42 protein-coding genes and 3 rRNA genes (2 of these 45 running past the window's edge) are annotated in these 57671 nt (G+C 69.2%); 15 read left to right on the top strand and 30 right to left on the bottom strand.

What is annotated here, in order from left to right; genetic code table 11:
* On the bottom strand, window positions 1-3297 hold the 5' portion of the coding sequence (locus OG707_RS24875) for an NAD-glutamate dehydrogenase (protein WP_329121915.1). It extends 1611 nt beyond the left edge of the window; only the first 3297 of its 4908 coding nucleotides appear in the window; it begins with the start codon at window positions 3295-3297; the stop codon falls past the left edge of the window.
* Window positions 3298-3704: 407 nt separating this feature from the next.
* Between OG707_RS24875 and OG707_RS24870 the strand changes: the two genes are divergently transcribed.
* Window positions 3705-4271 (top strand): DJ-1/PfpI family protein, encoded by a 567-nt coding sequence (locus tag OG707_RS24870; protein ID WP_329121913.1) that lies wholly within the window; start codon window positions 3705-3707, stop codon window positions 4269-4271.
* 170 nt (window positions 4272-4441) lie between these two features.
* Here OG707_RS24870 and OG707_RS24865 read toward each other — a convergent pair whose 3' ends face one another.
* The 3 genes from OG707_RS24865 to OG707_RS24855 all read right to left on the bottom strand — a co-directional run bounded on the left by OG707_RS24865 (window position 4442) and on the right by OG707_RS24855 (window position 8015).
* Complete coding sequence (locus tag OG707_RS24865) at window positions 4442-6739, bottom strand: ATP-binding protein (protein WP_329121911.1); 2298 nt, start codon at window positions 6737-6739, stop codon at window positions 4442-4444.
* 85 nt (window positions 6740-6824) lie between these two features.
* Window positions 6825-7478: an HAD family hydrolase gene (locus OG707_RS24860; RefSeq protein ID WP_329121909.1), complete on the bottom strand. Its 654-nt coding sequence runs from the start codon at window positions 7476-7478 to the stop codon at window positions 6825-6827.
* Window positions 7479-7508: 30 nt separating this feature from the next.
* Window positions 7509-8015 (bottom strand): DUF6912 family protein, encoded by a 507-nt coding sequence (locus tag OG707_RS24855; RefSeq protein WP_329121906.1) that lies wholly within the window; start codon window positions 8013-8015, stop codon window positions 7509-7511.
* Between the two features lie 205 nt (window positions 8016-8220).
* On the opposite strand from OG707_RS24855, the gene OG707_RS24850 reads away from it, so the two are divergent.
* Complete coding sequence (locus OG707_RS24850) at window positions 8221-8607, top strand: Rv3235 family protein (RefSeq protein ID WP_329121904.1); 387 nt, start codon at window positions 8221-8223, stop codon at window positions 8605-8607.
* A 61-nt stretch (window positions 8608-8668) separates the two neighbouring features.
* Here OG707_RS24850 and secA read toward each other — a convergent pair whose 3' ends face one another.
* Window positions 8669-11485, bottom strand: a complete 2817-nt coding sequence (secA, locus tag OG707_RS24845) for a preprotein translocase subunit SecA (RefSeq protein WP_329121902.1) — start codon at window positions 11483-11485, stop codon at window positions 8669-8671.
* A gap of 199 nt (window positions 11486-11684) precedes the next feature.
* Between secA and OG707_RS24840 the strand changes: the two genes are divergently transcribed.
* Window positions 11685-12275 carry a GNAT family N-acetyltransferase gene (locus OG707_RS24840; protein WP_329121900.1) on the top strand — a complete coding sequence of 197 codons (591 nt, stop codon included), beginning with the start codon at window positions 11685-11687 and terminating at the stop codon, window positions 12273-12275.
* On the top strand, window positions 12256-13476 hold the full coding sequence (locus OG707_RS24835) for a winged helix-turn-helix domain-containing protein (RefSeq protein WP_443071385.1): 1221 nt from the start codon (window positions 12256-12258) through the stop codon (window positions 13474-13476). Before OG707_RS24840 ends, OG707_RS24835 begins: the two co-directional genes overlap by 20 nt.
* Window positions 13477-13491: 15 nt before the next feature.
* Here OG707_RS24835 and OG707_RS24830 read toward each other — a convergent pair whose 3' ends face one another.
* The 7 genes from OG707_RS24830 to mtnA form a co-directional block, all read right to left on the bottom strand.
* Window positions 13492-14232 (bottom strand): response regulator transcription factor, encoded by a 741-nt coding sequence (locus tag OG707_RS24830; RefSeq protein WP_329121896.1) that lies wholly within the window; start codon window positions 14230-14232, stop codon window positions 13492-13494.
* A 179-nt stretch (window positions 14233-14411) separates the two neighbouring features.
* The gene (gene hpf / locus OG707_RS24825) at window positions 14412-15104 is read right to left on the bottom strand and encodes a ribosome hibernation-promoting factor, HPF/YfiA family (RefSeq protein WP_329121893.1); all 693 of its coding nucleotides are present in this window, start codon (window positions 15102-15104) and stop codon (window positions 14412-14414) included.
* Window positions 15105-15445: 341 nt separating this feature from the next.
* Complete coding sequence (locus tag OG707_RS24820; protein WP_329121891.1) at window positions 15446-16162, bottom strand: ComF family protein; 717 nt, start codon at window positions 16160-16162, stop codon at window positions 15446-15448.
* A gap of 83 nt (window positions 16163-16245) precedes the next feature.
* Window positions 16246-18075, bottom strand: coding sequence for an LpqB family beta-propeller domain-containing protein (locus OG707_RS24815; protein WP_329127958.1), 1830 nt, complete (start codon window positions 18073-18075; stop codon window positions 16246-16248).
* Window positions 18076-18154: 79 nt separating this feature from the next.
* Window positions 18155-20128: an MtrAB system histidine kinase MtrB gene (gene mtrB / locus OG707_RS24810; protein WP_329121890.1), complete on the bottom strand. Its 1974-nt coding sequence runs from the start codon at window positions 20126-20128 to the stop codon at window positions 18155-18157.
* A 1-nt stretch (window position 20129) separates the two neighbouring features.
* Complete coding sequence (gene mtrA / locus OG707_RS24805; RefSeq protein WP_329121888.1) at window positions 20130-20807, bottom strand: two-component system response regulator MtrA; 678 nt, start codon at window positions 20805-20807, stop codon at window positions 20130-20132.
* 147 nt (window positions 20808-20954) lie between these two features.
* Window positions 20955-22064 (bottom strand): S-methyl-5-thioribose-1-phosphate isomerase, encoded by a 1110-nt coding sequence (gene mtnA, locus OG707_RS24800; protein WP_329121885.1) that lies wholly within the window; start codon window positions 22062-22064, stop codon window positions 20955-20957.
* Between the two features lie 143 nt (window positions 22065-22207).
* On the opposite strand from mtnA, the gene OG707_RS24795 reads away from it, so the two are divergent.
* From OG707_RS24795 to OG707_RS24775, 5 genes are read left to right on the top strand one after another with little or no spacing between them, the layout of a single operon-like run.
* A complete protein-coding gene (locus OG707_RS24795) occupies window positions 22208-23485 on the top strand; it encodes a DUF7544 domain-containing protein (protein WP_329121883.1) in 1278 nt (425 codons plus the stop codon).
* Window positions 23486-23489: 4 nt separating this feature from the next.
* Window positions 23490-24188, top strand: a complete 699-nt coding sequence (locus OG707_RS24790; protein ID WP_443071384.1) for a DUF4129 domain-containing protein — start codon at window positions 23490-23492, stop codon at window positions 24186-24188.
* Complete coding sequence (locus OG707_RS24785) at window positions 24185-25366, top strand: DUF4350 domain-containing protein (RefSeq protein ID WP_329121882.1); 1182 nt, start codon at window positions 24185-24187, stop codon at window positions 25364-25366. Before OG707_RS24790 ends, OG707_RS24785 begins: the two co-directional genes overlap by 4 nt.
* On the top strand, window positions 25363-26346 hold the full coding sequence (locus OG707_RS24780) for an AAA family ATPase (protein ID WP_329121880.1): 984 nt from the start codon (window positions 25363-25365) through the stop codon (window positions 26344-26346). The genes OG707_RS24785 and OG707_RS24780 overlap by 4 nt, the downstream gene beginning before the upstream one ends.
* Before the next feature lie 10 nt (window positions 26347-26356).
* Window positions 26357-27667: a DUF58 domain-containing protein gene (locus tag OG707_RS24775; RefSeq protein WP_329121878.1), complete on the top strand. Its 1311-nt coding sequence runs from the start codon at window positions 26357-26359 to the stop codon at window positions 27665-27667.
* A gap of 89 nt (window positions 27668-27756) precedes the next feature.
* Here the strand turns inward: OG707_RS24775 and rrf are convergent.
* The 4 genes from rrf to OG707_RS24755 form a co-directional block, all read right to left on the bottom strand.
* Window positions 27757-27873 (bottom strand): 5S ribosomal RNA (gene rrf, locus OG707_RS24770).
* 77 nt (window positions 27874-27950) lie between these two features.
* Window positions 27951-31076, bottom strand: a 23S ribosomal RNA gene (locus tag OG707_RS24765).
* A 303-nt stretch (window positions 31077-31379) separates the two neighbouring features.
* A 16S ribosomal RNA gene (locus OG707_RS24760) occupies window positions 31380-32905 on the bottom strand.
* Together the 16S, 23S and 5S rRNA genes form the textbook arrangement of a ribosomal RNA operon.
* Before the next feature lie 586 nt (window positions 32906-33491).
* Window positions 33492-34499, bottom strand: coding sequence for a stage II sporulation protein M (locus OG707_RS24755; RefSeq protein WP_329121876.1), 1008 nt, complete (start codon window positions 34497-34499; stop codon window positions 33492-33494).
* 88 nt (window positions 34500-34587) lie between these two features.
* Here OG707_RS24755 and OG707_RS24750 point away from each other — a divergent pair, with 88 nt between their 5' ends.
* Window positions 34588-35457 (top strand): RDD family protein, encoded by an 870-nt coding sequence (locus OG707_RS24750; RefSeq protein WP_329121873.1) that lies wholly within the window; start codon window positions 34588-34590, stop codon window positions 35455-35457.
* Here the strand turns inward: OG707_RS24750 and OG707_RS24745 are convergent.
* The 8 genes from OG707_RS24745 to OG707_RS24710 form a co-directional block, all read right to left on the bottom strand.
* Window positions 35454-36074, bottom strand: coding sequence for a hypothetical protein (locus OG707_RS24745; RefSeq protein WP_329121871.1), 621 nt, complete (start codon window positions 36072-36074; stop codon window positions 35454-35456). The two genes, OG707_RS24750 and OG707_RS24745, sit on opposite strands and share 4 nt — an antisense overlap.
* A gap of 99 nt (window positions 36075-36173) precedes the next feature.
* The gene (ahcY, locus tag OG707_RS24740; protein WP_329121869.1) at window positions 36174-37631 is read right to left on the bottom strand and encodes an adenosylhomocysteinase; all 1458 of its coding nucleotides are present in this window, start codon (window positions 37629-37631) and stop codon (window positions 36174-36176) included.
* Between the two features lie 276 nt (window positions 37632-37907).
* Window positions 37908-38885 carry a cation diffusion facilitator family transporter gene (locus OG707_RS24735; RefSeq protein ID WP_329121867.1) on the bottom strand — a complete coding sequence of 326 codons (978 nt, stop codon included), beginning with the start codon at window positions 38883-38885 and terminating at the stop codon, window positions 37908-37910.
* A gap of 73 nt (window positions 38886-38958) precedes the next feature.
* The gene (gene manA / locus OG707_RS24730; protein WP_329121865.1) at window positions 38959-40122 is read right to left on the bottom strand and encodes a mannose-6-phosphate isomerase, class I; all 1164 of its coding nucleotides are present in this window, start codon (window positions 40120-40122) and stop codon (window positions 38959-38961) included.
* Between the two features lie 33 nt (window positions 40123-40155).
* Entirely contained in the window at window positions 40156-41310 is a 1155-nt protein-coding gene (locus OG707_RS24725) for an SIS domain-containing protein (RefSeq protein ID WP_329121863.1), read from the bottom strand.
* A 52-nt stretch (window positions 41311-41362) separates the two neighbouring features.
* Window positions 41363-41548: a Trm112 family protein gene (locus OG707_RS24720; protein WP_329121860.1), complete on the bottom strand. Its 186-nt coding sequence runs from the start codon at window positions 41546-41548 to the stop codon at window positions 41363-41365.
* Between the two features lie 236 nt (window positions 41549-41784).
* Window positions 41785-43194 (bottom strand): phosphomannomutase/phosphoglucomutase, encoded by a 1410-nt coding sequence (locus tag OG707_RS24715; RefSeq protein ID WP_329121858.1) that lies wholly within the window; start codon window positions 43192-43194, stop codon window positions 41785-41787.
* Window positions 43195-43257: 63 nt separating this feature from the next.
* Window positions 43258-43659, bottom strand: coding sequence for a DUF3499 domain-containing protein (locus OG707_RS24710; RefSeq protein ID WP_329121856.1), 402 nt, complete (start codon window positions 43657-43659; stop codon window positions 43258-43260).
* Window positions 43660-43931: 272 nt separating this feature from the next.
* Between OG707_RS24710 and OG707_RS24705 the strand changes: the two genes are divergently transcribed.
* On the top strand, window positions 43932-44414 hold the full coding sequence (locus tag OG707_RS24705; protein WP_329127955.1) for a metallopeptidase family protein: 483 nt from the start codon (window positions 43932-43934) through the stop codon (window positions 44412-44414).
* Window positions 44415-44433: 19 nt separating this feature from the next.
* On the opposite strand, the gene OG707_RS24700 is transcribed toward OG707_RS24705, so the two are convergent.
* The 3 genes from OG707_RS24700 to OG707_RS24690 form a co-directional block, all read right to left on the bottom strand.
* A complete protein-coding gene (locus tag OG707_RS24700; RefSeq protein ID WP_329121854.1) occupies window positions 44434-45906 on the bottom strand; it encodes a DUF5719 family protein in 1473 nt (490 codons plus the stop codon).
* The gene (locus tag OG707_RS24695; protein ID WP_329121852.1) at window positions 45903-49550 is read right to left on the bottom strand and encodes a glycosyltransferase family 2 protein; all 3648 of its coding nucleotides are present in this window, start codon (window positions 49548-49550) and stop codon (window positions 45903-45905) included. The genes OG707_RS24700 and OG707_RS24695 overlap by 4 nt, the downstream gene beginning before the upstream one ends.
* Before the next feature lie 207 nt (window positions 49551-49757).
* Window positions 49758-50021, bottom strand: a complete 264-nt coding sequence (locus OG707_RS24690) for a WhiB family transcriptional regulator (protein WP_329121850.1) — start codon at window positions 50019-50021, stop codon at window positions 49758-49760.
* Window positions 50022-50643: 622 nt separating this feature from the next.
* Here OG707_RS24690 and OG707_RS24685 point away from each other — a divergent pair.
* From OG707_RS24685 to OG707_RS24675, 3 genes are read left to right on the top strand one after another with little or no spacing between them, the layout of a single operon-like run.
* Window positions 50644-51159 carry a cysteine dioxygenase gene (locus OG707_RS24685; protein WP_329121848.1) on the top strand — a complete coding sequence of 172 codons (516 nt, stop codon included), beginning with the start codon at window positions 50644-50646 and terminating at the stop codon, window positions 51157-51159.
* 12 nt (window positions 51160-51171) lie between these two features.
* Window positions 51172-52128, top strand: coding sequence for a 2-phospho-L-lactate transferase (gene cofD / locus OG707_RS24680; RefSeq protein ID WP_329121845.1), 957 nt, complete (start codon window positions 51172-51174; stop codon window positions 52126-52128).
* Window positions 52125-53423 (top strand): coenzyme F420-0:L-glutamate ligase, encoded by a 1299-nt coding sequence (locus OG707_RS24675; protein ID WP_329121844.1) that lies wholly within the window; start codon window positions 52125-52127, stop codon window positions 53421-53423. The genes cofD and OG707_RS24675 overlap by 4 nt, the downstream gene beginning before the upstream one ends.
* Window positions 53424-53585: 162 nt before the next feature.
* Here the strand turns inward: OG707_RS24675 and OG707_RS24670 are convergent, their stop codons facing one another.
* The 3 genes from OG707_RS24670 to OG707_RS24660 all read right to left on the bottom strand — a co-directional run bounded on the left by OG707_RS24670 (window position 53586) and on the right by OG707_RS24660 (window position 56951).
* Window positions 53586-54476, bottom strand: coding sequence for a DNA-3-methyladenine glycosylase family protein (locus OG707_RS24670; RefSeq protein WP_329121842.1), 891 nt, complete (start codon window positions 54474-54476; stop codon window positions 53586-53588).
* A 24-nt stretch (window positions 54477-54500) separates the two neighbouring features.
* Complete coding sequence (locus OG707_RS24665) at window positions 54501-55583, bottom strand: NDP-sugar synthase (RefSeq protein ID WP_329121840.1); 1083 nt, start codon at window positions 55581-55583, stop codon at window positions 54501-54503.
* An 81-nt stretch (window positions 55584-55664) separates the two neighbouring features.
* The gene (locus OG707_RS24660) at window positions 55665-56951 is read right to left on the bottom strand and encodes a peptidoglycan recognition protein family protein (RefSeq protein WP_329121839.1); all 1287 of its coding nucleotides are present in this window, start codon (window positions 56949-56951) and stop codon (window positions 55665-55667) included.
* Window positions 56952-57069: 118 nt separating this feature from the next.
* Here OG707_RS24660 and OG707_RS24655 point away from each other — a divergent pair, with 118 nt between their 5' ends.
* A protein-coding gene (locus tag OG707_RS24655; protein WP_329121838.1) for a TIGR03089 family protein crosses the window boundary here: on the top strand, window positions 57070-57671 show its 5' portion. It continues 151 nt past the right edge of the window; only the first 602 of its 753 coding nucleotides appear in the window; it begins with the start codon at window positions 57070-57072; its stop codon lies off the right edge, out of view.

Here is a 57671-nt window from a genome sequence, read left to right as displayed (position 1 = left end):
GGCGACGCCCGACTCGATGCCCAGCGCCTCGCGGATGTGCGCGTTGAGCGGGATCGACTTGGCGGTACGGGGGTGGATGCCGCCGCCGGACGACAGCAGTTCCTTGCTGTAGTCGGCCCACGAGGAGCGCGGCAGGTCGAAGAGGCGGCGGCGCTCGGCGTACGAGGTGGCCGCGTCCGGGTTCGGGTCGATGAAGATGTGGCGGTGGTCGAAGGCGGCGACCAGTCGGATGTGCTCGCTCAGCAGCATCCCGTTGCCGAAGACGTCGCCGGACATGTCGCCGACGCCGACCGCGGTGAAGTCCTCGGTCTGCGAGTCGTGGCCGAGCTCGCGGAAGTGCCGCTTGACGGACTCCCAGGCGCCGCGGGCGGTGATGCCCATGCCCTTGTGGTCGTACCCGGCGGAGCCGCCGGAGGCGAAGGCGTCCCCGAGCCAGAAGTTGTACGACTCGGCGACCTGGTTGGCGATGTCGGAGAAGGTCGCGGTGCCCTTGTCGGCGGCGACGACGAGGTAGGTGTCGTCCTCGTCGTGGCGTACGACGTCGGCGGGCGGGACGACCTCTCCGGCCACCAGGTTGTCGGTGATGTCGAGCAGCGCCGAGATGAACGTCTTGTAGCTGGCGATGCCTTCGGCCAGCCAGGCGTCACGGTCGACGGACGGATCGGGCAGCTGCTTGGCGACGAAGCCGCCCTTGGCGCCGACCGGCACGATGACGGTGTTCTTCACCATCTGCGCCTTGACCAGCCCGAGGATCTCCGTACGGAAGTCCTCGCGTCGGTCGGACCAGCGCAGCCCGCCGCGCGCGACCTTGCCGAAGCGCAGGTGCACACCCTCGACGCGGGGCGAGTAGACCCAGATCTCGAACGCCGGGCGGGGCGCAGGAAGATCGGGGATGGCCTGCGGGTCGAACTTCATCGAGACGTAGGTGTGGCTCTTGCCGCCCTCCGCCTCCTGGAAGAAGTTCGTCCGCAGCGTGGCCTTGATGACGGTGAGGAAGGACCGCAGGATCCGGTCCTCGTCGAGCGAGGCGACCTGGTCGAGGGCACCGTCGAGCTCCTCCAGGAGCCCGTCGGTCAGCTCGGTCCCGGCCCGCTGGCGGTCGGGCGACATCCGCGCCTCGAAGAGCGAGACGAGGAGGCGGGTGGTGTGGACGTTCGTACGGAGGGTGTCCTCCATGTAGTCCTGGCTGAAAGTCGACCCGGCCTGGCGCAGGTACTTGGCGTACGCGCGCAGCACCATCGCCTGACGCCAGTTGAGCCCGGCGCCCAGGACGAGGGAGTTGAAGCCGTCGTTCTCGGCCTCGCCCGTCCAGGTCGCGGCGAAGGCCTCCTGGAAGCGCTCGCGGGCGTCGTCGGCGAGGTAATCACCGTTGCCGTTCGCCGACTTGGGCATCCGCAGGCCGAAGTCGTAGATCCAGGCGTGGGTGCGGTCGGCGCAGCGCAGCTCGTACGGGCGCTCGTCGGTGACCTCGACGCCGAGGCGCTGCAGTACCGGCAGGACGGCCGAGAGGGAGACCTGCTCGCCGATCCGGTAGATCTTGAAGCGGCGCTCGCCGGGGGCCGCGCCGACGGGCTCGTACAGGGAGAGCGCGAAGTCGTTGCGGCCCTGGGTGAGCTGCTCCAGGTGGACGAGGTCGGCGACGGCGGAGCGCGGTGAGTGGTCGGCCTTGTAGCCCTCGGGGAAGGCGTGTCCGTACCGGCGGAGCAGGGCGGCGGCGCGCTCCTCACCGCACTCGGCGTTGAGCGCGTCGGAGAAGCCGTCGGCCCAGGAGCGGGCGGCCTCGACGAGGCGGGCCTCGATGCGGTCGGTGTCTGCCTCGGTGAGCTTCGTGAGCTCGGTGCCGGGCTCCACGCGTACGACGAAGTGGAGGCGGGAGAGGATCGACTCGGTGTTCCAGGCGGTGAAGTCGACGGAGGTGCCGCCGAGTTCTTCCTTGAGGATGTCGATGAGGCGCAGGCGCACACCGGTGGTGTAGCGGTCGCGGGGCAGGTAGATCAGGGCCGAGTAGTAGCGCCCGTACTCGTCCTGGCGCAGGTAGAGCCGCAGCCGGCGCCGCTCCTGCAGATACATCACCGAGGTGACGACGGACCGGAGCTGGTCGACGGGGGTCTGGAAGATCTCGTCGCGCGGGTAGGTCTCCAGGATCTGGAGCAGGTCGCGCCCGTCGTGGCTGTGCGGCGAGACGCCGGCGCCTTCGAGCACCTCGGCGACCTTGCGCCGTACGACAGGAACACGCCGCACGGACTCGGTGTACGCGGCCGAGGAGAAGAGCCCCAGGAAGCGCCGCTCGCCGACGACATTGCCCTCGGCGTCGAACTTCTTCACGCCGACGTAGTCGAGGTAGCTGGGCCGGTGCACGGTCGCCCGGCTGTTGGCCTTGGTCAGCACGAGCAGCTTGTGCTCGCGCGCCTTGGCGCGGGCGTCGGCGGGCAGCCGGCTGAAGGACGGCGAAACGGGATGCGCGTCGTCCTCGTGGTGCTGCGGGTCGGAGCGCAGGATACCGAGACCGGTGCCGGGGACGGCGGAAAGGGCGTCGTCCTGGGTGAGCTGGTACTCGCGGTAGCCGAGGAAGGTGAAGTGATCGGCGGCCAGCCAGCGCAGCAGCTCACGGGCCTCCTCGACCTCCTGCGTGCGCAGGTCGTCGGCGGTCGGCTCGGACGGGAGCTCCTCGGCGATGCGCAGGGCGGCATCGCGCATCTTGTCCCAGTCCTCGACGGTCTCCCGTACGTCGGAGAGGACCCGGAGCAGATCGGCGGTGATCTGCTTCAGGTCGGCGCGGTCGGTCTCGCGGTCGATCTCGACGTGGATCCAGGACTCGACGACGGCGTCGTGGCCGTCCGGAGCGGCGTCCTTCCCCAGGACCTCGATGAGCTTGCCGGTGACGTCGCGCCGGACGACGACCTGCGGGTGGATGACGACGTGGATGCCGCGGCCCTGCCGGGAGAGCTCATTGGTGACGGAGTCGACCAGGAACGGCATGTCGTCGGTCACGACCTCGACGACGGAGTGGCTGCAGGTCCAGCCGTTCTCCTCGACCGTCGGGGTGTGGACGCGGACGTTGGCGGTGCCCTGCGGCCGGTTCTCGGCCAGCCGGTAGTGCGAGAGCGCTGCACCGAAGACGTCGACCGGGTCGCGGTCGCTGAGGTCCTCGGGAGCGGTGTGCAGGTAGTAGCGCTGGAGATACGCGAGCACGGTGTCCTGATCAGTACCGCCGGGGAGGCCCGAGGGGCTGTTCTCGGCTACCAGGGCCGCCCGTGCGAGCAGTTCGGCCTTGGCTTCGTCCAGCTTGGTCTGCATGTCCTCTGGCTCCTGTCGCGCGCCGTTGCGTGACGTAGGGGAAGGGTGCGACACGACGCCACGACGCGGGGTTTCCGGTCGATGTCGACGTTATGCCGCGATGAGAGATGCCCGTACCGTTATTGGCCATTTTCGGCGTCCGGTCGGAGGCATCGGTGAAATGGGATGCAGCGATCGCCCGGGCACGGTGGTGCTCCGGGCGCAGGGCAGGGGCGTCAATGCCCCCGCGGGATATCGCGCTGATCACGGGTCAAGGCTATCGCCCTCGGACTGCGAGTCGTCATGAGCCATATCTGTACAAAACTGGGGCCCGAACTCTGCCCCTCTGGACAAAGACTCCGGCCGGATGCACGTTGGCGGGAACCACAGAGCGTGCGTGCACGGCCGAAGGGGAGCGAGCAGCAGCCATGGCAGCGAAGATCCTGATAGTCACCGGCGACGCGGCGGAGTCGCTGGAGGTCCTCTACCCGTACCAGCGTCTGCGCGAGGAGGGGTACGAGGTCCACATCGCGGCCCCCGCCCGCAAGACGCTCCGGTTCGTGGTGCACGACTTCGAGCCGGGCTTCGACACGTACACGGAGAAGCCCGGCTACACCTGGCCGGCGGACCTGGCGTTCTCGGAGGTCGACCCGGGTGAGTACGCCGCTCTGGTGATCCCGGGCGGCCGGGCGCCGGAGTACCTGCGCAACGACCCGGAGCTCCGCAAGATCCTGAAGGCCTTCTTCGACACGGACAAACCGGTGGCGCAGATCTGCCACGGGCCACTGCTGACGGCGGCGATCGGCGGCCTGAGCGGGCGGAGGGTGACGTCGTACCCGGCGCTGGAACTGGACATGGAGGCGGCGGGGGCGGTGTTCCAGGACGCGGAGACGGTGGTGGACGGGACGCTGGTGTCGGCGAGGGCGTGGCCGGACCACCCGGGGTGGATGAGGGAGTTCCTGACGGTGCTGAGGTCAAAAGCGCCGGTGACCTAACCACCTACCCACCCACCCACCCACCCACCCACCTGCACAAATCCAGCCCACACCGGGCAAAATCAAGCCCGTCCGGCGATTGAGGACATCTTTTACGGGGTCCGGGGCGGAGCCCCGGTTTCGGGAAGGGGCGGGCTCGGGGACCCGCTCCGCGCAGCGGCGGCCCAGGCTCACCCCGCCCCAGGCCCACCGATCTCAGCCCGGGACGAAATCCCCAGCTTCGCGAAGATGTGCTCCACATGCGCATCCACAGTCCGCTTCGACACCACCAACCGCTCGGCGATCTCCCGATTGGAAAGCCCCGCCACCACCATCGAAGCCACCTCCCGCTCGCGCCGGGTCAACACATCGTGCGCACCGGCGCCCACGGCCCGAGGCGCCTCGCCCACCCCGTCCGCCCCGCGCAGCGCCAGCTCCGCAGCCCGCTCAGGCTCCATCGCGTACCCCGCCGCGAAGGCCGCCCGGTACTCCCCCGCCCCCAACTCCCCCCGTACCGCCGCCTCCACCCTCCCGTGCTCCTCAATGAGCACGCCCACCCCGAACAGCACGCTCCCGGTCCGCTCCCAGAGCGCCGCGGCCGCCCCGAGCATCCACGCCGCGCGCCCGGCCCGCCCCTCCCCGTGCGCGACCCACGCCAGCACCGCCAGGCAGTGCGCGACCCCGAACACCTCCCGCACCTCGCGCTTGAGCGCGAGCGCCGCCCCGATCTGCTCCCTGGCCCCGCCCATATCCCCCGTGAACCAGCTGACGAAGGCCTTCACGGTCAGCGTGTGCCCCCGCACGATGCATTCGCGGTTGTCGTCCCCGAGGAGCCGCAGCGCCTCGTCGCAGAGCCGCAGCGCCTCCTCGGCATCACCTTGGACGGCCCGCAGGAAGGCCATCTGGTACGCGTACCCGATGAGCCCGTACGAGTCCCCCGCGTCCTCCATCAGCCGCCGCCCTCGGCCCGTGTACTCGGCGCAGAGCCTGTTGTCCCCGAGCAGCCCGTACGTACCGCCCAGATCGGCCAGCAGCCGCCCCTGAAGCGCCAGGTCACCGAGCGCCTCCGCCAGCGCGAGAGCCTCCCTGAAGTACGTCAGGGCTCTGTCCATGTCGCCCTGCCAGAGCCCGAAGGACCCGAACTCAAGCAGTCCGCGGCAGCGCTCAGAGCAGGGCTCGCGCACCAGCCCAAGCCCCTTGCCGAGCCAGTACACGCCCTCGGCCGGCTGCCCGGACGTCGTCCAGTACCAGCCGAGCAGTCCGGCCAGCGCCAGCCCTGACACCGCCTCGCCCTCTTCGGAGAAGGAGAACTCCAGGGCGCCGCGTATGTTCTCGCCGTCCCGGCAGAGCGCGAGGTACATCGGCGCCTGCTCACCGGTGTGGAAGCACCGGTCGAAGCGCTCGGCGGCCCGCAAATAATGATCACGGTGCAACCGCCGCACCGCCGCGACAGCATCCGCCCCGCCCTGCCCCTGAAGGCGCTCGGCCCCGTACTCGCGCAGGGTGTCGAGCAGCCGGTAGCGCGACCCGGCCCGGTCGATCCGCAGCACCACGGACTTGTCGACGAGCCCGATGAGCGTCTCGACGGCCTCCCCGTCCCCGATCCCGTCCCCGATCCCGTCCCCTGCGCAGACCGCTTCGACGGCCGCCAGGTCGAAGGAGCCCGCGAAGACCGAGAGCCGCGCCCAGAGCAGCCGCTCCGCCTCGCCGCACAGCTCGTAGGACCAGTCGATGGCGGTACGGAGCGTCTGATGGCGGGGCAGGGCGGTGCGCCGGCCGCCGGTGAGCAGCCGGAAGCGGTCCTCGACCCGGGCGGTGAGCTCGGTGAGGGGCAGGGCGCGCAGCCGTACGGTGGCGAGCTCGATGGCGAGCGGGATCCCGTCGAGGCGGCGACACAGCGCGCTGACTCCGGGGCGGTTGGCCTCGGTGAGGACGAAGTCGGGGTCGACGGCGGCCGCCCGCTGCGCGAAGAGCCGTACGGCGTCGGACTCGGGGAGCGGCGGCACGGCCAGGGTGTGCTCGCCGGGGACGTCGAGCGGCTGCCGACTGGTGACGAGCAGCCGTACGCCCTGGGTCTCGCGCAGCAGGATGTCGGCGAGCATCGCGCACGCGTCGACGAGATGCTCACAGGTGTCGAGAACGATCAGGAGTTTCCGGTCGTGGAGGTGGTCGACCAGCGCGTCCAGGGCGGGCCGGCCGTCCTGCTGGGCGAGGCCGAGGAGCGTGGCCAGGGTGTGCGGGAGGAGTTCGGCGTCGCGCAGGGAGGACAGTTCGGCGAGCCAGGTCCCGTCCGGGCAGAGCCCCTTGACCGCGGCGGCGGCCCGCAGCGCGATCCGGCTCTTGCCCACCCCGCCGGGCCCGGCCAGAGTGACCAGCCGCTCGCGCGCCAACAGGGCGTTCAGCTGCTCCAGTTCGCCTTGCCTGCCCACGAATCCGGTGACCTCGGCCGGAAGTTCACCGGCGCGCCGCTGCACGTAGCCGAGCTGCATAACGACCCAGCGTAGGCGAGAGGGCACACCCCGCGACAGATGTTCCCGCCGCACCCCCCGATCGTGGCCTCCGGGGCAAAACCTCCTACGCGGCCAACTCCTGCGCCAGCTCCACCGCTTCGGCCAGCGAGTCCACGACCGGCACCCCCGCCGCCTCCAGGCTGCCCCGGCTGTGCGACCCCCCGGTGTACAGGACGGCGCGCGCCCCGACGTGCTGCGCGGCCCGCGCATCGTCGACCGCGTCCCCGATGACGACGACCCTGGCGGGGTCGACGCCCTCCAGGCCGGCGAGATGGCGCATCATGTGCTCGGCCTTGCCCGTGTTGGAGGGGCCCACCCGGCCGTCCACCCGGACGAAGCGCTCTTCGATGCCGTGCGTCCGCACGATCGGTATGAGGTGTTCGTGCGGGGCCAGCGAGCACAGCGACTGGGTGAGCCCGGCGGACTGCCAGTCGGCCAGCAACTCCCTGGCCCCCAGGGTCAGTCCGGCCTGCTCGGCACCCGCCCAGTAGTGCCGGTGGAAGGCCTCGTCCATGACGACCCACTCCGCCTCGGTCGGCAGCCGCCCCAACAGGCGCTCGTAGAAGCGCGGTACGGGCACGCAGTACAGCTCGCGGTAGCGCTCGAGCGTGATCGGCGCCATGCCCAGCTCCGCGAAGGCAGCGTTGGTCGCGACGATGACCGCCTCGTTGTCGTCGAACAGCGTGCCGTTCCAGTCCCACACCAGATGCGTCCCCATGGAGAAAACCGTACCCGCAGGGACTGACAGTCAGCCGATGAGGTGGGAGATCTCCTGCACACCGAACCAGAGCAGCTCGTGGTCCTCGGCACCGTCCACCGTGAACTGCGCGTCCTCGTCACCCTGGTCGGCGGCGCCCAGCGCCCCGGCCGCGGCGGTCACGTCGCCCTCGGCGTCGTCGGCGTCGACGTGCACGGCCGCCGCCTTGGCGAGCGGTACCGCGGAGGCGATCCGCACCTCGCCGAGCGCGGCCGCGTCCAGGGACCGGTCGGGGTCGGCGGCCGCGGAGCCGTCGGGGATGTCGACGGCGACGACGACCCGGCGCCGCACGGCCCCCGGGTCCCCTGCGAGCAGCCGCAGCGAGGCGGAGGCGGCCCGGTTGAGCGCCGCGTACTCCAGCTCCTCGATGTCGTCCGAGACGTACCACTCGCGCAGCGCGGGCGTGACGGCATAGGCGGTGAGCGGCGCGGGCCCGAGCTCGCCCGCCGTGTGCGCCGCTGCGAGACCGGAGAGGGTCAGGGGGACGTACACGCGCATGGCGGGCTGCTTTCGTCGTTCGTATACGGGGCTCCAGGATACGTTCGCGGCCGCCCCGCCACCCGGATAGGTGATTCCGTACGCCCTCGGCAGCCCGCGGGCGCCACCCTTGCCGCCCGCCGATCACCGGCTGTAGAAGGTCCCCAAGCAGAAAGTTACCGCCCGGTATTCATTCACCGCCGGGCCCTGCAGAACGGGGGCGCACATGACCATCACAAGGCCCGCAAACAGGCGGGACCAGCGCAGGCCGGGACAGCGCGGCCCACGGCCGCACGAACTGTTCGCGGAGAGACTCCTGGCCGTGCTCAGCGGACAGAAGCCCGTGCACTGGATGCTGAACTTCACTGTCGGCGAGGCGTACCAGCAGCTGATCGATCTCGCCCCGCACACCCCGTTCCTCAACGGCGACGCCCGCCCCGTCCTGCTCCCGTGCCGGTGGTACGGCCACCCTCGCCCGGGAGTGGTCGAGGCAGCGGTCACCATCACGGCCGGCGAGCATGTCAGCGCCATGGCCTTCCGCCTGGAGCAGGGCGCCGACCTCCGCTGGCGCTGCGCCGCGGTGGAACTGGGCGGCGAGCGGGTCCCCGCGTAGAACAAGAGCTGGGGCCGGACACCCGAAAGTGTCCGGCCCCAGCACATCAACAGGTTGAAACCTACTTCTTGCGACGGCGCCCGCCGCCGCCCTTCTGGGCCTTGCGGCGCTCGGCGCGGGTCAGGCCGTCGGCCTCGGACCGGGCCGGTCCGTCACCGTTCTCGAAGTCGCCCTCGACGACGCCGCCCTCGGCGGTCGGAGCCGAGAAGTGCAGCCGGTCGGGCCGCTGCGGGGCGTCGAGACCCTTGGCACGGATCTCCGGACGGGCAGCGCCCGCAGGCACGGCGTCGTCCTTGTCCAGCGAGGTCTTCTCGGCCGCGTCCTGCACCGGAACCTCCTCGACCTGCTGCTCGACCTGGACCTCCAGGTTGAACAGGTAGCCGACGGACTCCTCCTTGATGCCCTCCATCATGGCGTTGAACATGTCGAAGCCCTCGCGCTGGTACTCGACCAGCGGGTCCTTCTGCGCCATGGCCCGGAGGCCGATGCCCTCCTGGAGGTAGTCCATCTCGTAGAGGTGCTCACGCCACTTGCGGTCCAGTACGGACAGCACCACGCGCCGCTCCAGCTCACGCATGATGTCCGACCCGAGCTGCTCCTCGCGGCCCGCGTACTGCTCGTGGATGTCGTCCTTGATGGACTCGGCGATGAACTCGGCGGTGATGCCCGCCCGGTCCCCGGCCGCGTCCTCCAGCTCGTCGACGGTGACCTTCACCGGGTAGAGCTGCTTGAAGGCGCCCCACAGCCGGTCCAGGTCCCACTCCTCGGCGAAGCCCTCGACCGTCTCGGCCTGGATGTAGGCGTCGATGGTGTCGTCCATGAAGTGCTGCACCTGCTCGTGCAGGTCCTCGCCCTCCAGGACGCGGCGGCGCTCGCCGTAGATGACCTCGCGCTGGCGGTTGAGCACCTCGTCGTACTTCAGGACGTTCTTGCGCGTCTCGAAGTTCTGCTGCTCGACCTGCGACTGCGCGGAGGCGATCGCCCGCGTGACCATCTTGTTCTCGATCGGTACGTCGTCGGGCACGTTCGCCATCGACATCACGCGCTCGACCATCTGCGCCTTGAACAGACGCATCAGGTCGTCACCGAGCGAGAGGTAGAACCGGGACTCGCCCGGGTCGCCCTGACGGCCGGAACGACCGCGCAGCTGGTTGTCGATACGCCGCGACTCGTGGCGCTCGGTGCCGAGTACGTACAGACCGCCGAGGTCCTTGACCTCGTCGTGCTCGGCTTTGACCGCCTGCTCGGCCTTCTCCAGCGCGGCGGGCAGGGCCGCGGCCCACTCCTCCACGTTCTCGTCCGGGTCGAGACCGCGCTGGCGCAGCTCCGCCTCGGCGAGGTCGTCGGGGTTGCCGCCGAGCTTGATGTCCGTACCGCGGCCGGCCATGTTGGTGGCCACGGTGACGGCGCCCTTGCGGCCGGCCTGGGCGATGATCGGCGCCTCACGGTCGTGCTGCTTGGCGTTGAGGACCTCGTGCTGGACGCCGCGCTTGGAGAGCTGCTGCGAGAGGTACTCGGACTTCTCGACCGAGGTGGTGCCGACCAGGATCGGCTGGCCCTTCTCGTGCTTCTCCGCGATGTCCTCGACGACCGCGTCGAACTTCGCGACCTCGGTACGGAAGATGAGGTCGGACTGGTCCATGCGGACCATCGGCTTGTTCGTCGGGATCGGGACGACGCCGAGCTTGTAGATCTGGTGGAACTCCGCGGCCTCGGTCATGGCCGTACCGGTCATGCCGGAGAGCTTGCTGTAGAGGCGGAAGAAGTTCTGCAGGGTGATCGTGGCGAGGGTCTGGTTCTCGTCCTTGATGTCCACCCCTTCCTTCGCCTCGATCGCCTGGTGCATGCCCTCGTTGTAGCGGCGGCCGGCGAGGATACGGCCGGTGTGCTCGTCGACGATCATGACTTCGCCGTCGATGACGACGTAGTCCTTGTCCTTCTTGAAGAGTTCCTTGGCCTTGATGGCGTTGTTGAGGTAACCCACCAGAGGCGTGTTCACCGACTCGTACAGGTTGTCGATGCCGAGCCAGTCCTCGACCTTGGCGACGCCGGGCTCGTGGATGGCGACGGTGCGCTTCTTCTCGTCGACCTCGTAGTCGCCGGTCTCCTCGATGCCCTTCAGCGGGTTGCCCGGCTCGCCCTTGGCCAGGCGGGTGACGAGCTTCGCGAAGTCGCCGTACCACTTGGTGGCCTGGTCGGCGGGGCCGGAGATGATCAGCGGCGTACGGGCCTCGTCGACCAGGATCGAGTCGACCTCGTCGACCACGGCGAAGTTGTGGCCGCGCTGGACGAGCTCGTCCTGGGACCACGCCATGTTGTCGCGGAGGTAGTCGAAGCCGAACTCGTTGTTCGTGCCGTACGTGATGTCGCAGGCGTACTGCTCACGGCGCTGCGCCGGAGTCATGTTCGCCAGGATGCAGCCGACCTCGAGACCGAGGAACTTGTGGACGCGGCCCATCATCTCGGAGTCGCGCTCGGCCAGGTAGTCGTTCACCGTGATCAGGTGCACGCCCTTGCCGGACAGCGCGTTGAGGTACGTCGGGAGGGTGCCGACGAGGGTCTTGCCCTCACCGGTCTTCATCTCGGCGACGTACCCGAGGTGCAGGGCGGCGCCGCCCATCATCTGGACGTCGTAGTGACGCTGTCCCAGGACGCGCTTGGAGGCCTCACGGACGGTCGCGAAGGCCTCGGGCAGCAGGTCGTCGAGGCTCTCGCCGTCGGCGTACCGCTCCTTGTACTCGTCGGTGAGGGCCCGCAGCTCGGCGTCGGAGAGGTTGACGAAGTCCTCTTCGATGGAGTTGACCTGGTCCGCAATGCGGTGCAGCTTGCGCAGGATCTTTCCTTCGCCTGCACGCATGAGCTTGTTGAAGACGGACACGGGGGTTGGTCTCCTTGCCGGTCGGGCCTGGCTCGGTCGGAATGCTCAAACGACAGCCTGAGCAACGGCCATCGTATGCGAGGACCCCGCCGCCCCGGGAGGTCCACTGTCAAGGAGAACGTCCGGAGCAGCCAGAAGGTGCCGGAGCGACGGCCAAAAGGCCTGGCGGCCCGCTGAGGCAAGGGCGCAGAATCAGCCGATGGATCCCGTGACCCTGACCACCGAGCGCCTCCTGCTGCGCCCTCTGGACGCCCGCGACATCCAGGCCACGTACGAGGCCTGCCAGGACCCGGCGATCCAGCGCTGGACGACCGTCCCGTCGCCGTACGAGCGGATCCATGCGGAGTTCTTCATCGAGCAGATGGCGCCGGAGGGCTGGCGGACGGACTCGGCGTACAACTTCGCGGTGGTCCCGCGGGACGGCGGTCCGCTCCTCGCCTCGCTCAACCTCCACCGTTCCCTCAACCTCCACAGTGTCCCGCCCGGCGCCTGGGAGACCGGCTTCTGGACGGCGAAGGAGTACCGCGGCCACGGCTACATCACCGAGGCGGTCGGCGCGCTCGCCCACTGGGCCTTCACCGCACTGGACGCCGGGCGCCTCGAGTGGCGGGCGGAGGTGGGCAACAACGCCTCGCGGGCCGTCGCGGAACGGGCCGGCTTCCGGATCGAGGGCGTGCTGCGGGCCGGACTGCCGCACCGCGGCACGCTGCGCGACGCCTGGCTGGGCGCGCTGCTCCCCGGCGATCTCGGTCTTCCCAGCTCACAGCCGTATGTCAGTGCCACCTCCTAAAGTCTTTCCCATGGCACCCACAGAGCTGTCCGCGGACGAAGCCCGTCGTATCGCCCTGCGCGCCCAGGGATTCCTCGGCGCCCCCGACCGCAGGGGCGGGGCGCGCGGTGTGCTGCGGCACCTGGGCGCGGTGCAGCTCGACACGATCTCGGTCCTCGCCCGCTCGCACGAGCTGATTCCGTACGCACGCCTGGGCCCCCTGGGCCGCCGTACGGTCGAGGACGCCTACTGGACCGGCGTATCTGATGGCGCGTCTCCGACACGACCTCACTCCTTCGAGTACTGGTCGCACGCGGCCTGCATCCTCCCCGTCGAGGAGTGGCCGCACTTCGCCTTCCGCCGCCGCGCCTACCGCGACCGCCCCCAGTGGCACCACGACCTCCCGCAGTCCGCGTACGACCAGGTGATCAAGCAGCTCCGCGCCGAAGGACCGCTCACCGCAACGGAGTTGGGCGGTGCGAAGAACGGCGGCGAGTGGTGGGACTGGTCGGATTCGAAGATCGCCGTCGAGCGGGCTCTGATGTACGGCGACGTGGTCTGCACCGAGCGCCGCAGCTGGAAGCGCGTCTACGACCTGGCGGAACGGGCAATCCCCACCGACCTCCTCGACACCGACCTCGACGACGCGGAATGCCTCCGCCGCCTGGTCCGCCTCGCGGGCGACGCACTGGGCGTGGGCACCCGCTCGGACATCGCGGACTACCACCGCCTCAAGGCCGAGCAGTTCGACGCGGTGGTCGCCGACTCGGGCCTGGTCCCGGTCACCGTCCAGGGCTGGGACAAGCCGGCGTGGGCCTCACCGGAGGCCCTGGCCACGACGCCCCGTGGCCGTCACCGCACGACGCTCCTGTCGCCCTTCGACTCCCTCATCTGGGAACGCCCCCGCACGGAGCGCATCTTCGGCTTCACACACCGCCTGGAGGCGTACGTCCCCCGGCCCAAGCGCATCCACGGCTACTTCGCGATGCCGCTGCTGGCGGGCGGCCACCTGGTGGGCCGGGTCGACCCGGCCCGCGAGGGAACGACGCTGGTGGCACGCCAGCTCTCCCTGAAGAACGCGAAGGCGGTGACCCCCATGGCGGCGGCGCTCACAGAGGCGGCGAGCTGGGTGGGCTGCACACAGGTGCGCGTGGAGCGGGTGGACCCCCCGGAGCTGAGGGCCCCGCTCGAGGCGGCCGTATCAAGCCTGACCGGCGTCTGAGGCACGCACTACCGGCTACCGGATCTCGAGGATCTTCTCCCGCATCGCGTAGACGACGGCCTCCATCCTGGAGTGCAGCTGCAGCTTCTCCAGGATGTTCCGCACATGGTTCTTCACGGTGTTCTCCGAGATGAACAGCTCTTTGGCGATGTCCCGGTTGTTCATCCCGGTGGCCACCAGCTTCAGCACCTCGAGCTCGCGGTCCGTCAGCCGCGGCGCCGGCACCAGACGCCGCTCGTCCGTCCGCTGAATCATCGACTTGAACTCGGTGAGCAGTTTCGACGCCATCGAAGGACTGATCTGCGACTGCCCGTCGGCAACCGCCCGAATCGCGGTGGCCACCTCGTCGGTCGAGATCTCCTTCAGCAGATATCCCGTGGCACCGGCCTTGATCGCGTCGTACAGATCGGCCTCTTCATCGCTGATCGTCAGCATGATGATCTTCGCGCTGGGCGCCACCTCCTTGATGGAGGTGCAGGCCTCGATACCGCCCCGCTTCGGCATCCGTACGTCCATCAGCACGATGTCGGGCAGCAGATCCGCGGCCTTGTCGACCGCCTCGGCCCCGTCGCCCGCCTCGCCGACGACCTGGATGTCCTCCTCCGCGGCCAGGACGATCTCCAGACCCCGCCGGAACAGCGCATGGTCGTCGACCACGAGGACCCGAATCGGCTCCTTGCGCGATACGCCCGGCTCGTCGGAGGCACTGCCGTCATCCATGCTGCCGTCCCGCACCGGTCCGAAGCTGTCCGCCATCGTTCCTCCCCCTGAAGGCCTACTGCGCCAACCGCAGCTCACAGAGCACCTATTGGCGCGCGACTCCATGCTTTCATGCCGGGAGGGCAGAGCAGCGATTGTCCCCACGGCGATGCCCCTGGTGGCTCAAAAAAGCTCCCAGGGGCACCACAGCGGCTAATCCGGCCAATCCGGCACCATCACCCGCCGAGCGCGCCCCCGGCGCCACCCGCGTCGGTCTCGGCCAGCGGGTCCGTCGTCAGATGAATGACGCCGTAGTCGTAGGCGTGCCGCCGGTAGACGACACTCGGTTCCTTGGTCTCCGCGTCGACGAAGAGATAGAAGTCGTGACCGACCAACTCCATCTCGTAGAGCGCCTGGTCGAGCGTCATCGCCGCTGCGACGTGCGTCTTCTCCCTGACGACCAGCGGACCTTCGCCCTGCACCTCGAGCGAGCCCATTTTGGTCGTGGGCACGGCGCCCGCCGCCGACGGGTCGGCGACGACGTCACCGCTGCCGTCGAGGTGCGCCACACCCGGCACCGTGTCGACGACCTCGGCCGCCGAAAGCCTGCCGGTGCCACGCCTGTTGTGCCGCTTCTCATTCTGCTTGCGCAGCCGGGCCTCGAGCTTCCCCGTGGCCAGATCCAGCGCTGCGTACGGGTCGGCGGCCGCCGCCTCCGCCCTGATCACCGGACCCCGGGAGTGGAGCGTGATCTCCACACGGTCGGAACGCTCGGCCTGCCTCGGGTTGGGCTCCTTGGACACCTCGACGTCGAGGCTGATCACCTTGCCGTCGAGCTTCTGGATCTTCTCCAGGTTCAGCTTCTCGGCCACGTGCTTGCGGAACCGCTCGGGTACCTCGGTCTTGCGGCCCTTGACGACGATGTCCACGCAGAACTCCGTTCCCGGGTCGCTCCGCTCATCGGCGGAGCAGCTCCCTCTTGCACCAGACCCCGGTGAGCACCGGAGTCTCGGACTTGGCGACTTTCACCTCCTCCTCCCCCAAAGGGAAGATCCCCACCCCACCAACTTCAGGGGTTACGGAAGACACCAGAGCTGTGCTTTATCCACACGTGTCCGTGCAATCAGTGAGTCACAGCTTTCGCGATTCCTCACAACCGAACATAGCTCGCCGGACCGTGTGTCGGCACCCGCTACCGGGCCGTACCTCCGTTCAGGTGACTCTTCCCTCTCACTACCTGCAACGATGCAAGTTGCCTATCAGTTCCGGTTTATTTCTGGAAAGAACGGAAAGCAGAAACCGGAGCCGCCACCACAGCCGCGCCCAGTTCCCCGCCCCCCATGAATTCGCGCGCCTCCCCGACGGCCCGCGCGGCCTCCACCAGCGAGGCTCCGGTCGTCATCAGATCGTCCACCAGCACGATCCGGCCGCCCGCCAGCAGCCGTACGCCACCCGCTGCCGCCTCCAGCGCCCCGGAGAGATTCGCCAGCCGCTGCCGGGCGCTCAGCCCCGCCTGGTCGGCCACCGCACGGCGCTGTCGCAGCACGGAGAGGACCCTGGCCTGCGACCCCGTCCTGCGGAGCTCCGCGGAGGCCGCGAGAGCGATCCGCCGCGCCGGATCGTGGCCGCGCGCCCGCACCGCGCTCCGCGCCGAGGGCACCGGCACCAGCAGCAGCGGTCCCGTTCCCGCCGCGTACGGGGCAGAGGCCCTGACGGCCCCGGCCAGCGCCCTGCCGAGCGCCCCCGCAAGCCCCAGCGCACCCCGCTCCTTGTGCCCGAGCAACACGGCCCGCACCGCGTCCTCGTACCCGGCGGCGGCATGCACCACCGGCAGCCCGACCGGTTCAGGATCGGGCCGCACCCGTCGCGCCGCGGCACCGTGGAGCGCCCCGGCGCACTCCTCGCACAGCGCCGTACGCGACCTGCCGCAGCCACCGCAGGCCACCGGAAGCACCAGGCCGGAGATTTCCCGCCACCACCCCCGCATGGACTCCACTGTGACCGTACGGACCACATCCGGCCACCCCTGTGGACAACTCCTGTGGACAACTCCCCACGGTCCAGCCGGAGTCAGCCCGGGTAGACGGGCGAGGCTCCCTTTTCAACGACCGTCTTCCAATTGGCCCCGAACGGCAGCCGCACGATGCCGTCACCCTGCGAGAGCGCCACCAGCGGGAGCCGACTGTCGTCCGCCGCCGCCACCGCCGTGACCCGGTTCGCACCGGGGATCGTCGCCGCGGACGAACCGTCCGTCTGCATGTACCGCACTTCCTGCACCCCGCCGAATTCCTTGCCGACCACCACGAGCCTGCTGTGCCCGGCCCATGACATGGCGGTCACCTCCGCCATCTGCGGGGCGGCGTCCCTCAGTTCACTCACGGACACGGTCACACCGTCCTCCCCGTGGCTCTGCCGCTCCACCCGGCCGACCTTCAGCGTCGTCTTCTTGCCCTCGGAGACGAGCAGCGCGATCCGTACGCCGTCGGCCGACATCCGGATCGACTCGATCCGCGCACCGTCCAGACCCGCGACATTCACGGTCTGCGGCGCACCGGTGCCGCCGGCGAAACGCAGCAGCCGCGCATGCGCACGGTCCCGGTCGGCGACCCACAGGTCGCCCAGACCGTCCCAACTCGGCGCCGAGAGACGGTCCTCGGGCCGCTTCCCCTGGCTGGTCACCAACGGATCGCCCAACTCGCCGTCGGAGAGGATCGATGCCGCGTAGAGCTGCTGCCCGGAGACGGTGACGGCCGCCGCCCGCCGGTCGTCACGCGACACCGCGACCGAGTCCAGCGTCTTCGGTCCCGCGCCGAGCGGCCCGGGCACCTCCTCCGTCGTCTTGCTGCTGCCCGCCGTCGAATCCCCCGCACCCGTCGAGGACGCGACGGATCCAGGCAGCCGTTCGAGATGCCCCTTGGCGTTGATGAAGTACGCAGAAGTCGCAGTCCCCGAGGCGCGGTCCGGCGAGAACTCCTCCGCCTGGTCGGAGCTGAGCACACACAGCTGCGAGCCGTCCGAGCGCTCCAGCTCCACCTGCGTGACCTTGGACGCCGTCAAGTCCCGCAGAGTGAAAAGCAGTTGAGCGGCCATCTTCCGGCACTGCCCCTGCCCGACCTGGGACGCCTTCGCGTTGAGCGGCACCTTGAGCGCATTGCGGTCGTCGAACGTCAGCGACTTGATGCCGTCCTTCAGCGCCGTACCCGTCGGGAAGCGCGAATCGACCACCGGCTTCAGCCAGTTGGTGGGCCCGCTGAGCAGCGTGGCGACCGTCTGCGTCACCGAGTCCATCCGCGACTCGGGGTCGATGCGCTTCCGTACGTAGACCGGATCGGCGACCAGCCAGTCCTGTCGCGACGAATCCGTGGATCCGGTGGAGTTCCCGGACCCGGACGCCGGCAGCGAGGCGAAGTAGTACTTGTTGACGGACTGGTAGTTCCGTACGAAGTCCGACTGGCCGAGCAGCAGCCCCTTCGGCGGACTGTCGATCCGCCACTCCTTGCCGTCGGGGGTGTTCCGCCGTACGAGATGGATCGTCTCCTCGTACGCCCCCGCCTCCGGCCGGTAGGCGTGCTGTTGGTCCACCACCGCGACCTGGGTACCGCGCAGCTTGTAGGTGAACCCGTCCAGCCCTCCCCGGTCGAGCTGCCGGTCCGGCTCCCGGCTGGGCCCGTCCGTCAGCACCGTCGTCTCGGCGGCCGGGTCCCAGGTCTTCGCCGCCTGACTGGTCAGATACTTCCTGGCCGTGGCGAACTGCAGATCGTCGCTGGTCATGGCCTCCAGGAAGCCGTCGACGATGTCGACGGGCTGCGCACCGTCCTGCGGCGACACGGCGTACACCTTGACCTCGGAGTCCGCCCGCTGCGACGGATCCACGGACTTGATGTCCCCGGAGGTCGGCATCGACGCACACCCGGCCAGCAGCACACCGCCGCAGCCGAGCAGTACGTACGCCCGCACACCCCGCCCCGATGCCCCACCCTCAACGCCCACGGGCCGTGTCCTCCCGGTCAGAAGCCTGTGCCTGCGTGACGGAATCACTCTGCCGCGCCACCACCCGCGCCCCGCTCCCCGGCAGAGCCGTCGGATCGGCCGGTATCGCCCGCGGCGGCATCGGCAGCGCCGAGCGCTCCGCGCCGGGCTGAACCGGCACGGTAGCCAGCCGCTCCGCGCTGACCTGCGCCTTCGCCTGTTCCCGCCCGCGCCGCGAGTCCTCGGGCTCGAGTGGTATCGGCGAGCCCCGCAAGGGCTCGTCGGCCGTACGCGGCAACGTCAGCCTGAACTGCGACCCGCCACCGGGCTCGCCCCAGGCCTGCAGCCACCCGCCGTGCAGCCGCGCGTCCTCGACGGCGATCGAAAGACCGAGCCCCGTACCACCAGTGGTCCGCGCCCGCGCCGGATCGGCCCGCCAGAACCGGCTGAAGACCCGCGTGGCCTCGCCGGGCTTGAGCCCGACGCCGTAGTCCCGCACCGCGATGGCGACAGCGCCGCCCGCGACCCCGAAGCGCACGACCACGTCCTTGCCCTCACCGTGCTCGACGGCGTTGACGACCAGGTTCCGCATCACCCGCTCGATCCGCCGCGCATCGGCCTCGGCGACCACCGGCTGCGCATCCCCGACGACCCGGATCCGGCTGCCCTTGTGCTCGGCCAGCGGCTCGGCCGCCGCGATCACGCGCCGTACGGTCTCCCGCAGATCTATCGGCTCGGCCTCCAGGGCAGCAGCCCCCGCGTCGAACCGGCTGATCTCCAGCAGATCGGCCAGCAACGACTCGAACCGGTCGAGCTGCTCACCGAGAAGCTCCGCCGACCGTGCCGTCACCGGATCAAAATCGCTGCGCGCGTCATGAATGACATCGGCGGCCATCCGCACAGTGGTCAGAGGCGTCCGCAGCTCATGCGAAACGTCCGACACGAACCGCCGCTGCATCCGCGAAAGATCCTCCAGCTGCTGGATCTTCAGCTGCAGGTTCTGCGCCATCTTGTTGAAGGCCTCACCGAGCCGGGCGATGTCGTCCTCACCGGTGACCTTCATCCGCTCCTGCAGCCGGCCCGCCGACAGCCGCTCGGCGATGCCCGCGGCCATCCGCACCGGCGTGACGACCTGCCGCACCACCAGCCATGCGATGGCGCCCAGCAGCACAACGACGAACAGCCCGGCCGTCGCCAAGGTGGTCTTGACCAGACTGAGCGTCTTCTCCTCCTGCGTCAGCGGGAAGAGGTAGTAGAGCTGGTACGGCTGATGATCGACGTCCTCGAGCCGCTGGCCCACGATCAGCCCGGCCTGCGGCTCTCGCCCGTCCTCGTACTTGATCTCGGTGTACGTCTGGTACGGCGTCGTCCCCTGGTCCACGCGCTTGCGCAGCTCCTGGGGAACGCTCGCCGTCAACACCCGCCCGGTGCCGCGCTCGCCGAGGCTGCTGGCACCCGCCTCGTCCGTGGCGGGCCCCAGAGTCACCACGTTGTACGCGCCCTGCCCGCCACTGGCGAGCTGCTCCACGAGGTCGGTCCGCCAGTTGGAGGAACCCTTGTCGCTCGCCGCACTCCCGTCCTGCGCACCCGACGCCACCGGCTGGTTGGCCTTGTCCTTCGCCACGGTGAAACCGCCGGCGGCCTGACTGACCGCGGCCTTCCCCTTGGCATCGAGCAGCCCATTGCGTACCTGCCCGATGACCACAAGCCCGAGCAGCAGCACCACCCCGAGGGACATCACGAGCGTGCCCGCGACCACCCTGAGCTGGATGTTCCGCCGCCACAGCCGTACGGCAGGCAGCAGCGGACGCCGCACCCACCGCGCGACAAGACGCAGCACGGGCGAGCCGGGTGCCCCGTCCTGGAGCAGCCGACCCCCGTCCAGAAAGCGCCCGAACCTCGAAGTCCTCTGCCGGGCACCGGCAGGCCGCTCCGCACGGACTCCCGGCTCCCCGGGTATCGGAGCAGCACTGCCTCGCGTCATATCAACTCGGCCCGGCCTTGTACCCGACACCACGCACCGTCACCACGATCTCCGGCCGCTCCGGGTCCTTCTCGACCTTGGAACGCAGCCGCTGGACGTGCACATTGACCAGCCGGGTGTCCGCCGCGTGCCGGTACCCCCACACCTGCTCGAGCAGCACCTCGCGCGTGAACACCTGCCAGGGCTTCCTGGCCAGCGCCACGAGCAGATCGAACTCCAGCGGAGTCAGAGCGATGGACTGCCCCTCCCGCTTCACGGAGTGCCCGGCCACGTCGATGACCAGATCCCCGATCGTCAGCTGTTCAGGCGCCGGCTCCTCGGACCTCCGCAGCCGCGCCCGGATCCGGGCGACGAGCTCCTTCGGCTTGAACGGCTTGACGATGTAGTCGTCGGCCCCGGATTCGAGCCCCACCACCACATCGACGGTGTCGCTCTTCGCCGTGAGCATCACGATCGGCACCCCGGACTCGGCCCTGATCAGCCTGCAGACCTCGATGCCGTCCCGTCCGGGCAGCATCAGATCGAGCAGCACCAGGTCCGGCTTGGCGTCACGGAATGCAGCCAGTGCCTTGTCGCCGTCCGCTACAAACGACGGTTCAAAACCTTCTCCCCGCAGCACAATGCCCAACATCTCGGCCAGCGCGGTGTCGTCATCGACGACAAGGACTCGTCCCTTCATATCGACATCATCCCATTTGCATCTCAGAGGCATAGACCGAGGTGAGATAGGTCACCGACCTGTGACAACGTCCGTCGCCACCTGCGGATGACTACCAACATCCGACGACGTTGATGTCACCTGCTGACCGGCCACCGGGCGGGAGCCTTACCGCGCACGGAGCGAGGCCCCGCCGCACAGCTCCGCGAGCGCCGCGCCCGTGACGGGCGACAGCACTCCTTCTTCCGTGACGATCGCCGTCACGAGGTCCGGGGGTGTGACATCAAACGCAGGGTTGTACGCCTGCGTTCCCAGCGGAGCCACCGGACCGTCCCCACCCGCGAACTCCGTGACCTCCTGCCCCGGACGCTGCTCCACTTCGACGGAGGCCCCGTCCGGGGTCTCCAGGTCCACCGTCGTGACCGGAGCCACCACGATGAACGGCACATGGTGGTACTTCGCGAGCACCGCGAGCGGATAGCTCCCCACCTTGTTCGCGACCGACCCGTCGGCGGCGATCCGGTCCGCCCCGATCAGCACCGCGTCGACCTCTCCCGCAGCGAAGAGCGAACCCGCCGCGTTGTCGGTGAGCAAGGTGTACGCCATCCCGTTCCTGGCCGCTTCGTACGCGGTCAGCCGCGCCCCCTGCAGCAGCGGACGCGTCTCGTCGACCCACAGCCGCCGCAGACTGCCCGCCCGGTGCGCGGCCAGCGCCACCGCGAAGGCCGTGCCCTCGCCGCCCGAGACCAGCGCCCCGGTGTTGCAGTGCGTCAGGATCCGGTGCCCGCCACCGGGCAGCAGCTCGTCGAGGAGCCCCAGGCCGTGTGCGGCCATGCGGGCACTGGCCTCGGCGTCCTCCCGGTGCAGCGCCCGGGCCTCGGCGAGCGCTGCATGCGCCGCCTGCGCGGGCCCCTCGCTCTGCAGAGCCGCCCGATAGGCGTCCGCGGCCCTCCGCACCCCGTACCCGAGGTTCACGGCGGTGGGCCGCGCCCCCGCGAGCAGCGCGGCCGCCTCGTCCACGTCGAACCCGCGTACGGCAGCGAGCGCGACCCCGTACGCCCCGGCGATGCCCAGCAGCGGCGCCCCCCGGACGGCCAGCGTCTGGATGGCGAGCACCAGCGCGGGCACGTCCGTGCACACCAGCTCGACCTCCTCGGCGGGCAGCCGCGTCTGGTCGAGGAGCACCAGCACGGGCCCCTCGGGCGGCTCGTCCCAGCGCAGCGCAGGGAGCTCGGGCGGCTTGGATGCCTGAGGGCTGTACACGTCCTGATCGGCCATCCGCCCAGTCTGCCCCGTGACCCACCGACAATTGAAGGTGCAAAGGAGATGCAGCACCTGATCCGCAGCCGCGTCCCACATGGCACGATGGCTGGCAACCTGCCGCCGCGTCCGCGGACGGGCACCGTGAAGGAGCAATTCCCGTGAACGACTCTCCGGGCTGGGCCTCGCCCGGATCCGCCCCCTCCGACGGCCAGGACCCGGGCGTGCCCCGGCCTGCCGAGCCCGCCGACCAGTCCGGTGCCGCCCCGAAGTGGTCCGACGCCCAGCCGCCCGCCGGCCAGTGGTCCCCTCCCAGCGCCCCGAACACCCCGGGCGCACCCCCCGCACCCCAGCCGAACCAGGGCTGGGGACACCAGTACCAGGGCGGCCCTCGGCAGAACGGCCCGCACCAGGGCGGCGGTTGGGGCGCCCCGCAGCAGGGCGGCGGCTGGGGACAGCCGCCCGCGGCCAAGCCCGGCGTGATCCCGCTGCGCCCCCTCGGGGTCGGCGAGATCCTCGACGGCGCGGTCTCCACGATGCGCGCCCACTGGCGTACGGTGCTGGGCCTCACGCTCACCGTCGCCGTGGTCACCCAGCTCGCGGACATCCTGATCCAGCGCTACCTGATGCCCACCCCGCCGTCGATCGACCCCAACGCGACCGGCACGGAAGCCATCAACCAGTCCATCGACTCGATGCAGTCCAGCATGCTCGCCCTGGCGCCCACACTGGTCATCTCGCTCATCGGCACGCTGTTCACCACGGCGATGCTCACGATGGTGATCAGCCGCTCCGTCCTCGGCCGTTCGGTGACGCTCAAGGAGGCCTGGGCCGAAGCACGACCGAGGCTGGCCGGGCTGCTCGGACTGACCCTGCTCCTGGGCCTGATGGCCAGTGCGATCGTGGGCGTCGGCATCCTCCCCGGCGTCCTCGTCGCCGTACTCGCCAGCTCGACCGCGGGCGCGGCTCTCGCCGTCCTCGGCGGACTCGGAGCGGTGGTCGTCGTGATCTGGCTGATGGTCCGCTTCTCCCTCGCGTCCCCCGCCCTGATGCTGGAACGACGGGGCATCGTCCCCTCGCTGCGCCGCTCGGCCAAGCTGGTCCGCGGCACCTGGTGGCGGATCTTCGGCATCTCCCTGCTCACGATGGTGCTGACCCTGGTCGTCTCCATGATCATCGGGATCCCGTTCTCCGCGATCGCGATCGCCGTGGACGGCAACAGCTTCAGCGACCTGTTCTCGGGGACGACCACGGACTTCGGCTGGCCCTTCCTGATCGTCAGCGGCATCGGCGCGGTGATCGCCTCGATGATCACCTACCCGATCTCCGCCGGTGTGACGGTCCTCCTCTACGTGGACCAGCGCATCCGCCGCGAAGCCCTCGACCTCGAACTCGCGCGCGCCGCAGGCGTGCCCGGGTACGAGACCACCGGGAGCTGATGCGGTGTCGGCTCCGGGGGGCTGGACAACAACGCGGCTGCTGACCCGCGCATTCACCAACGCACCGACACCACCGGTGGACACTCCGCGCGACCCTGCCCGCGAAGCGGCGAAGCGCGAACTGTCCAAACCGATGTACCACGAGAACGACCCGAGCCTGCTCCGCCGCGGCATCGACCGCTTCTGGGACTGGCTCGGCGGCCTCTTCGACGCCGCCTCCGGGGCAGCCCCCGGAGGCGTACTCGGTCTGGTCGTCATCATCCTCCTCGTCCTCGCCCTGATCGCCGCCCTCTGGTGGCGTCTGGGCACCCCCCAACGGCTCCCGGTCTCCGCCTCCACCCTGTTCGACGACCGCCCTCGCACCGCGGCCGAACACCGCACCGCCGCCGAGGCGCACGCCGCAGACCACGCCTGGACCCCCGCCGTCCAGGAACGGATGCGCGCCATCGTCCGCTCCCTGGAAGAACGCACCCTGCTCGACCCGCGCCCCGGCCGCACCGCCGACGAGGCGGCAGCAGAGGCAGCCCGCCCGCTCCCCGCGCACGCGGACCGACTGCGCACCGCAGCGCGCGAGTTCGACGGCATCACCTACGGCGGCCGCACCGCGGACGAGCAGGCGTACCTCCGCCTGACCGCACTCGACCACGACCTGGACCGCACCAAACCCCAGCTGGCCGAAGCTCCCCAGGGAGCCACCCCATGACCACCACCACACCCGCCACCTCGCTCTCCCCCACCGCGCGCCAGGTGTGGACCCGGGCCCGCGGTCTCCTGATCGCGCTCGCCGTCCTCCTCGCAGCCGGCATCGCTCTCGCTGCCGTCCGCTCCGGGGACCAGCACGGCAACCTCGACCCCCGCTCGGCCGACCGCTACGGCAGCCGCGCCGTGGCCGAACTCCTCAAGGAGCGCGGCGTCTCCACCCGGGTCGTCACCACACTCGACGCGACCGTCGCCGCGGCCGGCCCGGACACCACCCTCCTGGTGGCCAACCCCGACCTCCTCACCCCCCACCAACAGAAGACCCTCCACTCGGCGATCTCCGATTCAGGCGGCCGCACGGTCCTCCTCTCCCCGGGCCCGCCCTCCGTCTCCACCCTCGCCCCCGGCGTACGGGCCATAGCCCCCGCCGAGGTCTCCGCCCGCGCCCCGCGCTGCGACCTGCCCGCCGCACTCCGCGCGGGCCCCGCCGACACGGGCGGCATCAGCTACTCCTCCCCCGGCAACGGCGCCTCCGCCTGCTACCCCGCCGACGGCCTCCCCACGGTGCTCACCCTCCCGTCCGCCGGCCACGGCGACACCGTCCTGCTCGGCGCTCCCGACATCCTTCTCAACCATCGCCTCGACGACGAGGGCAACGCCTCACTCGCCCTGCAACTCCTCGGCTCACGCCCCCACCTCGTCTGGTACCTCCCCTCGCTCTCCGACGCCTCCGCCACCGACGGCGGCACCAAGAGCTTCTTCGACCTCATCCCGTCCGGCTGGCTCTGGGGAACGCTCCAACTCCTCCTGGCCGCAGCCCTGGCCGCCGTATGGCGAGCCCGCCGCCTCGGCCCCCTGGTCCCCGAACGCCTCCCCGTCACACTCCGCGCCTCGGAAGCCACCGAGGGCCGCGCCCGCCTCTACCGGAAGACGAACGCCCGCGACCGCGCGGCCGAAGTGCTCCGCTCGGCAGCCCGCGCCCGTCTCGCCCCACTCCTCGGCGTCCCTCCCCGCGAGGCCCACACCCCCGAGGCCCTCCTCCCCGCCGTCTCCGCCCAACTCCCCACCACGGCACACGATCTCCGTACCCTGCTCTTCGGCCCGTCCCCTGCCGACGACGCCGCCCTCATCCGCCTGGCAGACGAACTCGACGCCCTAGAACGAGAGGTACGCACCTCATGAGCGCCCCGACCCCGCAGACCCCCGACCACTCGGACCAGGCCCGAGCCTCACTGGAGGCCCTGCGAGCCGAGATCGGAAAGGCCGTGGTCGGTCAGGACCCGGCCGTGACCGGTCTGGTCGTCGCGCTCCTCTGCCGAGGCCACGTCCTCCTCGAAGGCGTCCCCGGAGTGGCGAAGACCCTCCTGGTCCGCGCCCTGGCCGCCTCCCTGCAACTCGACACCAAGCGCGTCCAGTTCACCCCCGACCTCATGCCCAGCGACATCACGGGATCGCTGGTCTACGACGCCCGCACCGCCGAGTTCTCCTTCCAGTCCGGCCCGGTCTTCACGAACCTGCTCCTCGCCGACGAGATCAACCGAACCCCTCCCAAGACGCAGTCCTCGCTCCTCGAAGCGATGGAAGAACGCCAGGTCACGGTCGACGGCACCCCCCGCCCCCTGCCCGACCCGTTCCTGGTGGCCGCCACCCAGAACCCGGTCGAGTACGAAGGCACCTACCCCCTCCCGGAAGCCCAGCTCGACCGCTTCCTCCTCAAGCTGACCGTCCCCCTCCCATCCCGCGAGGACGAGATCAGCGTGCTCACCCGGCACGCCGACGGCTTCAACCCCCGCGACCTCCAGGCCGCCGGCCTACGCCCCGTCGCCGGTCCCGCCGACCTCGAAGCGGCCCGCACCGCCGTCGCCAAGACCTCCGTGTCCCCGGAAATCTCCGGCTACGTGGTCGATATCTGCCGTGCCACCAGAGAATCCCCCTCCCTCACCCTCGGCGTCTCCCCACGAGGCGCCACCGCGCTGCTCTCCACCGCCCGGGCCTGGGCCTGGCTCACCGGCCGTGACTACGTCATCCCCGACGACGTCAAAGCCCTCGCGCTGCCGACCCTCCGCCACCGGATCCAACTCCGCCCCGAGGCCGAGATGGAGGGCGTCACCGCCGACTCCGTCATCAACGCGATCCTCGCCCAAGTCCCCGTCCCCCGCTGAGGATCCACCCATGGCCCTCACCGGACGCGCCGCGCTCCTCGCAGCCCTCAGCTCCCTCCCCGTCGGCATCCTCGCCCCCAGCTGGACGGGGATCCTCGCCGTGAACACCCCCCTCACACTCGCAATTCTGTACGACTACGCCCGGGCCGCACCAGTACGAAAGCTCCAATTCACCCGAACCGGTGACACATCAGTTCGGGTTGACGAGCCGGCCGAAGTCCTTCTCACCGTCACCAACCCGTCCCCCCGTCGCCTGCGCGCCCAACTCCGCGACGCCTGGCCCCCCAGCGCCTGGCCGCCCGGCACGGAACAGGCCGCCTCCCGCCACACCCTGACGATCCCCGCCGGCGAACGACGCCGCCTCACCACGGCCCTCCGCCCCACCCGCCGCGGCGACCGCCAAGCAGAACGCATCACGGTCCGCTCGTACGGCCCGCTGGGGCTCGCGGCCCGCCAAGGCCACCACCGCGTCCCCTGGACGGTGCGCGTCCTGCCGCCGTTCACCAGCCGCAAACACCTGCCCTCACGCCTGGCCCGCCTGCGCGAACTCGACGGCCGCACCAGCGTGTTGACCCGCGGCGAAGGCACAGAGTTCGACAGCCTCCGCGAGTACGTCCCCGGCGACGACACCCGTTCCATCGACTGGCGAGCCACGGCCCGCCAGAGCACCGTCGCCGTACGCACCTGGCGTCCCGAACGCGACCGCCACATCCTGATCGTCCTGGACACGGGCCGCACGTCAGCGGGACGGGTCGGTGACGTCCCTCGCCTGGACGCGGCAATGGACGCAGCTCTGCTCCTCGCCGCCCTCGCCTCACGCGCCGGCGACCGCGTGGACCTCCTCGCATACGACCGCCGCACCCGAGCCCTGGTCCAGGGCCGCTCAGCGGGAGAGATCCTCCCCTCCCTGGTCAACGCACTGGCCCCTCTCGAACCCGAGCTGGTGGAAACAGACGCCCGCGGCCTGAGCGCCGCAGCCCTCAAACACGCCCCCCGCCGCTCCCTGATCGTCCTGCTCACCACCCTGGACGCCGCCCCGATCGGCGAAGGCCTCCTGCCCGTGCTCCCCCAACTCACCCAACGCCATACGGTCCTCGTAGCCTCGGTCGCCGACCCCTACGTCGCCGAAATGACGACCGCCCGAGGAACCCTCGAAGCGGTCTACGAATCCGCAGCCGCCACCCAGGCCCTCGAACAGCGCCGCCGCACAGCGGACCAGCTCACGCACCACGGCGTCACAGTCGTAGACGCAACCCCAACAGAAATCGCCCCCGCCCTGGCCGACGCCTACCTGGCCCTGAAAGCCGCCGGCCGCCTCTGAAAAGGCGGCCGGCCCGGCCTTCCCATACCGGCCCCGGAACGCAGAAAACCCCCGCACCATAAGGTGCGGGGGTTTCCCATCTAAAAATTGTTCGGCGGCGTCCTACTCTCCCACAGGGTCCCCCCTGCAGTACCATCGGCGCTGAAAGGCTTAGCTTCCGGGTTCGGAATGTAACCGGGCGTTTCCCTAACGCTATGACCACCGAAACACTATGAAATTGAACCAACCGGTGTTTTCACGGTCGTTCGTTATTTCAGAACTAACACAGTGGACGCGAGCAACTGAGGACAAGCCCTCGGCCTATTAGTACCAGTCAGCTCCACCCGTTACCGGGCTTCCACATCTGGCCTATCAACCCAGTCGTCTACTGGGAGCCTTAACCCCTCAAAGGGGGTGGGAATACTCATCTCGAAGCAGGCTTCCCGCTTAGATGCTTTCAGCGGTTATCCTTTCCGAACGTAGCCAACCAGCCATGCCCTTGGCAGGACAACTGGCACACCAGAGGTTCGTCCGTCCCGGTCCTCTCGTACTAGGGACAGCCCTTCTCAATATTCCTACGCGCACAGAGGATAGGGACCGAACTGTCTCACGACGTTCTAAACCCAGCTCGCGTACCGCTTTAATGGGCGAACAGCCCAACCCTTGGGACCGACTCCAGCCCCAGGATGCGACGAGCCGACATCGAGGTGCCAAACCATCCCGTCGATATGGACTCTTGGGGAAGATCAGCCTGTTATCCCCGGGGTACCTTTTATCCGTTGAGCGACAGCGCTTCCACAAGCCACTGCCGGATCACTAGTCCCGACTTTCGTCCCTGCTCGACCCGTCGGTCTCACAGTCAAGCTCCCTTGTGCACTTACACTCAACACCTGATTGCCAACCAGGCTGAGGGAACCTTTGGGCGCCTCCGTTACTCTTTAGGAGGCAACCGCCCCAGTTAAACTACCCATCAGACACTGTCCCTGATCCGGATCACGGACCGAGGTTAGACATCCAGCACGACCAGAGTGGTATTTCAACGGCGACTCCACCATGACTGGCGTCACAGCTTCAAAGTCTCCCACCTATCCTACACAAGCCGAACCGAACACCAATATCAAACTGTAGTAAAGGTCCCGGGGTCTTTCCGTCCTTCTGCGCGAAACGAGCATCTTTACTCGTAGTGCAATTTCACCGGGCCTATGGTTGAGACAGTCGAGAAGTCGTTACGCCATTCGTGCAGGTCGGAACTTACCCGACAAGGAATTTCGCTACCTTAGGATGGTTATAGTTACCACCGCCGTTTACTGGCGCTTAAGTTCTCAGCTTCGCAACCCCGAAAGGTCACTAACCGGTCCCCTTAACGTTCCAGCACCGGGCAGGCGTCAGTCCGTATACATCGCCTTACGGCTTCGCACGGACCTGTGTTTTTAGTAAACAGTCGCTTCTCGCTGGTCTCTGCGGCCACCCCCAGCTCAGGAAGCAAGTTCCTTCACCGGTGATGGCCCCCCTTCTCCCGAAGTTACGGGGGCATTTTGCCGAGTTCCTTAACCATAGTTCACCCGAACGCCTCGGTATTCTCTACCTGACCACCTGAGTCGGTTTAGGGTACGGGCCGCCATGAAACTCGCTAGAGGCTTTTCTCGACAGCATAGGATCATCCACTTCACCACAATCGGCTCGGCATCAGGTCTCAGCCTTAATGTGTGACGGATTTGCCTATCACACGGCCTACACCCTTACCCCGGGACAACCACCGCCCGGGCTGGACTACCTTCCTGCGTCACCCCATCGCTTACCTAGTACAGATCTGGGTCACCGGCTCCACCACTTCCCTCAACTCCGAAGAGATCAGGACGGCTTCACGGGCTTAGCATCGTCTGATTCAGTATTGGGCGTTTCAAAGCGGGTACCGGAATATCAACCGGTTGTCCATCGACTACGCCTGTCGGCCTCGCCTTAGGTCCCGACTTACCCTGGGCAGATCAGCTTGACCCAGGAACCCTTAGTCAATCGGCGCACACGTTTCTCACGTGTGTATCGCTACTCATGCCTGCATTCTCACTCGTGAACCGTCCACCACTGCCTTCCGGCGCGGCTTCACCCGGCACACGACGCTCCCCTACCCATCCCAGCCCCCGTTGGGGGTATGTGCTGGAATGACACGACTTCGGCGGTACGCTTGAGCCCCGCTACATTGTCGGCGCGGAATCACTTGACCAGTGAGCTATTACGCACTCTTTCAAGGGTGGCTGCTTCTAAGCCAACCTCCTGGTTGTCTCTGCGACTCCACATCCTTTCCCACTTAGCGTACGCTTAGGGGCCTTAGTCGATGCTCTGGGCTGTTTCCCTCTCGACCATGGAGCTTATCCCCCACAGTCTCACTGCCGTGCTCTCACTTACCGGCATTCGGAGTTTGGCTAAGGTCAGTAACCCGGTAGGGCCCATCGCCTATCCAGTGCTCTACCTCCGGCAAGAAACACACGACGCTGCACCTAAATGCATTTCGGGGAGAACCAGCTATCACGGAGTTTGATTGGCCTTTCACCCCTAACCACAGGTCATCCCCCAGGTTTTCAACCCTGGTGGGTTCGGTCCTCCACGACCTCTTACAGCCGCTTCAACCTGCCCATGGCTAGATCACTCCGCTTCGGGTCTAGAGCGTGCAACTCAATCGCCCTATTCGGACTCGCTTTCGCTACGGCTTCCCCACACGGGTTAACCTCGCTACACACCGCTAACTCGCAGGCTCATTCTTCAAAAGGCACGCAGTCACGACCCATTGAGTAAACTCAATGAGCGACGCTCCCACGGCTTGTAGGCACACGGTTTCAGGTACTATTTCACTCCGCTCCCGCGGTACTTTTCACCATTCCCTCACGGTACTATCCGCTATCGGTCACCAGGGAATATTTAGGCTTAGCGGGTGGTCCCGCCAGATTCACACGGGATTTCTCGGGCCCCGTGCTACTTGGGTGTCTCTCAAACGAGCCGTTGATGTTTCAGCTACGGGGGTCTTACCCTCTACGCCGGACCTTTCGCATGTCCTTCGCCTACATCAACGGTTTCTGACTCGTCTCACAGCCGGCAGACTGTGAAAGAGAGATCCCACAACCCCGCATGCGCAACCCCTGCCGGGTATCACACGCATACGGTTTGGCCTCATCCGGTTTCGCTCGCCACTACTCCCGGAATCACGGTTGTTTTCTCTTCCTGAGGGTACTGAGATGTTTCACTTCCCCTCGTTCCCTCCACATACCCTATGTGTTCAGGTATGGGTGACAGCCCATGACGACTGCCGGGTTTCCCCATTCGGAAACCCCCGGATCAAAGCCTGGTTGACGGCTCCCCGGGGACTATCGTGGCCTCCCACGTCCTTCATCGGTTCCTGGTGCCAAGGCATCCACCGTGCGCCCTTAAAAACTTGGCCACAGATGCTCGCGTCCACTGTGCAGTTCTCAAACAACGACCAACCACCCGTCACACACCACTCACGCGGTGCTGTACCGGGGCCGGCAACCGAAGACACAAGGCTTTACAGCCCGTACCTTCAGATACCCAACAGCGTGCCCGACCCGACCAATCACTCTTCCCTTTCCACGCCGAAGCAGTACTGAGGAAAAACAACCTGTCGTGCCGAGTAGTCAACGTTCCACCCATGAGCAACCAGCATCAGACGTTCGCTGATGAACTGGCCTCTGACCAACCGGAGTTGGTAAGAAGTGCTCCTTAGAAAGGAGGTGATCCAGCCGCACCTTCCGGTACGGCTACCTTGTTACGACTTCGTCCCAATCGCCAGTCCCACCTTCGACAGCTCCCTCCCACAAGGGGTTGGGCCACCGGCTTCGGGTGTTACCGACTTTCGTGACGTGACGGGCGGTGTGTACAAGGCCCGGGAACGTATTCACCGCAGCAATGCTGATCTGCGATTACTAGCAACTCCGACTTCATGGGGTCGAGTTGCAGACCCCAATCCGAACTGAGACCGGCTTTTTGAGATTCGCTCCGCCTCGCGGCATCGCAGCTCATTGTACCGGCCATTGTAGCACGTGTGCAGCCCAAGACATAAGGGGCATGATGACTTGACGTCGTCCCCACCTTCCTCCGAGTTGACCCCGGCAGTCTCCTGTGAGTCCCCATCACCCCGAAGGGCATGCTGGCAACACAGAACAAGGGTTGCGCTCGTTGCGGGACTTAACCCAACATCTCACGACACGAGCTGACGACAGCCATGCACCACCTGTCACCCGACCACAAGGGGGGCCGTATCTCTACGGCTTTCCGGGCGATGTCAAGCCTTGGTAAGGTTCTTCGCGTTGCGTCGAATTAAGCCACATGCTCCGCTGCTTGTGCGGGCCCCCGTCAATTCCTTTGAGTTTTAGCCTTGCGGCCGTACTCCCCAGGCGGGGAACTTAATGCGTTAGCTGCGGCACCGACGACGTGGAATGTCGCCAACACCTAGTTCCCAACGTTTACGGCGTGGACTACCAGGGTATCTAATCCTGTTCGCTCCCCACGCTTTCGCTCCTCAGCGTCAGTAATGGCCCAGAGATCCGCCTTCGCCACCGGTGTTCCTCCTGATATCTGCGCATTTCACCGCTACACCAGGAATTCCGATCTCCCCTACCACACTCTAGCCTGCCCGTATCGACTGCAGACCCGGGGTTAAGCCCCGGGCTTTCACAACCGACGTGACAAGCCGCCTACGAGCTCTTTACGCCCAATAATTCCGGACAACGCTCGCACCCTACGTATTACCGCGGCTGCTGGCACGTAGTTAGCCGGTGCTTCTTCTGCAGGTACCGTCACTTTCGCTTCTTCCCTGCTGAAAGAGGTTTACAACCCGAAGGCCGTCATCCCTCACGCGGCGTCGCTGCATCAGGCTTTCGCCCATTGTGCAATATTCCCCACTGCTGCCTCCCGTAGGAGTCTGGGCCGTGTCTCAGTCCCAGTGTGGCCGGTCGCCCTCTCAGGCCGGCTACCCGTCGTCGCCTTGGTAGGCCATCACCCCACCAACAAGCTGATAGGCCGCGGGCTCATCCTTCACCGCCGGAGCTTTTAACCAGGTCCCATGCGGAACCCGGTGTTATCCGGTATTAGACCCCGTTTCCAGGGCTTGTCCCAGAGTGAAGGGCAGATTGCCCACGTGTTACTCACCCGTTCGCCACTAATCCACCCCGAAAGGCTTCATCGTTCGACTTGCATGTGTTAAGCACGCCGCCAGCGTTCGTCCTGAGCCAGGATCAAACTCTCCGTGAATGTTTTCTCGCCGAAGCGAGTAGACACACGAAAGAGCGGAACGGTCATGTCGGAATAGGACCGACCGTTCACTGCGTCCTCGCTGTGTTGCCTTCCCGGCAAAGGGAAGGTCTTTTTCAAAGGAACCACCAACCCACCGAAGTGGGCCGGGGTATCAACATATCTGGCGTTGACTTTTGGCACGCTGTTGAGTTCTCAAGGAACGGACGCTTCCTTTGTACTCACCCGCAGAACATTTTCTGGGGCTTTCCTCCGGGCGCTTCCCTTCGGTCTTGCGTTTCCGACTCTATCAGACTCTTTCGTGTCCGATTCCCGGTCGAAACGGGGTGCTTTTCGGTCTCTCGACTTTCCAGCGATTCCGACTTTATCAGATGAAATTTGGCCGACTTGATCGGCCTCGTCATTCTGAATATCGGGAGGCTCTGCGGAAATTCAATTTCCGGTGTGAGCGAGAGAGACACTAGCTGTTTCGCTCGAACCTGTCCAGTTCGAGGCAACCGTTCGAATCTACCTCCCCACTCGAACCGTGTCAACGGTTTTTTGTGGGCGAGGAGGAGACTAGCAGGTCAGGGGGTGCGTACGCACATCACGCCGCGATGGGGAGTTCGGCGCTTCGGTCCGCTTCCTCCACGTCACCGGTGTCGCCTGCTCGTGCTGCTCGGCCGCCTAGTACGTACACGTAGGTGAGGAATGCCAGTTCCGCTGCGATGCCGATGCCTATGCGGGCCCAGGTGGGGAGGCCCGAGGGGGTCACGAAGCCTTCCAGGATTCCTGAGACGAAGAGGACCAGGGCCAGGCCGATGGCCATGCCCAGCGCTGCGCGGCCCTGTTGGGCCAGAGCTGTGCGGCGGGAGAGGGGGCCCGGGTCGATGACGGTCCAGCCGAGGCGCAGGCCTGTGCCGGCGGCTACGAAGACCGCGGTGAGTTCCAGGAGGCCGTGCGGGAGGACCAGGCCGAGGAAGGTGTCGAGGCGGCCGGCCGAGGCCATCAGGCCCATGCCCACGCCGAGGTTGAGCATGTTGAGGAAGAGGATCCAGAAGACCGGGAGGCAGAGGAACCCGCCCAGGACCAGGCACATCGTGGCCGCCTGGGCGTTGTTCGTCCAGACCTGGGCTGCGAAAGAGGCGGCGGGGTGGCTGGAGTAGTAGGTCTCGTATTCGCCGCCCGGGCGGGTCATGTCGCGGAGTGCGGAGGGCGCTGCGATGGAGGACTGGATTTCCAGGTGGGTCGCGATCCACCAGCCGATGAGGGCGGCGACTGCTGTCGAGATCAGGGCTGTGGGGACCCACCAGTGGCGGGAGCGGTAGACCGCTGCGGGGAAGCCGGCTGTGAGGAAATGGACCGCGTCTCGCCAGCTCGCCCTGCGCGTGCCCGTCACTGTGGCGCGGGCTCGGGCCACCAGTTGCGTCAGGCGGGCCGTGAGCATGGGGTCCGGGGTGGTGGACTGGATCTGCGAGAGGTGGGTGGCCGTGCGCTGGTAGAGGGCCACCAGTTCGTCGGCCTCCGCGCCGGTGAGTCGGCGGCCTCGGTGCAGGAGGTGGTTGAGGCGGTCCCACTCGGCTCGGTGGGCCGTGACGAAGACATCCAGGTCCATGGGACTGCTGCTCCTGCCTCTGCTGCTGGTTGTGGTTCGGCGTCAGCTTGGCAGACTGTGGATCTCGGCGAAGGGTGGGTGGGCTTCTGTGAGTTGGCTCGTGACGGGCGATGCGGTCGTACTGGGGCTGCAGCCTGCGAAGTTGCCCAGTCGGGCGCTGGCACTGCTGATTGATCTGGTCGTCGTCTGGGCTGTGTACATCGGGCTTTCGGTGGGGGTTATCGCCGCTACCGCCTCGATGGACGAGGCTGCTTCGGCTGCTTTGAGTGTGGGGTTGTTCTTGTTGGTGCTCGTCGGGGCTCCCATCGCCGTGGAGACGCTCAGCCATGGGCGGTCGCTGGGGAAGCTGGCGTGCGGGCTGCGGGTGGTGCGGGACGACGGGGGGCCGATCCGGTTCCGGCATGCGCTGGTGCGGGGGGCCATGGGGGTCGTCGAAATCATGATCACCTTCGGGGTCGTGGCGTGCATCGCCTCCCTGGTCTCCGCACGGGGGCGGCGCATCGGGGATGTCTTCGCGGGGACCCTTGTCGTACGGGAGCGGGTGACCGCGGGGCGCGGTGTGCGCGCTGTGCCGCCTCCGCCGCCGTGGCTGGCCGGGCGGTTCTCGGGGCTGGATCTGTCCGGGGTGCCGGACGAGCTGTGGCTGGCGGTCCGGCAGTACCTGACGCGGATGGGGCAGCTCGACGCGGAGGTGGGGTGGGCTGTCGCGGAGCGGCTCGCCGGGGAGCTGGCCGGCCGTACGGGAGCTCCTGTGCCTCATGGGGTGCCGCCGGGGGCGTACTTGGCCGCTGTCGTCAATGAGCGGCAGGTGCGGGATGCGCGGCGCGTCTTCGGAGTGAGTGCCTCAACTGGGCTGCAGGAGCCCGTGGTTGTCGCTCCTGTGGTGGGGGCCGTGCGGAGGGATTCCGTCGAGCAGGAATCGCGGGGCCCCGGCTCCGGGTTCGCGCCGCCTGGTTAGGGCGCGGGGAACGTCGAGGGTGGGGTCTCCAGGTGTTCCAGCTCGATTCCGGGGGCTGAGAGCACTACGTCTCCTGCGATGTGGACCGTGTGCTGTTCCCCTGTGTCCAGGGCGTTGATCCGGTACTCGTCCACCAGGAGCGGGCCGTTGTCAGTGGCGTGCGCTTCACTTTTCAGTAGGGCCCAGGACTGGTCGACGGTGCGGGGGGCCAGGACCGGGTCGGTGAAGGCGACCAGGCGGACGCGGGTGGCGGGGGTGTGGGGAGTGAGGCGGAGGAGACGCGCGGTGGCGATGAGGAAGGCCGGGGAGGTGCCGGTGAACGCGTGGGCCTGGACGTTGCCTTCGGTGGCGTACGCGCCGGTGGGGTCCGTGCGGACCCAGGTGACGCCGTCCAGGGCCGCGCCGCGGATCTGCCAGGAGGAGGCGTTGAGTTCCAGGCGGATGGGGCGGCCCAGTTCGTCGACGGCCAGGTCGACGGAGCCCGCGTGGTCTCCGGCGGGGGTCGTCGTCTGGGCCACGTAGCGCCAGCCGGAGGGTCCGGGGGCGCAGTGGAAGTGCTCTTCACCGAGGGGGGTGTGGTCGTGGGGGTCGTGCAGGGAGTAGCGGCCGCGGGGCATGGGGGTCCTTCTGGGAAGTGCCGACAAGGGGCAGGCCCCCGGCACTGGGTGACGGGGGCCTGGCCTGTGTTCGGGTGGTGCTGGGGTGGTGCTGGTCGATCAGTAGCGGTAGTGGTCGGGCTTGTACGGGCCCTCTACCTCTACGCCGATGTAGCTCGCCTGCTCCGGGCGCAGCGTGGTGAGGCGGACGCCGAGGGCGTCCAGGTGGAGGCGGGCGACCTTCTCGTCGAGGTGCTTCGGGAGCACGTAGACGTCGGTCGGGTACTCGGACTGCTTGGTGAACAGCTCGATCTGGGCCAGGGTCTGGTCCGCGAAGGAGTTGGACATCACGAAGGACGGGTGGCCCGTCGCGTTGCCGAGGTTCAGCAGGCGGCCCTCGGAGAGGACGATCAGGACCTTGCCGTCTTCGAACTTCCAGGTGTGGACCTGGGGCTTGACCTCGTCCCGCACGATGCCGGGGATCTTGGCCAGGCCGGCCATGTCGATCTCGTTGTCGAAGTGGCCGATGTTCCCGACGATCGCCTGGTGCTTCATCTTGGCCATGTCGGCGGCCATGATGATGTCCTTGTTGCCCGTCGTGGTGACGAAGATGTCGGCGATCTCGACGACGTCGTCGAGAGTGGCGACCTGGTAGCCGTCCATCGCCGCCTGGAGCGCGCAGATCGGGTCGATCTCCGTGACGATGACGCGGGCGCCCTGGCCGCGGAGCGACTCGGCGCAGCCCTTGCCGACGTCGCCGTAACCGCAGACGACCGCGACCTTGCCGCCGATGAGGACGTCGGTGGCGCGGTTGATGCCGTCGATCAGGGAGTGGCGGCAGCCGTACTTGTTGTCGAACTTCGACTTGGTGACCGCGTCGTTGACGTTGATCGCCGGGAAGAGCAGCTGGCCGTCGCGCATCATCTCGTACAGGCGGTGGACGCCCGTGGTGGTCTCCTCGGTCACGCCGCGGATCTCCGAGGCGAGCTGGGTCCACTTCTGGGGGTTCTCGCTCAGGGTGCGGTTGAGGAGCTTGAGGATGTACGCGTACTCCTCGGAGTCCGCCGTCGCCGGGTCCGGGGCCGCGCCGGCCTTCTCGAACTCGACGCCCTTGTGGACGAGGAGCGTGGCGTCGCCGCCGTCATCGAGGATCATGTTCGGGCCGCCGGTGGGGGTGTTCGGCCAGGTCAGCGCCTGCTCCGTGCACCACCAGTACTCTTCCAGGCTCTCGCCCTTCCAGGCGAAGACCGGGACGCCCGCAGGGGCCTCGGGGGTACCCGTCGGGCCGACCGCGATGGCTGCCGCGGCGTGGTCCTGGGTGGAGAAGATGTTGCAGGAGGCCCAGCGGACGTCGGCGCCGAGGGCGACCAGCGTCTCGATCAGGACCGCCGTCTGCACGGTCATGTGCAGGGAGCCGGTGACGCGTGCGCCGGCGAGCGGCTGGGTGGCCGCGTACTCCTTGCGGATCGACATCAGGCCGGGCATCTCGTGCTCGGCGAGCGTGATCTCCTTGCGGCCGAAGGCGGCCAGGGACAGGTCGGCGACCTTGAAGTCCTGAGCGGTGGCGACAGTCGTCATGATGTGGGCTGCTCCTCGTGGAAAGGGGTCGAGGGTGGTGCTTCGGGTGGCTGTGCTCTGCGGTTTCGGCGTGCGGACATGGGAATGCCCGGGCGTCGTACACACAGTGCGCAGTCCGTCGGAGGCCCTCTCTCCCTCGGACGGTCCGCAGGACGGACCGCCCGACCGCCATCAGCAGCGACGTCTGGCTCTGGTCACGAATCTACACCGATCGGCCCAGTGGACCCCAGTCCGGATGGGGAGAGGCTTTGTCCGGTGGGGTGTTGGGGACTTGCGTCAGTGGGCGGGACCGGGGGTCGGACCGCCCGGGGTTGCTGCGGGGTCGTTGCCCGCTGCTGCGTCCGACTCGCTGTAGATGTCCGGCTCCAGGTAGATCACGCGGGCGATCGGGACGGCTTCGCGGATGCGGGTCTCCGCCGCGTTGATGGCGGCTGCGACCTCGGCTGCCGTGTCGTCGTGCTGGACGGCGATCTTGGCTGCGACGAGGAGTTCCTCGGGGCCGAGGTGGAGCGTGCGCATGTGGATGACCGAGGTGACGGTGTCGTGGTCGACGATGGCCTGCTTGATCTTGTCGACCTCGTCGGTGCCCGCGGATTCGCCGAGGAGGAGCGACTTCGTCTCCGCTGCCAGGACGATCGCGATGGCGATCAGCAGGATGCCGATGCAGAGCGTGCCGATGCCGTCCCAGACGCCGTTGTCGGTGATGACGGCAATGCCAACACCGCCCAGGGCGAGGACGAGACCGATCAGGGCGCCGAAGTCCTCGAGGAGCACGACGGGGAGCTCGGGGGCCTTGGCGCGGCGGATGAACTGGGTCCAGGAGAGGGCGCCGCGCGTCGCGTTGGACTCCACGATCGCCGTACGGAAGGAGAAGCCCTCCGCGATGATCGCGAAGACCAGGACGCCGACCGGCCAGTACCAGTTGTCGAGGGAGTGGGGGTGCTTGATCTTCTCGTAGCCCTCGTAGACGGCGAACATGCCGCCGACGGAGAACAGGACGATGGAGACCAGGAAGGCGTAGATGTAGCGCTCGCGGCCGTAGCCGAAGGGGTGCTCCGGTGTTGCCTCGCGCTTGGCCTTCTTGCCGCCGAGGAGGAGCAGGCCCTGGTTGCCGGAGTCGGCGAGCGAGTGGACGCTCTCCGCGAGCATCGACGACGAGCCACTGAAGAGGAACGCCACGAACTTCGCTACCGCGATCGCGAGGTTGGCGCCGAGCGCCGCCACAATCGCCTTGGTTCCGCCTGACGCGCTCATGAGTGGGCTGGGTCCCTTCGTCGGTGCTGGTGCAGGTGTGGGCTGCGGGCCTGTACGGCCGCACATTGTTGCATCAGGCCACGACGGTGGCGCGGAAGACCGTACCGGGGCCGGTGAGCGTTGCTTTTTCGCCCGCCGGTACGAAGACCGACTGGCCGGGGGTGAGCTGGAGTTCGCCTGCGGTCGGGGTGCCTGCGGTGCAGAGCAGGATCTGCGGGGTAGTGGCGGGGAGATCGACGGGGGTCGCGTCGGCGGGGAGGGCGTAGCGGGAGAGGCGGAACTCGTCGATGGGGGTCTCGTAGAGCTCCTCGCCCGACTCCGATGCCTCGGGGCGCAGGACGCCCGGGCCCGTCGGCTCGAAGCGGACGATCTTGAGGAGTTCGGGGACGTCGACGTGCTTGGGCGTGAGGCCGCAGCGCAGGACGTTGTCGGAGTTCGCCATGATCTCCACGCCCATGCCGCTGAGGTAGGCGTGTGGGACGCCCGCGCCGAGGAACAGGGCTTCGCCCGGCTGCAGTTGGACGTGGTTGAGCAGCATCGCCGCGATGACGCCCGGGTCGCCGGGGTAGTGCTGGGCGATCTGCGCGTACGGGGCGTGGGCGCCGCCGAGGCGTTCCGCTGCCGCTGCGGATTCGGTGACCGTGGTCCGCATCTGGGCGGGGTCCGCGGTCAGGACCGCCGTGAGGACCTCGCGCAGGGCCGCCTCTTCGGGGCGGGCGCGCAGGATGTCCACGTACGGCTTCAGCGAGTCCACCCCGAGGGCGGCCAGCAGGTCGGCCGCCTCCGACGGGGCGCGGAAACCGCAGAGGCCGTCGAAGGGGGTGAGCGCGCAGATGAGTTCGGGCTTGTGGTTGGCGTCCTTGTAGTTGCGGTGCGGGGCGTCGATGGGGACGCCGGCGCGCTCCTCGGCCTCGTAACCCTCCTTCGCCTGCGCGAGGTCGGGGTGGACCTGGAGGGAGAGGGGGGCTCCGGCCGCGAGGATCTTGAGGAGGAAGGGGAGGCGCGGGCCGAACTTCGCGACTGCGGGTGCGCCGAGTTCGGCTTCCGGATCGGCGGCGATCAGTTCGGAGAGGGGCTGTGCGCCCTGGCCGCGGTCGACGCGGGAGGGGGCCCCGGGGTGGGCGCCCATCCACATCTCGGCCTGGGGTTCGCCTGTGGGGGCGGTGGAGAGGAGGGCCGGGATGGCGGTCGTGGAGCCCCAGGCGTAAGGGCGCACGGTGTTGTCGAGGCGGTCCATGAAAACTCTCTCTGGGGTGGGTTGCCGGCAGGGCTACGAGGAGGCCAGCGCCAGGTAGACGGCTGCGAAGTCCGTTGTCGCGACGACCTCGGCGAGGGATTCCAGTTCGCTGCCCTCCTCCGGCTCCAGTTCGCTGAGGGGCGCGTCGTGGGCGAGCGCGAGCTCGCGGGCCGCCGGGGCCGCGGTGAGGCCGCCGGCCGGGCGGTCGCGGAGCAGGACGACGCGGGGGCGCAGGGTCTGGGGGTCGTCCACGCGGTCGCGGAAGAAGTCGTCCGGGGAGGCGTCCGGGGAGTTCTGGCCGTTCCCATAGGTGCCGGACAGGAGCGTGCTGTGGGCCGCGATCGCCTCGGGGAGCTCCGCCGCCAGGGCCGGGTGGCCTGCCAACTCGCCCAGTACGGCGGCGAATCGGCGCCCTGCGGCGGCTGTCGCCGTGCCTTCCGACCAGATGAGGGGGAGCGATTCCGCGAGTTCGGAGGCGAGTGTCTTGGCCGGGTTGCTGTACGTGGTGATGGCCGGTCCGCAGCGCTCCGCCGTGCGGTCGAGGCGGTCCGCGACGCGGCTGATCGTCTCGGGCGGGGCCGTGAGGATGCCCACCCTGTCCAGGAGGACGAGAAGGGGCGTGAGCAGGGACCAGAGGGCGCCGGGGGCGGCTGCGGACTCCGTGGCCTCGTCGGGGTGTTGACGGCCGTCGTACGGGGCCGTCGCGAGGGGTACGGAGAGGCCGTGCGCGCCGTCCACCGCCTCGGTGAGCGGGGTGCGGCGGGGGGCCACGGCGACGACCGTGCAGCCCCGGCGGTAGGCCTGCTCGGCGAGGAGGGCCAGGCCCGGTTCCGTACCGTCCGTCGTGGTGATCAGCAGGAGGTCGACCGGGCCCGCCCAGCCGGGGAGTGCCCAGCGCAGGGCGCCTGCGGCGGGGGCGACTCCGGTGGGGGCGAGGCGGGTCACGGGGGCCGTGGTGCCCGCCAGTGCGGTGAGCAGGTCGGCGACTCCGGTGGCCGCGGTGCCGGGGCCCGCGAGGAGGAGCGCGCGGGGGCGGCCCTCCGGCTTGAGCTCGGCGATGCCGGCCTCGACTGCGTTGCGGGCGGCCGTACGGACTCGGGCGCCCGCCTCTGCCGCGCCGCGGAGGAGGCCGTGGCGGTCGGCCCGGGCCAGGGCGTCGGGGGTGTCCAGCAGCGTCTCGTCCAGCATGGGGCGGGCCCCCTCCTCCGTGGTGTTTTCTGCTGTGTTCTCTGCTGAGGCTCTACGCGGGGCGGCGGGCCTCGTCGACGAGGAGAACGGGGATGCCGTCCCGTACGGGGTAGGCCAGGCCGCAGTCCTTGCCGGTGCAGATCAGCTCGGGGGAGTCGGTGGAGGCGGACTCGTCCTTGAGCGGGGCGTGGCAGGCCGGGCAGGCGAGGATCTCCAGGAGGCCGGCTTCGAGCGGCATGGGGTGTCCCTTCGAACGTTTGGGTTGGGAGACGTCAGCGTACCGCCGGGCCGGGGGCGGGGGTCTCTCCCCTACCCCGCCCCTTCCCGAAACTGGGGTGGGCCCCAGGCCCCCTGGGGGTGGGGTGGGCCGGGGGCTGCGCACCCCGGGCCCCGCTTGCGGGGGCTTCGCCCCCTGCACCCCTTTCGGGGGCTCCGCCCCCGGACCCCCGGTCCTCAATCGCCGGACGGCTTGAACTACCTCGCCCTCACCAGCGCCAGCACCTCGTCCCGTACCTTCGTCATCGTCGCCTCGTCCCTCGCCTCCACGTTGAGGCGCAGCAGTGGTTCCGTGTTCGAGGGGCGGAGGTTGAACCACCAGTCCTGCGACGTCACCGTCAGGCCGTCGAGGTCGTCCGTGGTGATTCCGTCCAACCCGGCGTACGTCTCCCGGACCGCCTCCGTGCGGGCCTTCTGATCGTCGACCGTGGAGTTGATCTCGCCCGAGCCCGCATAGCGGTCGTACGAGGAGACCAGGGCCGAGAGCGGGGTCTCCTGGCCGCCCAGGGCCGCCAGGACGTGCAGGGCCGCGAGCATGCCCGTGTCGGCGTTCCAGAAGTCGCGGAAGTAGTAGTGCGCCGAGTGCTCGCCGCCGAAGATCGCTCCGGTGGTCGCCATCTCCTGCTTGATGAAGGAGTGGCCCACGCGCGTACGGACGGGGGTGCCGCCGTTTTCGCGTACCACCTCGGGGACCGACCAGGAGGTGATCAGGTTGTGGATCACCGTGCCGCCGGGGTGCTTGGCCAGTTCGCGGGCTGCGACCAGGGCCGTGATCGCCGACGGGGAGACGCCCCGGCCCTGCTCGTCGACCACGAAGCAGCGGTCCGCGTCGCCGTCGAAGGCCAGGCCGAGGTCGGCGCCCTCGGCGAGCACGCGGGCCTGCAGATCGACGATGTTCGCCGGGTCCAGGGGGTTGGCCTCGTGGTTGGGGAAAGTGCCGTCCAGCTCGAAGTACATGGGGATCAAGTCGACGGGGAGGTCCGCGAAGACCGTGGGGACCGTGTGGCCGCCCATGCCGTTGCCCGCGTCCACCACGACCTTCAGGGGACGCATCGACGAGAGGTCGACGAGGGAGAGGAGGTGCGCCGCGTAGTCGGTCAACGTCTCGCGGTGGGTGATGGTTCCCGTGGTGGGATGGGGCCTCCCCTGCTCGAGCGAAGCCGAGAGCTTGGGGAAGGGTGTTGGGGCTTCTGTGGCCAGCCAGGTCTCGGCGAGCGTACGGATCTCCGCGAGGCCCGTGTCCTGGCCGACCGGGGCCGCGCCCGCCCGGCACATCTTGATGCCGTTGTACTGCGCCGGGTTGTGCGAGGCGGTGAACATCGCTCCGGGCAGGTCCAGTTGGCCCGAGGCGAAGTACAGCTGGTCCGTCGAGCAGAGGCCGATGAGGGTGACGTCGGCGCCCTGGGCGGCCGCGCCGCGCGCGAAGGCGTTCGAGAGGCCCGGTGAGGACGGGCGCATGTCGTGGCCGATCACAATCGCCGATGCGTCCGTGACCTTGACGAAGGCCGCCCCGAAGAGCTCGGCGAGGGGCTCGTCCCACTGGTCGGGGACCACTCCGCGTACGTCGTACGCCTTGACGATCTGCGACAAATCGACGGCAGCAGTCACGGCCGGCCCTCCTGAAGGTCTTTACGGATCCCTCAAACTACCCGGAGGTGGCACAGCCGCTGTTCAGGGCTCCGGCGAGCGCAGCACCCTCAGGTGGCCGCGGCGTGCGACCTCCATCGGGTCGGCCTGCTGTCCGCGGACGGGCGGACGGGCCGCTTCCCGTACCGCGTTGGCGAGGGCTTCGAGGTCGTCGCCGCTGGGGCGTGCGGGGGCCGAGCCGTCGGTGAGACGGACGACCTCCCAGCCGCGCGGGGCGGTCAGCCGCTCGCTGTGGTCGGCGCACAGGTCGTAGCAGTGGGGTTCGGCATAGGTGGCGAGCGGGCCGAGTACCGCGGTCGAGTCGGCGTAGACGTACGTCAGCGTCGCGACGGCGGGGCGGCCGCACGCGGTCCGAGAACAGCGACGTACAGGGCTCACGATGTTGGACGGTACCGCACTCTTGAGCGGGCCGCGACGACTCTCCACGACGTCACTCCACCGTGTCGTCGTGTCACCCCTGCCCCTGGTGTCCGCGGAGCAACTGCCCTGACCTGCACGGGGGAAGAGGGGCACAGTCAGTGACCGGGCGGTATTCGGTCAGTAGTTGGCCTGATCCGGATAATCGGCAGAAGATGTGCGGTCACATCGCGAAGTTGAATCGATCCGAAGTGTGATCGAGGCGTTCATTCGACGACATGTCGCGCAGAGGCCCGGCCCGTCCTTCACCGGGCCGTCCGGAGGACTACCCTGCGTCAGTGATGGACGCTCCCGCACCCCCGCCCCAGCCCGCCGAGCCGCGGCCGCCCCGACCGCCGCGCCGCCGCGACCGGCACGGCCGCGGTATGCGCGGGCCTGTCGCCCCTCCGCAGGTCCCTCTCTCCGCCACCCGTGCGGAGACCTTCCGGGACCTCGTACAGGACTCCGTGGAGCGTCTGGAGCGGCGCTGGCCGCAGCTGGCCGAGGTCGACTTCCTGGTGCTCGACGTGCCCCGTACGAGCACGCCGGACGACCCGGACGAGTGGCGCGACAGCGAATCCGTACCGCTGGGCAGCGCGGTCGCCGCGGCCAAGGACCGGGCCGCGCGGATCGTCGTCTACCGTCGCCCCGTCGAGATCCGTACCAAGAACCGCGACGAGCGCGCCCTGCTCGTCCACGAGGTCGTGGTCGAGCAGGTCGCCGAACTCCTCGGCCTGGCACCGGAATCGGTCGATCCGCGGTACGGGCAGGACGGACAGGACTGACCCGGACGGCCGGGCGGGCTCAGTCGTTCAGGAGCGACAGGTCCTGGTCGGCCGCGGGCACCGCGACCATCCCCCGGTCGTCGGAGAGCGTCTGCACCGTGAACATCGGCACGCCGCCCTGCGGGAGTTCGAGCGTGCGCGCCGCGTAGACGGGACCGCTGCCCGCCTCCGGTTCGACGGTCAGTGCGTACGCGCCCTTGAGCCCCGAGGGCACTTCCGGCTTCACCGCGAGCGTCGTACCGGCCTTGATCGTGTACGTCTTGACCACAGCCGAGCCGCCGCCGCTGCCCGCGGAAGCCGTGACCTTCACCTTGGCACCGGCCCCGGGCGCGACCAGCGAAAGGGTCGAGCCCTTGGCACGGTTGTCCGCCGCGGTGGCCCGCTCCCCCACCGGCCCTGCCGCCGGGATGAAGGCGACCTCCTGCTTCGAGCCCTTGCCGCGTACGACCTTGAGGGCGGCCACCACCGGGGCCGCGCTCCCGTCGTCCGAGGCGGACAGGACGAGCGAGCCGGCCACGCCGCGCGTGACGTTCTTGAGGTCGACCGAGGCGGTCATCCCCGCCTTCACATGCAGGGTTTCGAAGCCGGCCGGGGTGATCGTGCCGTCCGCACCCGCGAGTTGGATCTTGAGGTCGGCGTCGTCGGTGCCGGGCGCGTACGCCACCAGCTGCACGTCCGTCGCGTCGGCGGGGATGCCGGGCAGCACCTGCTTGCGGGATGCGGCGGCCGAGGCGGGCAGCCAGTCGCTGCCGAGCTTGTCGTCCATGGACTGGACGACGGCGCCCACGCGGCCCGAACGGGTCGAGACGTGGACGGTGAGGTCGGCGGTCTTGGCCGGGATCAGGGTGGAGAGCAGGACGGACACGCTGCCGTGCGCCGGGACCGTGATGTCCTCGCCCACGTCGGAGGCGATCCGGCCGTCCTTGCCGTAGAGCTCGATGTCGGCGACGGCCGCGCCGTCGTCCGGATTCGTGAGGTGGACGTAGTCCTGGCGGTCAGCCGCCGTGCTCGCGCCGGGGAACCAGAAGTCGGTGTCCGGGGCGGTGCAGTTGGTGCCGAGCAGACCGCGGGAGCCGCCGGTCGTGACCGTGGTGGTCTGCTGGGCGGTCCAGCCGGGGGCGAGCGCGCCATCGGCCGAGCCGATCAGGGCCGGGGCGTCGCCGCCCGAGGCGGTGGCGGTGGCGGGCTTGCCAGTCTGGGTGAGGGGGGCGACGGGCTTGTCCGACTTCTTCTTCGCCGCGGCGGAAGGCTGCAGCGCGGCCTTGCCGGACTTGCCGGCCGTTCCCGCGGGGGTGAACGACGTGTACGTCGTCTCCGCCAGGTCGGACTGGCTCGGGGCCGGGCAGAGCAGGCTGGTGCGCTCCACGGGCAGCCGCGCCGGGGCCTTGGCCTCGGCCGTCGTACTGCCGCCGGGGGCGGCGACGACGGCGAGGCCGGTGACCGCGGCGAGGGCGGCGACAGCTACGCCGAGGGAGAGGGTGTTGCGGTTCACTGGTGGCTCCCGTCGGGGCGCTGCTGGTGGGGCTCGTCGTCGGGGTGGGGCGGCTGCTGCTGGGGCTGCTGGTGTTCGGGCGGCAGCTGCTGTCCGTAGCCGTACGGGTCGTACTGGGCGTCCTGCTGCGGGTATTGCTGCTGCTGGTACGGGTCGTAGCCCTCGGTGCCGTACTGGCCCGGGTACTGCTGGTACTGCTCCCCGGCGTAACCCTGCTGGCCTTCGGGGTACTGGGCGTAGTCGGCCGTCGCGTACGTCGGCTGCTGCTGGTCCCACTCCCCGTACGGCTGCTGCTGCGGCACCTCGCTGCCGTACTGCGGCGCGAAGTCGCCCTCGGCGACCGGCTGCTGGTACGCCTCCTCGTCGGCGGGCAGCTCCTCGCCGCCCTCCTCCGCCTGGGCCGCGGCCCTCAGCCTGCGCGCGCGGCGGCCCTCGCCGGCCACCGGCTGGGCCGGCACCAGGAGTTCCTCCTCGGGGAGGTCGTCGTCGACGTCCCTGCGGCGGCCCGGCAGCGCGAGCACCAGGAGCACCAGGGCGAGCGCGCCCTGGGCCCAGATCCACGCGGTGTGGGTGATCGGTTCGTCGTACGTCAGGGCGAGCTTGCCGCCCTCCGCGGGCAGTTGGAAGCCCTGCGCCCAGCCGTCGACGGTCGTCTTCGTCAGCGGGCTTCCGTCGAGCGTGGCGCTCCAGCCGGGCGCGGCCGCGTCGGCGATGCGCAGGATCCGTCCTGCCGGTCCCGCGGGGAGCGTGGTGTGCGCCTCTACGGGGTCCGAGGCCACCGCGACGGGCTCGGCGGTGCCGGAGACGATCGTGGCGCGGGCGATCTGCCGGTCGACGCTCCACAGTGCGCTGCCGTCCAGCTGGCTGAGGCGGGCGAGGCCGGGGGTCGCGTCGAGGACCCGGCTCATCTCCTTGGGTGCTCCGTCGCGTACGAGGACATAGCGGATCGCGTAGCCGCTCAGCTGGCTGGACTGGTCGGCTCCGGAGCCGGCCACCAGGTTGGCGACGATCTTGTCGAGGCGGGGGCTGCTGCCGCCCGCCTCGGCGAGCTCGGCGTCGCCGAGGCGGCCGCCCGAGCCGCGTACCAGCGTGTACGAGACCTTCGCGGCGGAGTTCCCGCCGAGGACCAGCGTCCGTGCCTGGTCGCGCGTGCCGCTCTCCTCGGCGACGAAGGCGGGCACCTGCGTGGGGTCGCGGCGCTCCACCGGACCGTCGGCGCCGCCGGCCATCCAGCCGAAGGCGGCGACCAGCGGGCCCAGGACCGCGGCGACGGCGATGAGCCCTGCGACCGGCTGGCGCCAGCCGAAGCTCTGCGTGGCGACGCGTTCGCGGGCGCCCTCGGCGCCGAGCACGGCGGCGGCCAGGAGCGCGATGCCGTAGACGAGCGTGGCGGGACCGGCCCAGCCGGAACGGTTCGCGAGGACCGAGAAGACGAGGCCGACCAGGGCGCCGGCCCAGGCGGCACGGATCGCGAACTGCCGCTCCCCGCGCAGGAGTGCGGCCAGCGCGGCCAGCACCACACCGGCGAGGACGAGACCGCCGACGGCCTTCGGTCCGCCGGGGCTGATGCCAAGGAGGTCCAGCGCGGAGGCCGAGCCCTTGCCGTAGGCGAGGCCCGCTTCCTCGAAGAGCCGGGAGGGGTGCGTCAGCAGCGACAGCGACCAGGGCGCGAGCACGAGGAGCGGGGTGCCGACGACGGCGAGCAGGCGCAGTCCGTACGCGGTGATCTCGTCGCGGTGCAGCACCAGCACACCCACACCGAGCACCACTGCGAGCGGCCACACGACCGGGGTGAAGGCCATGGCGAGGGTCAGCAGGAAGGTGTACGCCCAGGTGGCGCGCCAGGAGCCGCGCGCACCGCGCAGCCCGGCCGCGGAGACGGCGCAGCGCGCGATCAGCGGCAGCAGGATGGCGAGGACGGCCGTCCCGACGCGTCCGCTCGCGAGTGCGCCGGTGGCGGCGGGCAGGAAGGCGTACGCGACGCTTCCCCAGGCCCGCAGCAGCCGCGACTCGGTGAGCGGCCGCGAGGCGAAGTACGCGGTGAGTCCGGCCAGCGGCACCGAGCAGACCAGCAGCAGGGTGAGCGCGAAGCCGGTGTGTCCGAGGAGCACGGTCGACAGCGCGGCGATGATGCCGAGGTAGGGCGGTGCGGTCTGGGTGCCGCCGACTCCCAGGGGGTGCCAGGCGTCCGCGTACCGGCTCCAGAGTTCGGAGACGTCGCTCGGTGCGGGCAGTAGTGCCCCGCCTGCGAGCGCACCGCCGCCGAGGAGTCCGCGGCAGGCGGCGAGGGAGGCGACGAGGAGTACGGCGAAGAGCACAGGCCCTGGCTTGCGGGCGATGCGCTTGAGCCGGGCGAACTGCTCGACGTCCAGGTAGTCGCTGTCCTCGCCGCCGGGTCCTGACTCGACGACGCCGTGGCGCGAGCCGCCGGCTTCGGGTTCGGAGGACCCGCCGAAGTGGCTGGTGACCTGTTCGACGGTGACGCGGACGGTGGCGCCGGTCGGCGGGAACAGGGGCCGCAGCTCGCTCGCCTCGACCGATCCCTTGCCTCTGCGGCGCCGGGCGCCGAGGAGGCGGCCGGGCCGCAGGAGCGTCCCGAAGAGCCCGGTGACCTCGTCGACGGCCTGGCCCGGCACCTTGCCGACCAGGTAGGCGACGGTCCGCACGAGCGTGCCGATGACGAGACGCAGCAGGACGTACGGAAGTGCCTTGCCGCGCGCGTTGGCGAGCAGCGTGTAGACGGCGCCCGCCTTGTCGACGCGGTGCGGGCTGGCGACGGAGCGGCCCACGCAGTCGATGGGGCGCCGCTCGCGGGCGGAGGCCTCCGCGTGGCGCAGTACGGCGTCGGGGGCGACGACGACCTTGTGTCCGGCCGTGTGCGCGCGCCAGCACAGGTCGACGTCGTCGCGCATGAGGGGCAGCCTGCGGTCGAAGCCGCCCAGCTCCTCCCAGACGTCACGCCGGATGAGCATCCCGGCCGTCGATACGGAGAGGACGGAGCGGACCTGGTCGTGCTGTCCCTGGTCCTGCTCGCGGCGGTCGAGTCCGGTCCAGCGGCGTCCGCTGTTGGCGATGGAGACGCCGACTTCGAGGAGTTGCTTGCGGTCGTACCAGCCGCGGAGCTTGGGTCCGACGATCGCGGCGTACGGATCGGAGTCGGCGACGCGCAGCAACTCGGCCAGGGCGTCCGGCTCGGGCGCGCAGTCGTCGTGCAGCAGCCAGAGCCACTGCACGGGCTCGCCGTGCGGCAGTTCGGGCAGGTCGTAGGTGTCGTCGCGCCAGGTCCTGCTGACCGGGTCCCAGCCGCTGGGACGCTTCAGGTACGGCAGTTCCTCGGGGGTGAGGACCCCTGCCGTACGCGCCGCCTCCTCGACGGCGGTGCCGAAGCCCGTGCGGCGGGCGAGGTGCAACACCCGCTCGGCGCCGAGCGCTTCGGTGACCAGGGCAGCGGAGTCGTCCGCGCTGCCGGTGTCGGCGGCGACCACGTTCTGTACGGGCCGGTCCTGCCCGAGCAGCCCGGCGAGCGCGTCGGGAAGCCAGCGCGCGCCGTCGTGGGAGACGAGCACGGCGGTGACGACGTGCCTGGGGAACTCTGGGGTCGCGGCGGCCTCGTACGGGGCCGTCGACTGGCTGTGCACGGACATCGAGGTACGGCCCCTCCGGCCGGGGTCCGGGGGTCGTCCCCCGGAAGGCTGCTGTGCGGATGCGGTGGACGCACGCGCCCCGTGAGGGCGTTGGTGCATCACGCGGACAGCGCCCCACAGTAACGGGTGGGTATGACGACGGTCCGCCGCCTGCGGGGATGGTGCAGGCGGCGGACCGTTCGTTACGTACGGAGTTGGGCGAATTGCCTAGACGGCGGCCTTCTTCAGCCGGCGGCGCTCGCGCTCGGAGAGACCGCCCCAGATGCCGAAGCGTTCGTCGTTGGAGAGGGCGTACTCAAGGCATTCCGAGCGGACTTCGCAGGCCAGGCAGACCTTCTTGGCCTCGCGGGTGGAGCCGCCCTTCTCGGGAAAGAAGGACTCGGGGTCGGTCTGGGCGCACAAAGCGCGCTCCTGCCAGCCGAGTTCTTCTTCCGTGTCGTCGACCAGCAGTTGGTGGAACACCTCGGTCATGTGCGCCCCTCGTCCGTCTTTGCGTCCCCGTGATGCTGTCGTTACCGATTTCGGATGAACGACACGAGTGAAATTACAAGTGTGTGGATCCGGGCCAGTCAAGCCGAGATCTGCTATTGGGCCCCTATTTCACTCTGCGGAACCAAGGCTATGCGGAAAGTGTTCAAATCACCAAAAAACCTGACACTTGCCACTGGCCCATCCCGGCGCCCCTCCCTCAACAGAGAAGGACGTGACGGGGATTGATCTTGTTGCGTTCCGCCCCTCGAAGCGATCGGGATCACAGTCGGATCACGAGAGCGCCGCGACGTTTGCGACTGGGGTTGCTGCGCCACATCTCCGCTCTTACGTCCGAACAAACCTTTCTCCGGGCGGAGTAACCGGATGAGGTGAAACATTACCCCCAAATCGGGCATCGAGTTGACAGCCGCGAGCCGAGCCGCTGTCCTTGATTGCATGACCGCCGCCGCAGTACGCACCGCACCCCACGCCCGTGGGTTCCGCAGTGCTGTCCAGGCGCGCTGTTGCTGTTCCAGCTGTTGAGTCCATCCGCGTACTCCAGCCTTGCGGCCTCCCGCCCTGCGACACCCCAGCACTGACTCTGCCGAGGAACCCCCGCACCATGAACAGCAATGACAGCGACCTCCAGATCGCCGGCGACATCCTCTCCGTACAGCACCTTCTGCAGCCTGCCCGCGAGCACCCGGCCACCGTCGCCGAGTTCGCCGGCCTGGCGCGCTCCATCGCGGCCGACCGCACACAGTGGGCGCACCTCGTCCAGTACGACGCGACCTCCCGCTGGTACCACCGGCTGCGCACCGGGCCCGGTTACGAGGTCTGGCTGCTGAGCTGGGTCCCGGGACAGGGCAGCGGGCTGCACGGGCACGGGGACTCGTCGGGGGTACTGACCGTCCTGGACGGTCACTTGACCGAGCGGACCGAGGTCGCGGCGCGTGAACTGGGCGCGGGGGCGCAGCGCGTCTTCGCGCCCGGTTACGTCCACGAGGTCGTGAACGACTCGTTGGAGCCGGCCGTCAGTCTGCACGTCTACTTCCCCGGGCTGACCGACATGCCCATGCACAGCGCACAGCTCTCCGCGTGCTCCGCCCCGGCCGCCCAGGATGTCGTACCCGCCTGACATGCTTGGGCCATGCGCATTGTGGTTCTGGCTGGCGGTATTGGTGGTGCCCGGTTCCTGCGCGGCCTCAAGCAGGCCGCGCCCGACGCGGACGTCACCGTCATCGGCAACACCGGTGACGACATCCATCTGTTCGGGCTGAAGGTCTGTCCCGACCTCGACACCGTGATGTACACCCTCGGCGGTGGCATCAACGAGGAGCAGGGCTGGGGACGGACCGACGAGTCCTTCACCGTCAAGAGCGAGCTCGCCGCGTACGGCGTGGGCCCCGAGTGGTTCGGGCTCGGCGACCGGGACTTCGCGACGCACATCGTGCGCACGCAGATGCTGGGGGCCGGGTATCCGCTGAGCGCGGTGACTGCGGCGCTGTGTGAGCGGTGGCAGCCCGGGGTGCGGCTGATCCCTATGTCCGACGACCGTGTTGAGACGCATGTGGCTGTTGAGGTGGACGGCGAGACCAAGGCCATTCACTTCCAGGAGTACTGGGTGAAGCTGCGCGCGTCTGTGGATGCGCAGGCTGTGGTGCCGGTGGGTGCCGAGCAGGCCAAGCCTGCGCCGGGGGTGCTTGAGGCTATTGGTGAGGCGGATGTGATTCTGTTCCCGCCGTCCAACCCTGTGGTGAGCGTCGGGACGATCCTGGCCGTGCCCGGGATCCGTGAGGCGATCGCCGAGGCGGGAGTGCCGGTCGTCGGGCTGTCGCCGATCGTGGGCGATGCGCCGGTGCGGGGCATGGCCGACAAGGTGCTGGCCGCGGTGGGCGTGGAGTCGACTGCCGGCGCGGTCGCCGAGCACTACGGGTCCGGGCTGCTCGACGGGTGGCTCGTCGACACCGTGGACGCGGGTGCTGTCGCGGGAGTTGAGGCGGCGGGGATCCGGTGCCGTGCCGTACCGCTGATGATGACCGATCTGGACGCCACTGCCGAGATGGCCCGGGAGGCGCTGAAGCTGGCCGAGGAGGTACGGGCGTGAGCTCCCCCGAATTCCGGGTGTGGGCCGTTCCCGGGCTGCCCGAGGTGCAGGGCGGGGACGATCTGGCGAAGCTCATCGCCGGGGCGGCTCCTGAGCTGATGGACGGGGACGTCGTTCTCGTTACGTCGAAGATCGTGAGCAAGGCCGAGGGGCGCGTTGTCGCTGCTGAGGACCGTGAGGCCGCCATTGATGCGGAGACCGTGCGCGTCGTCGCGCGGCGCGGGACGCTGCGGATCGTGGAGAACCGGCAGGGGCTTGTCATGGCGGCCGCGGGGGTTGATGCCTCCAACACGCCTGCGGGGACTGTGCTGTTGCTGCCCGAGGATGCGGATGCTTCGGCTCGGGGGATTCGGGACGGGTTGCGGGAATTGTTGGGGGTTGAGGTCGGGGTTGTAGTCACCGACACCTTTGGGCGGCCCTGGCGGAACGGGCTGACCGATGTGGCCATCGGGGCCGCGGGGGTTCGGGTGCTCGATGATCTGCGGGGCGGGGTGGATGCGTACGGGAATCCGTTGAGCGCCACTGTTGTCGCGACTGCTGATGAGCTCGCTGCTGCGGGGGATTTGGTCAAGGGCAAGGCCGAGGGGTTGCCCGTTGCTGTCGTGCGGGGGCTTGGGCATGTCGTGGGTGAGGGCGGGGGCGCCGCTCGGGACATGGTGCGTGTTGCTGCTGATGACATGTTCCGGCTGGGGACTTCGGAAGCCGTACGGGAAGCGGTGACGCTGCGGCGGACCGTGCGGGAGTTCACCGACGAGGCGGTGGACGGGGGTGCGGTGCGGCGGGCTGTGGCTGCGGCTGTCACCGCGCCGGCGCCGCATCACACGACGCCTTGGCGGTTTGTTCTTGTTGAGTCGGAGGAGGCTCGGGGGCGGCTGCTTGATGCGATGCGGGATGCGTGGGTTGCGGATCTTCGGGGGGACGGGAAGTCCGAGGAGTCTGTGGGTAAGCGGGTGCGGCGGGGGGATGTGCTGCGGCGGGCGCCCTATTTGGTTGTGCCTTGTCTTGTGATGGACGGCTCCCATACGTATGGGGATGCGCGGCGGGATGCTGCTGAGCGGGAGATGTTCGTCGTCGCCATGGGGGCCGGCGTGCAGAACTTTTTGGTGGCGCTGGCGGGTGAGCGGCTGGGGTCTGCCTGGGTTTCTTCGACCATGTTCTGTCGGGATGTTGTGCGGGATGTGTTGGGGCTGCCTGAGGGGTGGGATCCGATGGGGGCCGTTGCGGTGGGGCATCCGGCTGGGCCTGCGAAGGAGCGGGCTGGGCGTGATGCGGGGGACTTCGTCGAGGTCCGGTAGGGGTTGGCCTGGGGGTGCCGCTGCGCGGAGCAGGTCCCCGATCCCGCCCCTTCCCGAAACTGGGGCGGAGCCCCAGACCCCCCTGGCCCCGCCTTTCGGCGGGCTCCGCCCCCGGACCCCCGCTCCTCAATCGCCGGAGGGGCTTGATTTGGCTGATGCAGCTCAGAGGCTTGCGATGTTCGCCACCGGCATCTTCGGCTGGCGCCGCGGGGGTGTTCGGCCCGTCAGGAGGATCAGGCGGGCCGCTCTGTGGCGGTGGCCCTCGTACGGAGCCAGGAGGTGCAGCATCTCCTCGTCCGTCGATCTGTGCGCTCCCGTCAGCGCGTAGCCGATGATGTTCGGGAGGTGCAGGTCGCCCGTGGTGATCGCGTCGGGGGCTCCCAGTGCTCGCTGCAGGACCTCCGCCGTCGTCCACGGGCCGATGCCGGGGATCAGTTGGAGGCGCGCCGCTGCCGCTTCCGGAGACATCGACGCCGCCTGCTCCAGGCGGGGCGCCACCCTTACCGCTCGCAGGATCGTCGCCGCCCGTTTGTCGTCCACGCCCGCCTTGTGCCACTCCCAGGACGGGATCAGGGACCAGGTGCGGGCCGTCGGGATCACGTGCATGCCTGCGGGGGCCGGGCCCGGGGCCTCCTCGCCGTACTTGCGGACCAGCAGGCGCCACGCTCGGTACGCCTCGTCCGTCGTCACCTTCTGTTCGAGGATCGACGGGATCAGCGACTCCATCACCAGGCCTGTGCGCGTCAGACGCAGGGACGGGGCTCTGCGCGCCGATTCCGCCACCAGGCGGTGGTGGGCGACGAAGGTGGACGGGTCGTCCAACTCGCCCAGGAACGACGGGAGTTGGGCCCGCATCCAGTCCGCTCCCGGGCCCCACACCTCCGCGCCGGACGGGTCGACCCGGAGTGTCGCCGGGCCTTTGGGCGTACGCGAGACGCGCCAGACCGTGCCGTCGCGTTCGATGCGGCAGGTCGGGTCGCCCGGGCCGCGCCGCAGCGGGCCGAGGATGAGGGTGAGGTCGGTGGGGCTGCCGACCGGGAAGCGTCCGGACACCCCACCGAGGCTACTGGGGTCGGGCTACTGGTCGGACGAGAAGCGGACCGATGCGTCCGGGAGGACCGCGTCGCACCAGATGCGGATGCCGTCTCGCAGCTCGTTGTCCGCGCCGACCCGGGCGCCGTCGCCGATCACGGCTTCCGACAGGACCGTACGGGCGCCGATGCGCGCGCCCACCCCGACCAGAGAGTCCGTGATTACCGCGCCGGGGCCGACCACCGCGCCGTCGAGGATCGTGGAGCCGGAGATACGCGCGCCCTCCGCCACCACTGCGCCCTCGCCGATCACTGTGCCGTCCGTCAGCTTGGCGTCCGGCGCGACCGTCGCCGTGGCCAGGACCAGGCGGTCGCCGCAGCGGCCCGGAACCGCCGGGGACGGGGCGCGGCCCTGAACGAGGTCGGCGGAGCCGCGTACGAAAGCCTGGGGGGTGCCCAGGTCCAGCCAGTACGTGGAGTCGACCATCCCCTGGAGGTGCGCGCCCGAGGCCAGGAGGTCGGGGAACGTCTCGCGCTCCACCGAGACCGGGCGGCCCGCGGGAATCGTGTCGATGACCGAGCGGCGGAAGACGTACGCGCCCGCGTTGATCTGGTCGGTGACGATCTCCTCGGGGGTCTGCGGCTTTTCGAGGAACGCCGTCACCCGGCCCGTCGCGTCCGTCGGGACCAGACCGAACGCGCGCGGGTCCTCGACGCGGGTGAGGTGGAGGGAGACGTCGGCGCCGCTGGTGGTGTGCGTCTCCACCAGCGCCTCGATGTCCAGGCCCGTGAGGATGTCGCCGTTGAAGATCAGGACCGGCTCGTCGGGGGCCGAGCGGAGGCGGGACGCGACGTTGCGGATCGCGCCGCCCGTGCCGAGGGGCTCCTCCTCGGTGACGTACTCGAGGTGCAGCCCGAGCGACGAGCCGTCGCCGAAGTGCGGCTCGAAGACCTCGGCGAGGTAGGAGGTGGCGAGGACGATGTGGTCGACGCCGGCCGCACGGGCCCGCGCCAGCTGGTGGGTGAGGAACGGGACGCCCGCTGCCGGGACCATGGGCTTGGGGGTGTTGACCGTGAGCGGTCGCAGCCTCGTACCCTTGCCGCCGACCAGGAGGATCGCTTCAGTCACCGTGTCGTCTCTGCTTCCTGCTGGGACCGGCCGGATTACGGTCGGTCAGTGTAGGCATAGTGTGAAGAGCTGTACCGGCGCTCAGCGGCCCTGGTAGTGGGCCGAGGAGTGGCGTGCGCTGCCGAGCTTCTTGTAGAGACGGCCCCCGGGGCACTCCGTGGCGAATCCGTCACGGTGTCCCGAGATGACGTTCAGCGAGACCTTCCTCCCCTTCTTGTAGAGATTGCCGCCCCCGGAGACGAGAGACGTCTTCCCGGCCGGATTGGCTCCGAAGAGGCCGAGTTTCCAGGCCGTGAGGCGGGCGACGGCGTTGACGGCGGCGGCGGGCGGCGGGGAGTCGGTGAAGGTGCCGAGCACCGCGACACCCATGCTGTTGGTGTTGAAACCGAGAGTGTGCGCGCCCATGACCGGCTTGGCCACACCGCCTGCCCGGCCTTCGTAGATGTTTCCGCACTTGTCGACGGCGAAGTTGTAGCCGATGTCACGCCATCCGCTGCTCTTGACGTGGTAGCGGTAAATACTGCGAAGGACGGAGGGGGCCTGCGCACAGCGGTAGCCGTTGCCGGACGCGCTGTGGTGCACGAAGGCCGCCTTCACCACCTTCGTGTACGCGAAGTCGCGCTCGCGGAGCTTTTCGTCGGCGCCCCAGCCCTTGCGGGTGATGATGCGCGGCCGCGGGCCTACGAAGGGGCGCGCGACGCCTCCCGAGAGGCTCTCGGCCTCCGCCTCGGCGTCCTTCTTGCTCAGCGCCGGGATCTCGGCGGCGCCGAGCGGGGCGAGCTCGGCGTTGACCGCGGAGCTCGCGGCGTCCTCCGCGCTCAGGGACGTGGCGCGCGGACCCTCGGTGTCGGTGGCGGATCCCGGGTCCTCGCCCGGGTCGACCAGTTCCAGGCGCAGGCCCTTGGGGAGCGGGGCCGCGGCGCGTACGCCGGTCTCGGGCCGGACCCGTACCTCCACGCCGTCGCTGTCGCCGACCCAGAGGGGGGCGGTGGAGCCGCGGACCGTGCTGGAGGCCTGCTCCTCGGTTCCGGGGTCGGCGGCGTGCTCGTGGTTGTGGGTCTCGACGCGCTGCCAGCCGGACCAGGCGGTGGATCCGGTGGCGCGGGTACGGACCTGAACCGTGCCCTGCAGTTCGGTGGCCACGTCGTCCCAGACGACGCCGACCAGCGAGAAGGGCTGCACATCGCGCTCGGGCAGACCTTGCGCGGGACCGAGGGACCGGCCGGCGGAGAGCGGGGCCAGCGCCAAAGACTGGGTGGAGCCGGGGAGGTCCGGGGCCGCGGTATCCGCGGTGGCGGTGGCGGAGAGGGGGACGGCGAGGGCCGCGGCGCACACGACAGCGACCGAGGCAGGAAGAAGAGCACGCATGCACAGGATCATGAACATAGTCAGACATTTCTGTCCATACGGGAACTGACGGTCCGTCGGACGATCCGGCCTCCCGCCGAGCGGGCCCCGCCTCCCGCGCCGCGTACGCTTGGCGCCCATGAACGCCAGCGACCGCACCCCCGCCGACCTGCTGCGATCTGCCCTCGCCGCGGACCCGGCCCGCCCCCTCGTCACCTTCTACGACGACGCCACCGGCGAGCGCGTGGAACTCTCGGTGGCCACCTTCGCCAATTGGGTGTCCAAGACCGCCAATCTGCTGCAGGGCGACCTCGGCGCCGAGCCCGGCGACCGGCTCGCGCTGCTGCTGCCCGCGCACTGGCAGAGCGCGGTCTGGCTGCTGGCGTGCGCGTCGGTGGGCGTGGTCGCGGACGTCGGCGGCGACCCCGCGAAGGCGGACCTCGTCGTCAGCGGGCCCGACACCCTGGAGGCGGCGAGCGCCTGCCGCGGCGAGCGCGTCGCGCTCGCGCTGCGGCCGCTCGGCGGGCGCTTCCCGCAGCCGCCCGCCGGCTTCGCGGACTACGCCGTCGAGGTACCGAGCCAGGGCGACCGCTTCGCGCCGTACGCCCCGGTGGACCCGGACGCGCCCGCGCTCTCGGTCGGCGGCGTCGAGCTCACGGCGGCCGAGCTGGTCGCGCGGGCCCGTGCGGACGCCGACGCGCTCGGCCTCTCCGCCGGGTCCCGGCTGCTCTCGGGACGTAC

This window comes from Streptomyces sp. NBC_01465 (genome assembly GCF_036227325.1).
GTDB lineage: Bacteria > Actinomycetota > Actinomycetes > Streptomycetales > Streptomycetaceae > Streptomyces.
Note: the sequence above shows the minus strand (reverse complement) of the source record. Positions and strands in the feature narration are given on the sequence as shown.

Coding starts and splice junctions, on each gene's coding strand:
- OG707_RS24870 (WP_329121913.1), top strand. CDS start 3,705: ATGGCAGCGAAGATCCTGATAGTCACCGGCGACGCGGCGGAGTCGCTG.
- OG707_RS24865 (WP_329121911.1), bottom strand. CDS start 6,739: ATGCAGCTCGGCTACGTGCAGCGGCGCGCCGGTGAACTTCCGGCCGAG.
- OG707_RS24860 (WP_329121909.1), bottom strand. CDS start 7,478: ATGGGGACGCATCTGGTGTGGGACTGGAACGGCACGCTGTTCGACGAC.
- OG707_RS24855 (WP_329121906.1), bottom strand. CDS start 8,015: ATGCGCGTGTACGTCCCCCTGACCCTCTCCGGTCTCGCAGCGGCGCAC.
- OG707_RS24850 (WP_329121904.1), top strand. CDS start 8,221: ATGACCATCACAAGGCCCGCAAACAGGCGGGACCAGCGCAGGCCGGGA.
- OG707_RS24840 (WP_329121900.1), top strand. CDS start 11,685: ATGGATCCCGTGACCCTGACCACCGAGCGCCTCCTGCTGCGCCCTCTG.
- OG707_RS24835 (WP_443071385.1), top strand. CDS start 12,256: ATGTCAGTGCCACCTCCTAAAGTCTTTCCCATGGCACCCACAGAGCTG.
- OG707_RS24830 (WP_329121896.1), bottom strand. CDS start 14,232: ATGGCGGACAGCTTCGGACCGGTGCGGGACGGCAGCATGGATGACGGC.
- OG707_RS24820 (WP_329121891.1), bottom strand. CDS start 16,162: ATGCGGGGGTGGTGGCGGGAAATCTCCGGCCTGGTGCTTCCGGTGGCC.
- OG707_RS24815 (WP_329127958.1), bottom strand. CDS start 18,075: ATGCCGACCTCCGGGGACATCAAGTCCGTGGATCCGTCGCAGCGGGCG.
- mtrB (WP_329121890.1), bottom strand. CDS start 20,128: ATGACGCGAGGCAGTGCTGCTCCGATACCCGGGGAGCCGGGAGTCCGT.
- mtrA (WP_329121888.1), bottom strand. CDS start 20,807: ATGAAGGGACGAGTCCTTGTCGTCGATGACGACACCGCGCTGGCCGAG.
- mtnA (WP_329121885.1), bottom strand. CDS start 22,064: ATGGCCGATCAGGACGTGTACAGCCCTCAGGCATCCAAGCCGCCCGAG.
- OG707_RS24785 (WP_329121882.1), top strand. CDS start 24,185: ATGACCACCACCACACCCGCCACCTCGCTCTCCCCCACCGCGCGCCAG.
- OG707_RS24780 (WP_329121880.1), top strand. CDS start 25,363: ATGAGCGCCCCGACCCCGCAGACCCCCGACCACTCGGACCAGGCCCGA.
- OG707_RS24775 (WP_329121878.1), top strand. CDS start 26,357: ATGGCCCTCACCGGACGCGCCGCGCTCCTCGCAGCCCTCAGCTCCCTC.
- OG707_RS24755 (WP_329121876.1), bottom strand. CDS start 34,499: ATGGACCTGGATGTCTTCGTCACGGCCCACCGAGCCGAGTGGGACCGC.
- OG707_RS24745 (WP_329121871.1), bottom strand. CDS start 36,074: ATGCCCCGCGGCCGCTACTCCCTGCACGACCCCCACGACCACACCCCC.
- ahcY (WP_329121869.1), bottom strand. CDS start 37,631: ATGACGACTGTCGCCACCGCTCAGGACTTCAAGGTCGCCGACCTGTCC.
- OG707_RS24735 (WP_329121867.1), bottom strand. CDS start 38,885: ATGAGCGCGTCAGGCGGAACCAAGGCGATTGTGGCGGCGCTCGGCGCC.
- manA (WP_329121865.1), bottom strand. CDS start 40,122: ATGGACCGCCTCGACAACACCGTGCGCCCTTACGCCTGGGGCTCCACG.
- OG707_RS24725 (WP_329121863.1), bottom strand. CDS start 41,310: ATGCTGGACGAGACGCTGCTGGACACCCCCGACGCCCTGGCCCGGGCC.
- OG707_RS24720 (WP_329121860.1), bottom strand. CDS start 41,548: ATGCCGCTCGAAGCCGGCCTCCTGGAGATCCTCGCCTGCCCGGCCTGC.
- OG707_RS24705 (WP_329127955.1), top strand. CDS start 43,932: ATGGACGCTCCCGCACCCCCGCCCCAGCCCGCCGAGCCGCGGCCGCCC.
- OG707_RS24695 (WP_329121852.1), bottom strand. CDS start 49,550: ATGTCCGTGCACAGCCAGTCGACGGCCCCGTACGAGGCCGCCGCGACC.
- OG707_RS24690 (WP_329121850.1), bottom strand. CDS start 50,021: ATGACCGAGGTGTTCCACCAACTGCTGGTCGACGACACGGAAGAAGAA.
- OG707_RS24685 (WP_329121848.1), top strand. CDS start 50,644: ATGAACAGCAATGACAGCGACCTCCAGATCGCCGGCGACATCCTCTCC.
- cofD (WP_329121845.1), top strand. CDS start 51,172: ATGCGCATTGTGGTTCTGGCTGGCGGTATTGGTGGTGCCCGGTTCCTG.
- OG707_RS24660 (WP_329121839.1), bottom strand. CDS start 56,951: ATGCGTGCTCTTCTTCCTGCCTCGGTCGCTGTCGTGTGCGCCGCGGCC.